The sequence below is a fragment of the Gordonia namibiensis NBRC 108229 genome, from assembly GCF_000298235.1.
Classification (GTDB): Bacteria; Actinomycetota; Actinomycetes; order Mycobacteriales; family Mycobacteriaceae; genus Gordonia; species Gordonia namibiensis.
Genome location: NZ_BAHE01000008.1, coordinates 55,175 through 111,245, shown reverse-complemented (window position 1 = coordinate 111,245; position 56,071 = coordinate 55,175). Strand labels below are relative to the sequence as shown.

Sequence of the window (56,071 nt, the reverse complement as noted above, 5' to 3'; positions counted from 1 at the left end):
GCCGCGCCGGCGTGGCCGGTGAAGTACGGCGGTTGCGACTGGTCGCAGTCCCAGCACTACATCTTCAGCCGCGAGTCGATTCTGGCCGGCGCACCGGCTCTGTCGCCGATGGGCATCCGGATGGTCTCGCACGCGATCATGGCGTTCGGCACCGAGGAACAGAAGAACTTCTTCCTCCCCGGAATCCTCGACGGCAGCGTCTTCTTCTGCCAGGGCTACTCCGAACCCGAGGCCGGTTCCGACCTCGCCTCGCTGTCCATGGCTGCGGTCGACGACGGCGATGATCTGGTGGTCACCGGTTCCAAGATCTGGACGACCCACGCCTCCGAGGCCAACTGGATCTTCTGCCTGGTGCGCACCTCGCGCCAGGAGCGCAAGCAGCAGGGCATCACCTTCCTGCTCATCGACATGAACTCCCCGGGGATCGAGGTCCAGAACCTCGTCTTCGCCTCCGGCGAGCAGGTCCAGGCGCAGGTGTTCTTCGACGGCGTGCGCGTCCCCAAGAAGAACGTGCTCGGCAAGATCGACGACGGTTGGACCGTCGCCAAGTACCTCCTCGTGTTCGAGCGAGGCGGCGGTGCGGCCGCCCCGGCGCTGCAGGTCATGGCCGAGCAGCTCGGCCGGGACGCCGCCACGGTGACCGCACCCAACGGCGGTCCGCTGTCGGAGGATCCGGCCTTCGCCGCCAAGCTCACCGACATCCAGGTACGAGCGAAGATCCTCGAGGTCCTCGAGTACCGCGCGCTCGCCGCCATGAGCTCCGGGAAGGACCCGGGTTCTATCGCCTCGATGCTGAAGATCCTGGGAACCGAACTGAGCCAGGAGATCACAACACTGTCCCTCGAGGCCGCGGGCCCGCACGGCCGCGTCTTCCAACCGCACGCGACCCGTCCCGGCGGCCCGATCTTCCAGTACACGCCGCCCACCGACGGTTACGTCAGCGGTGAGCCGTGGCAGGCCGTCGCACCGCTGCACTACTTCAACGACCGCGCCGGTTCGATCTACGCGGGCAGCAACGAAATTCAACGGAACATCCTCGCCAAAGCGGCTCTGGGTCTCTGACGGGTCACAGGAGAAAACTGATGGACTTCACACTCACCCCCGAACAGCAGCTGCTGTCGGACGGACTCAACAAGTTCCTCGACGCACGCTACGACTTGCAGGTCAGTCGCGACGCCGCGAAAGTCGGCGAGGGTTGGCAGCCCAACATCTGGAAGGCCTTCGTCGAAGATCTCGGCGTCGTCGGCGCCTGCCTACCCGAGGAGATCGGCGGATTCGGCGGCGGCGCCGAGGAATTGATGGTCGTCACCGAGGCACTCGGACACGCCCTCGTCGTCGAACCGTTCGTCGACTCGGTGGTTCTCGGTGCCGGACTGCTGCACTCCACCGGAAACGCCACCGCCCTCGAGGCAGCACAGCGCATCGCCGCGGGCGAGGCCCTCAGCGCCCTCGCCGCACTCGAGGACGGCTCGGGCGGCGTGCTGTCGCGGATCGAGACCAGCGCCGACCGCGACGGTGAAGGGTGGAAGCTCAACGGCAGCAAGGCCGTTGTCACCACAGCACCGCTGGCCGACTACCTCATCGTCAGCGCCCGCACCTCGGGCGAGCCGCACGATCCCGCAGGCGTGTCGCTGTTCCTGATCGACCTCACCGACGGCGCACCCGAGGGTCTCGAGCTCCACAAGCTCCGCACCATCGACGACCGTCAGGCCGCCGACATCACCTTCGACGACGTCCGGCTGCCCGGCGATGCACTCATCGCCGGCGACGGTGCGATCGACCTGCTCGAGAAGGCCTGGGACACCGCCACCGCGGCCGTCGTCTCCGAGGCGGTCGGACTGATGCGCAAGGTCTTCACCGACACCGTCGAATACGCCAAGCAGCGGGAGCAGTTCGGCGTCCCGATCGGCAGCTTCCAGGTGCTGCAGCACCGCATGGTCGACATGCACCTGCAGCTCGAACAGTCGGTGGCCGCCCAGTACTACGCCATCCTGTCGCTCGACGCCGAACCCGCCGAGCGGGCCGCGGCCGTCTCGGCCGCCAAGGCGACGATCAGCCGGGCCGCACGGTTCATCGGGCAGAACTCGGTGCAGCTGCACGGCGGCATGGGCATGACCGAGGAACTGGCCATCGGCCATTACTTCAAGCGCCTCACCGCGATCGAGTACGAATTCGGCACCGCCGACGCCCATCTCGCCCGGTTCGCCAAGGCGACCGCGGAGACATCAGCCCGAGTCGACGTCTGACCCGTCCGCAAACCCACCACAGATTGCCAGGTCCACCACCCTGCGGGGTGGTGGACCTGGCCAATTGTGGTGGGTTTCGCGGCTATTCGGTCCAGACCGGTTCGCGCTTCTCCAGGAACGCCGAGATCCCCTCCTGCGCATCGCAGGTCATCGCGTTGGTCGCCATGGTCTCCGACATCTCGACATACGCCGACGCCTCGTCGAGTTCGATCTGCTTGTAGAAGGCCTGCTTGCCGATCGACACCGTCCGGGCACTCGACCCGGCGATGTGCAGCGCCAGTTCCCGGACCGTCGTGGCGAGGTCGTCATCGTCGACGACGCCGCTGAGCAGTCCCCAGTCGGCCGCCGTCTCGGCGTCGATCGCCTCCCCGGTCAGCAGCATGTGCATGGCGCGTTTGCGGCCGACGGCCCGTGTCAGGGCGACCATCGGCGTCGAACAGAACAAGCCGATCCGGACGCCGGGGGTCGAGAATCTCGCGCTGCGTCCCGCGACCGCGAGATCGCACGTCGCAACGAGCTGACATCCGGCGGCGAAGGCCATGCCGGCGACCTCCGCGATCACCGGCTGGCGCACCTCGTGGACGGTTCGCATCAGCTCGGAGCAGGTGTCGAAGACGGCGCGTTCGTCGTCGAGTGTGCGGTCGACGAGTTCGCCGAGGTCGTGACCGGCCGAGAACGCCGGACCTTCCGCACGGATCACGATGACGCGCACGTCGGAATCCTCGTGGAAGCGTCGGAGTCCAGCGGTGACGGCCTTCATCGTAGTGCTGGACAACGGATTTCGACGCCGCGCGGCGCGCAGGGTGATCACCCCGAGCGGCGCGTCGACTTCCACCGACACCGCGTCTGTCGTCTCGCTCATGGTCGGGCTCCTTACTTCGGTGTCACTCGCCGGGGATCGCGTACCGCGACCCGACGCTGATGTACACGGTGTAACCGACCACGGCCACCAGGTAGATCGCAACCGGGATGGCCAGGGTCCACGATGCGCTGTCACTGCTCCCGATGATGGCCGATGCCGCGAGCAGCCAGGCCATCATCAACAACGTCGCACCGCCCAGCAGGGACAGGTCATCGCCCATCCGGCGGTTGAACTCCTCGCGGTTCGACGGTTCCATCCAGTACGCCTTGCGACGACGGCTCGGGAAGTTGACCGCGCTTGCAGGGAGGCGGGACAGAACTCGTTCGGCGCCACCGAAGATGACCACGAGCACCAACCCGACGACTCCCAGCCAACCCAGGAACACCCACTTCGAGTCCCAGCGGGTGACCTCGCCGTCCAGGCCGATGTGGCCCGCCATCTCGTCGGAGCCGACCACCGCGACCCCGATCCAGACCGCGGCGAACACGATCACCGACAGCGGAAAGAACATGCGGCGCGCATCTCGCGAGGGCTGCGTCATGGATCTCAACCTACCGCCCGGGGAATAGCCTCAGGCCGAGGCCGTTGACCCTATTCGTGACCAGTACAGCGCTCTTCGAACCGATCACGCTCCGCGATGTCCGGATTCCCAACCGGATCTGGCTCGCGCCGATGTGCCAGTACAGCTGCTTCGCCGGCGACGGAATCCCGACCGATTGGCATCTCGCCCATCTCGGTGCCCGCGCCACCGGCGGTTTCGGCCTGATCCTCACCGAGGCGGCCGCGGTCCTCCCCGAGGGCCGGATCAGCCCCCAGGACGCCGGGCTGTGGAACGACGAGCAGGCGCAGGCCTGGAAGCGGATCGTCGACTTCGTGCACTCCCAGGGCGCGACCATCGGTACCCAGATCGCGCACGCCGGACGCAAGGCCTCGACGTACTCCCCCTTCGCCGAGCGTTCCGGATCGGTGCCCGCCGAGGACGGCGGATGGACCACCGTCGGACCGTCGGACGTGCCCTTCGAGGGCTACGCCGAGCCGGTCGCACTGACGGTCGGACAGATCGCCGAGGTCGTCGACGCCTTCGCGCAGGCGGCCCGGCGGGCCGACGAGGCAGGGTTCGACGTGGTCGAGATCCACGCAGCGCACGGGTATCTGCTGCATCAGTTCCTGTCGCCGTTCTCCAACACGCGCACCGATGCCTACGGCGGCGACTTCGCCGGCCGCACCCGGATCGTGCTCGAGGTCGTCGAAGCCGTCCGTGCGGTGTGGCCGGAGTCGAAGCCGCTCTTCGTCCGGCTCTCCGGCACCGAGTGGCGCGACGGCGGCTGGGACGTCGCCGAGTCCGCCCGGCTCGCCGAGATCCTCGCCGCCCGTGGTGTGGATCTGATCGACGTCTCCTCCGGCGGCAACGTGCTCGCCGACATCCCCGTCGGCCCCGGCTACCAGGTCGACCTGGCCCGGTCCATCCACCGGGACTCCGGCGTCCCGACCGCGGCGGTCGGACTCATCGTCGAACCCGACCAGGCGGAGAAGATCGCCAGTGACGACGACATCAGCGCCGTTCTCTTCGGTCGCGTCGCACTCCGCGAGCCGTCGTGGCCGCAACGAGCCGCACACGAGCTGGGCCTCTCGCGCGACGAGGCGCCCTACCCGCCGCAGTATCTGCGCGGCGCCTGGCGCTGATCGGCGCTAGTGCCCACCGGCCAGGACCAGGGCGAGGCACGCCGCTGTCGCGGGTTCGATGATCTCCGACAGCGGCGCGCCCGACTCCACGGCGTCGGCGGTCAGCTCGCGGACCCCACCCCAGAGGAACACCGCCCGCTCCCGGCTGATCGGCGGTATCCCGCGGGCGACCATGGCCGGGGCGGAGCTCAGTCGGACGAACAGGTCGACCCACTCCTCGACCGCCTCGTTCTTCACGACGTCGGCGGGCCGCCCGAGCGCCGGCAGTTCACGAATCCAGCTCAGGACCAACCCCGGATAGCGATCGCTGGCCGCCACGTATGACGAAACAGCTTGGCGCACCTGTTCTTCCGGTTCGGCCTGCGGGTCGACGCTGCGTGCGATCTCATCGATGGTCAGCCGGGTGGTCCGCCGCACCAGCGCAAAGAAGCAGTCCTGCTTGTCGGTGAACTCCTGATAGAAGGAGCGACGCGAGGTCTGCGCCACGCGGACGACGTCGGCCACGGTGGTCTCGCGGTACCCCGAGGCGGCGACGCAGTCGAGCATCGCCGCCAGCAGACGCTCGCGCGTCGACGAGGCACCTTCCGGCCACAGGTCCGAGTTCACGTTGCGAGCATATGCCTCTTGCCCTCTCCGGTACCCGCGCGTACCGTCACTGGTACGCCGACGTACCAGACCCGGGAGGCCTCGAGCCGATGAGTACATCCGTCCTGCGCAGTGACTCGCACCTGCCGCCCGCCACGCGGCTCCCCTCGGCGGTGCAGGGACTGGCGGCGATAGCGTCGAGACGACTGTTCTTCGGCCACCTCCACGACCGGCACGGAACGGCCTTCACCGTGCACCTCCCCGTCTTCGGACGGGCGGTGGTGATCTCCGACGCGTCGCTCGCACGCGAGCTGTTCACCGCCGGGGACAAGGTCATCAACGTCCAGCCCAATCTGGGTCGCATCCTCGGTACCGGGTCGATCTTCTCCCTCGAGGGCCGGGAGCACCGGGCGCGCCGCAAGCTGCTGACCCCGCCGCTGCACGGCAAGCGGATGAAGACCTATGAGCAGATCGTCGAGGAAGAGGTCCGGGCCGAGACCTCTACGTGGCCCGTCGAAACCGAGTTCGCCTCGATGGAGCCGATGATGCGGATCACCCTCAACGTGATCCTCCGCGCGGTGTTCGGCGCCGTCGGCGACGATCTGGAGAACCTGCGCCGCATCATCCCGCCGATGGTCACCGTCGGTTCTCGCGCGGCAACCGTCCCCAACCTCCCCCGCGCGCTGAGTGCGGTCGACCCCAACCGTCGATACGAGCGCATGCGCGTGGAGGGCAAGGCCCTCCTCGGCGATCTGATCACCAGATCACGCAACGACCCCCGACTCGAGGAACGCGACGACATCCTCGCCCTGATGCTGCGCAGCCGCTACGAAGACGGCACCCCGATGGGCGACGACGAGATCGGCGACGAGCTGATGACCATGCTCGCCGCCGGACACGAGACGACCGGGACGACGCTCGCCTGGGCGTTCGAGCGTCTGCGTCGCCACCCCGAAGTCCTGGGACGACTTGTCGCCGAGGTCGACGAGGGCGGCACCGAGTACCGGCACGCGACCATCCTCGAGACCCAGCGCAGCCGCCCGGTCATCGACTTCGCCGCCCGGCACGTGGTCGCCGACCACCTCGACCTCGGCCCCTGGCGCATCCCGCGCGGATACAACGTGATGGTCTCCATCGCCCTGCTCCACGACGACAGCCGCGAGTTCGCCGATCCGGAACGGTTCGATCCGACCCGGTTCCTCGGCACCGCGCCGTCACCCGCGTGGCTGCCGTTCGGCGGCGGAACCCGACGCTGCATCGGCGCAGCCTTCGCGACCATGGAGATGGACGTGGTGCTCCGGACGATTCTCAGCGAGTTCGAGTTGCTGCCGACCGACGACCGCGCCGAGCGCTGGTTCTCCCGGGGCGTCGCGTACGCGCCCGCACGCGGCGGACGTATCGCCGTTCGACGCCGCCATTAGCCCCCTGAGAGCCCGCGAGCAAGTGTTCCACACCACCGCGAAGGTGTGACCTTCGTCATCGAACACGTCCGAACACCAGCTTTCGCATCCGCCCGCGGAATGCCGCGATGCGCTGGGGTTTTGCCCCAAAGCTAACGGCGTTATCCATGCGTTACCAAAATTCTGCAGGTCACGACCCTGACGTGACCTGACCGTTATCAAGCCGTATGGTCGGCCACGTCCGAAATCAACCACCTTGCCAACCCCGGGTGGTGATCAGGAGGAAGACCATGCGTATGACCAAGACCAACATGACCAAGCTCGTCGCCCGCGCCGCCTTCGTCGGTGCCCTCACCGCAGCCCCGTTCGGCATGATGGCGTCCACCGCCTCGGCCGACTCCGGCAACTGGGACGCTGTCGCCCAGTGCGAGAGCGGCGGCGACTGGAGCATCAACACCGGCAACGGCTACTACGGCGGCCTGCAGTTCTCGCAGAGCACCTGGGAGGCCAACGGTGGCTCCGGCAACCCGGCGAACGCCTCGCGTGAGGAGCAGATCCGTGTTGCGGAGAACGTCCTCGCCACCCAGGGCCCCGGTGCGTGGCCGGTCTGCGGCGCGAACCTCTGATAGCAGTGCCGGCGCCTGAGGCGTCGTGGCTGCATCACCAGAAGCACCGATGAGTGCTTCGCACGGCATGAGGCCGGTGAGTCCACTCGGACTCACCGGCCTCATCCGTCGTTTCAGACCCGTTCAGTCCGACTTCGCGTCGTCACCCGGCTCCGCGTCGAGCGACTCGTCGAGAGCGCTGACCGCGATGCCGTACGGCAGGAACCGCACCTTGCGTCGCGGATCGGTGTTGTTCTTGTTGGCGCGGAGCGCGTCGAGCTCGGTGGGGTAGACCTGTTCGACGCGGGCGCCGCCGTCCTCGTCGACGACGAAGACGGCCCACACACCCGATCCGGTCTCACCGGCGGTCTCCGGTCGCGGCTGCGTCCGGGTGCGTCCACGCGCCGCCTCGTCGAAGAACATCGAGAACGCTCCGGGGGCTGCCTGGCCCTCAAAGAGCTTGCCGAACACGTCGCGCAGTCCCTCGCCCGCCTCGCGCGCGAAACGATCGAAGTCCTCGGGACCGAAGTTGAACGCTCCGCCACCGAATCCGCTGTTGTCGCTCATGGGTGTTCCCTATCTGTGGTTCGGCTCGACGGCCGACCGTCGTGGCCGACCTCGCCCACCAGTGTCCTCAGGATCGTTCGTCTCCGCCACCAGCGGTGTCGGCCTCCGCCAGGCGCTGGTGCAGACGTTCGCGGACGTCGTCGGCCGAATAGGCGTTGCGCTGACGCTGGTCCCGCGCGATCAGCACACCGCCGGTCGTCACGCCGACGGCGCCGGCGAGTCCCAGCCACTTCCACACATTCCTCATGCGGGCAGGATAGGTCGCTTTCCTCGCCGATGGCCGTCCTCACCCGCAAGATCTAGTCTTCGGGGATGCCCACCAGCAGAAGGCCGCGTCGCGCCGACCTCGCCGCAGAGTCCGGCGGCGTCTCGCTGACCACCGCACTGGATGCGACCCGCACCGGCGACGTCTGGCTGTTCCGCGGCCATTCCGGCCCCGACCGCGCCATCCGCACGCTCACCAATGCGCCCGTGAACCACGTCGCCATGGCGGTCTGTATCGACGACCTGCCGCCGTTGCTGTGGCACGCCGAACTCGGCGACAAACTGACCGACGTCTGGACCGGGTCGAATCACCGCGGCGTCCAGCTGCACGATGCGCGTGAGGCCGTCGAGCAGTGGATGGTCCGGTATGAGCAGGCTTGCTGGATCCGTCAGCTCAGCCCCCAGGTCGGCCGCGAGCAGGAGGACCAGCTCCTCAAGGTGATCGCCCGGCTCGACGGCACCCCGTTCCCGACCACGGCGCGGCTCGCCGGCCGGTGGTTCCGCGGCCGCGTCCCCAACTCGATCGACGTCGTGCGCGGCATCCCCTACCTCGACCGCAAGGTCCGGGCGCGACGTGAGCGACGGCAGCACGAGGTGTCGGCACCGGAACCGGTGAGCCTCGAGGCCGCGTACTGCGCCGAGGTCGTCGCGATCACCTACCGCGACATGGGAATCCTCGACACCACCAAGGACTCCAACTGGTTCGACCCCGGGCGGTTCTGGAGCGGCGACCGTCTCCCCCTCCACGCACCGCACACCCTGGGGCCGGAGATCGCGGTCCACCTTCCCTGAGGGAGCAGACATGGCCGAGATGATCGCACCGAAGGTACTCAACTTCGCCTCGATCCTCGACGACACGACCCGGAGACAGGCGGCCGAGATCTCGTCGCTGCCGTTCGTCCATCCGCACGTGGCGCTGATGCCCGACGCCCACGCGGGCAAGGGATCCGCTGTCGGGACGGTCATCCCGACCGTCGACGCCGTGATCCCGGCCGCGGTCGGCGTCGACATCGGTTGCGGCATGATCGGCGTGCAGACGTCGCTCACCAAGGATGACATCGCCGAATTCGATCTCGCCGACCTGCGCGGTCGCGTCGAGGCGACGATCCCGCTGTCGCCGGGCAACTACAACAAGACGCTGCGATACGCGCACACCCGCGCGCGTATCGATGCCCTCGAAGAGGCGGCGTCGGCCAAGGGTGTGGACCTGTCCCACTCACCGAAGTGGCGTGAGCAGCTGGGTTCGTTGGGCGGCGGCAACCATTTCATCGAGTTGTGCGAACAGGTCGGGAGTGGAGACACCGGCACCATCTGGCTGTTCCTGCACTCCGGTAGCCGCGGCGTCGGAAACAAGATCGCGCAGAAGCACATTCGGGTCGCTCAGGACCGGTGCCGTCGTGAGCACATCGGTCTCCCCCATCCCGACCTCGCCTACCTCGACTCCGGCACCGCGGAGTTCGACGACTACATCCGAGAGTTGCGGTGGGCGCAGCGGTTCGCCTTCGAGAACCGGGCCGAGATGATGGACCGATTCATCAGCGTGTTCGACGCATGGCTGGGCGACAACGGTTTCGGGACCCCGGAGTCGATCGAGGTACGCCGGATCAACTGCCACCACAACTACACCGAGAACGTGGAGATCGCCGACAAGGCGGTGTGGCTCACCCGTAAGGGTGCGATCGACGCCAGTGCCGGGACGTACGGCCTGATCCCGGGGTCGATGGGCACGAGGTCGTATGTGGTGCGCGGACGTGGGAACGAGCCGGGGTTGTTCTCCGCCCCGCACGGTGCAGGCCGGCGGTTCTCGCGGACCAAGGCGAAGAAGCTGTTCACGCTCGATGACCTCGCCGAGGCGATGAAAGGCATCGAATACCGTCACGGCAAAGAATGGATCGACGAGATCCCCGCCGCCTACAAGCCGATCGACCAGATCATGGACGACGCCCGCGATCTGGTCGAGGTCGAGGCGGTCCTGACCCAGCTGCTCAACGTGAAGGGCACCTGACCGCGACCTTCGGCGGGGCCCGCGCTCAGATGGTCATCGCCTCACGGACGGTGGCCTCGGCAGCCGTCCCGCCCTCGCCCGACGATGTGACCCGGCCGCTCTCGAGCACGTAATACTGTTGTGCCGCTTCGAGAGCGAAGCCGATGTGCTGTTCGACGAGCAGCACCCCGAGTCCGCCCCGCTGGGTGAGGGTGGTGATGGTCTGTTCGATCTCGGCGACCACCGACGGCTGGATTCCTTCGGTCGGCTCGTCGAGGATGAGCATCCGCGGCTCGGTGATCAGGGCCCGGGCGATCGCGAGCTGTTGGCGCTGACCGCCCGACAACAGACCCGCACGGCGGCCCAGCAGTTCCTTCAGCGCCGGGAACATGTCCAGCATCTCGGCGATCAGTTCCTTGCCGCGCTTACGGCCGTCGGCCACCACCTGCAGGTTCTCCGCGGTGGTGAGGTGGCCGAAGCTCTGCTGACCCTGCGGGACGTAGGCGATGCCGTGCTTGACCCGCGCGCTCGGGCGGGCCTTGGTGATGTCGACGCCGTCGAACGTGATGGAGCCCTTGGTGGTCTTCACCAGACCGACGGCGGCCCGGAGCAGCGTCGTCTTGCCGGCGCCGTTGTGCCCCATCACCGCGACGACACCGTCGGACGGGACCTCGATGTCGACGCCGTGGATGACCTCAGTGCGGCCGTATCCGGCGTGCACCCCGGAGAGTTTCAGCATCGGGGTCAGCCCTTCTTCTCGGTCGAGACAACAGCAGAGTCGTCGGAGTCGGCAGCGATCTCCTCGAGTTCCTCACCGCCGGCAGCGGTTCCGAGGTACACCTCCTGAACCTTCGGATTGGCCTGCACCTCGGCGACACTGCCCTCGGCCAACACCTGACCGCGGGCGAGGACCGTCACCGACGTCGCGAACGCCCGCATGAAGTCCATGTCGTGTTCGACGACGACCACGGTCCGCTCACCGCCGATCCGGCGCAGCAGGTTTCCGGTCTCCTCACGTTCCTCGTGGCTCATACCGGCGACCGGTTCGTCGAGCAGCAACACCGAGGCGTTCTGCACCAGCAGCATGCCGATCTCCAGCCACTGTTTCTGACCGTGCGCGAGGACGCCGGCCGGGGTGTCGCGCAGGTCCTGCAGGCCGATGGTCTCGAGCGCCTCGGCGATCCCCTCGGGGATCTCGGTGGGCCTGCGACGCAGCATGGTCCACACCGACCGGCCCGCGCCGGCGGCGATGTCGAGGTTCTGCAGCACGCTCAGTTCCTCGAAGACGCTGGCGGTCTGGAAGGTTCGGCCGACGCCGAGGCGCGCGATCTGGTGCACCTTCTTGCCGACGAGTTCCACACCCGACTTCTGGATCGACCCGGTGGCCTTCACCAGACCGGTGATCGCGTCGATGATCGTCGTCTTGCCGGCGCCGTTGGGGCCGATGAGGAACCGCAGATCACCCTGCAGCAGCGTGAGATCCACGTCGGTGACGGCCTTGAAACCGTCGAACTCGACGGACAGACCACGCACCTGGAGGTAGTCGCTGTCCATTCCGGCATTGCCACCGGCGACCGGTTCGACCGTGCCCACCGTCTCGGGTCCGCTCATGAGGAGGCTCCTACCTTGCTGTCTGCGTGTTCGTCGATGTCACCGGTGGGCGACGGATCGGTCGCTTTCTTCCGACGCCACTTGAGCGCGACGCCGATACCGGCGAGGCCGGCGGGGAAGAACCCGACGACGACGATGAACAGGATGCCCTGCGCGTAGGTCCATCCGGAGGGGAAGCTCTCCGACAGACTGGTCTGCGCCCAGGCGACCGCGATGGCACCGAGTACCGGACCGAGAAGTGTTGTGCGACCGCCGATTGCGACACCGATCAGGAAAGCGATGGACGGGACGATGCCGACATCGGCGGGCGAGATGATGCCGACGATGGGCACGAACAGGGCGCCGGCGATGCTCGCGAACAATGCGGCGATCGCGTAGGCGACGACCTTGACATTGGCCGGGTCGTAGCCGAGGAAGCGGACGCGCTCCTCCTGGTCGCGCACAGCGACCAGCAGTTCGCCGTAGCGGCTGTACATCAGTTGCCGGGTGATCGCGACAACGACGAGCAGGGTGGCGGAAGCGATGTAGAAGAGCAGGTGGCGGTTCACCGGGTCGTTCAGGGCGAGACCGAAGAAGCTGCGGAAACGGTTGAGGCCGTTGCTGCCGCCGGTGCTCTGCTGGCCGATGAGCAGGATCGCGAAGGCGGCGGCGAGCGCCTGCGACAGGATCGCGAAGTAGGCGCCCTTGACTTTCCGCTTGAACACGCCCAGGCCCAGCAGGACCGCGATCAGGGTGGGCACGAACAGGATTCCGAGGATCGTCACCAGCGGCGAGGCGAACGGTTTCCAGTATCCGGGGAGTTCGCGGATACCGGCGATCTGCATGAAGTCCGGCACGTCGTCGCCGCGGATCTCGGCGTCGGCGATCTTCAGGTGCATCGCCATGATGTAGGCGCCGAGGCCGAAGTACACGCCCTGACCGAGGGTCAGCATGCCGCCGCGACCCCAGGCCAGGCCGATGCCGACCGCGACGATGCCGAAGCACAGGAATTTGCCGAGCAGGTTGAGCCGGAAGTCGGAGAGCACCGCGGGTGCGACGCCGAACAGGAGCACCGCCGCGACGGCGAACCCCGCGTAGGTCTTCCAGTGACCGCTGAAATAGTCCTTCACACGAGACTCCTCGACTGGACCGTGAACAGGCCCTGGGGGCGGATCTGCAGGAAGATCACGATGATCACGAACACGGCGACCTTGGCCACCGATGCGGTCGTGTTGTATTCGATGAACGAGTTCAGGATGCCCAGGGCGATGGCCGCGATGACCGCGCCCTTGATCTGGCCCAGACCGCCGATGACGACCACCAGGAAGGCGTCGATCAGATAGGTCATACCGGTGTTCGAGCTGGTGGAACCGATGAGGGTCAGCGCCACACCGGCGACACCGGCGAGTCCGGAGCCGATGAAGAAGGTGGTGATGTCGGTTGTCCGGCTGGAGATCCCGCTGGTCTCGGCCAGGTCGCGGTGCTGGACGACCGCGCGGATTCGACGCCCCATCGGGGTGTACTTCATCGTCACGGCAATCGCCACCACCGCGATGACGGCCAGCAGCATGATGAACAGGCGGGTCTTGGGAACCACCGCACCGAGGATGTCGACGCCTCCGGAAAGCCACGGCGGCGCGGTGACGCGGACCGCCGGCGCACCGAAGATGTCGCGCGCGAGCTGTTGCAGGATCAGTCCGACGCCGAACGTCACCAGCAAGGTGTCGAGCGGACGGTCGTACATGCGCTTGATGAGCGTGACCTCGAGCAGCACACCCATGAGGCCACCGACTCCGAATCCGATGAAAAGCGAGACGATCAGGGACACACCGGCGTTCGAGATCAGGTATTCCTGCACCGAGTACGCGGTGTAGGAGCCGGCCATGATGAACGACCCGTGGGCCATGTTGATCACGCCCATCTGACCGAAGGTGAGGGACAGACCGAGTGCTGCCAGGAGCAGGATCGATCCGAGACTCAGCCCGGTGAAGAGCTGTCCGATAACGGTTTCCACGTTCCCATCCGTTCGTCGTGGTGTCGGTGCGGGCGTCCGGGGTGACCCGTCTCGCGCAGGGCACGAGACGGGTCACTCAGACGTCAGCTGCTGAGGCCCTCGGCCCACGGGTAGGACTTGAGGTACGGGTCCGGCTCGATCGGCTGTCCCGAATCCCACACCGTGTAGATGAGGCCGTCGCCGCGGATCTCACCGATGCGAGCGGTCTTGGTGATGTGGTTGTTCTCCCCGTCGATGGTCACCAGGCCCTCGGGGGCCTCGAAAGTGACTCCACCGGCGGCCTTCTGGACATCGGCCACGGCGAACGAGTTCGCCTTCTCGACGGTGTTCTTCCACAGGTACACCGAGACGTAGGCGGCCTCCATGGGATCGGAGGTCGGCTTGTTCGCGCCGTAGGCGGCCTTGTAGTCACGGACGAAGGACTCGTTCACCGGGTTGTCGATGGTCTGGTAGTAGTCCCAGGCGACCAGCTGCCCCTCGATGTTCTCCACACCGATGCCGCCGACCTCTTCCTCGGCGATCGAGACCGACACGACCGGCATCGCCTGCGGGGTCAGACCGACGTTCTTGTACTCACGGAAGAACGCCACGTTGGAGTCGCCGTTGAGGGTGTTGAACACGGCGTCGGCGTCGGCGGTGCGAACCTTGTTGACGATGGTCGAGAAGTCCGTCGAACCGAGCGGGGTGTAGTCCTCGCCCTTGATCTCGATGCCGTTGGCCTCGGCGTAGGCCTTGATGACGCGGTTGGCCGTCTGCGGGAAGACGTAGTCGCTGCCGACGAGGTAGAGGGACTTGACACCCTTCTCCTTCAGGTACTCCAGGGCCGGCACGATCTGCTGGTTGGTGGTGGCACCGGTGTAGAAGATGTTCTTCGACGACTCGAGACCCTCGTACTGCACCGGGTAGTACAGCAGGGAGTTGTTGTCCTCGAAGACCGGCAGCATCGCCTTGCGGCTCGACGACGTCCAGCCGCCGAACACCGCTGCGACGCAGTCGGCCGAGATGAGCTTCTCCGCCTTCTCGGCGAAGATGGTGGGCTCGGAGGCGCCGTCCTCGCCGATGAGCTGGATCTGCTTGCCCAGCACACCGCCGTTGTCGTTGATCTGGTCGACGGCCAGCTTGATCGAGTCACGCACGGTGACCTCGGAGATCGCCATCGTGCCCGACAGCGAGTTCAGTGAACCGACCTTGATGGTGTCGCCCGAGGTGTCGACGCAGGACTCGGCGCTCGATGCCGAGTCCTCACTCGCCGAGCTGCCACAGGCGCTCAGCGCGAGTGCGACGGCGGACAGCGCCGCCGGGATGAGGATGCCGTACCGCCTACGGCGTGTGGGGGTGACGGCGGACGGCAATGAATCAAACGGCATCCGAAGGCCTTTCTCAATACGTCTCAGGTCGGCTCGAGCGGGGCCATGACAGACACCCGGCGCTGCTTCGCACCGCGTGACCCCCCCGAAGAGATACGCGTCGCTCTCGATCGGCGAACTCGCGTATGTCGGGTAAACGTATTTAGGCTTTGTTACACCGGCGTGACGAGAGATGAATTCCCTGTTTCCGCTTCAGTGCGGCTCACGCCCGATTCACACTGCCGAATGTTGTTGCCGGATCGGATTTTTCGACGACGAAGGCGGCGCATCGCTGTTGGATGCACCGCCCCGGGGTCGGTGGCCTGGGTCGGTGGCCTAGTGCGAGAAGGCTGCCTCGACCTCCGCGCGGCTGAGCTCGGGATCGGAGCCGAGTTCGTAGCGCGGCAGGGTGTGCGGCACGTCGGTGCCGCCGGCGACGCGTCGCTTGGCAGCGGCGAACTCGGGCGCCTCCCCCATCGACAGGTGAGCCGAGTTGATGATGGTCCACACGGCGGATCGGCGGGCGCGCCGTTCGACCGGATTCGGCGGCCGGTAGGAGATGAGCTGCTGGGCCCAGCGCGGCTGGATGTCCCGGATCGCCCAATCCACCGCCGCCTGAGCACGATTCCGCAGATTGGCGCCTGTGGCCATCGCGTTGCCGTGCGTCAGCGCCAGCCGGGGCAGGTATGACTCGAGACATTCCAGGGTCTCGGCCTTGGTGGTGGGCAGGTCGGTTCCGCCCAGCGCATGACCCACGCGCACGAATTCCCCGTAGTACCTGTCGAGTTCGGTTCCGCGCAGGGGTCGCGGGTGGTAGATCTCGTGCGCCGTCGCGATACCCCACACGACCGTCGCGTAGTTCCAGCGCAACCACTCGGGATCGTCGGCGTCGTAGGCCGCGCCGTCGGGCCGGACACCCTTGATCGTGTGGTGCATCGCCCGCACGGTACGAGCAAGTCGCTCGGCGGTTTCCGACGATCCGTAGGCCGTCCCCATGAAGAACGCGAGCGAGTGCCCGAGGCGGGTCATCGCACCGTCGGGGTCGATCGAGGTGGTCGCGGTGCCGTCCTCACGTCGCCGGACCAGGCGGGAGTGGTGCATGCCCATCCAGAAGATGCTGGGGTCGAGGCGTTCGATGTACGACGCGCTCTGCAGCCCGAAGATCAGCGCCGGTGTGTGCGAGTGGACGTACCAGGTGGCGCTGTCGGGTCCGAACCACCCGGGGTCACCGGCCGGGTCCTCGAACTCCATCCCGCGGAAGAACTTGGCACGGACGTTCTCGTCGAACTTGCCGTTGAGCCACGATCCGAGCATCTCGTGCGGCAGGTCCAACGGGACCCATTCCGTGGATGGCAGCCGTAAGGGCGCGAGGGGAACGTTCATCGGTCGTCCTTTCTCGATACCGACGACCCGGGCGGGGCGGTTCCCGGCCCGAACCGTCGATACGACGACGCCACATGAGCACGGTCGCCATGTGGTCACGGTTGTACCCACTTTAACGCTTTGGGTACATACGTGACCAGACCTTGCTTCGTCCCGGGTCAGCCCGTCTATGGTGAAACGATGTCGAGTCCGACCCGATGGGCCGGCGTCCCCTTGGAGGACCGCCGCGTCGAGCGACGAGCGATCCTGATCGCCGCGGCGTTCGACATCTTCGGGGGCAGCGGACCCGAGACCGAGCTGTCGGTGCGGTCGGTGTGCCGGCATTGCGGCTTCAACACCCGCTACTTCTACGAGAGCTTCACCGACACCGACGAACTACTCGGCGCCGTGTACGACGCGACCGCCGCCGAGCTGGGCGCGGTGGTCGAGGCTGCGATGACCACCGCAGGTCACTCCGTCCGGGCGCGCACCCGCGCCGGCATGCTCGCGGTCCTCGGCCACGCGTCGGAGGATCCGCGTCGCGGCCGCATCCTGTTCACCGAGGGACGAACCAATCCGGTGCTCGCGCAGCGGCGTGCCGCCACGCAGAACATGCTCTTCGAACTCTCCTTCGCCGAGGCCGACGCCCTGGAGACCGATCCCCTGACCGGTCGGGTGCGGGCCGCCGTCTTCACCGGCGCCATGGCCGAGCTCGCTCAACAGTTTCTCGCCGGAAGCCTGGGGGACGATCTCGAACGGGTCGTCGACGAGGCCCTGGCGACGCTCATCCCCGGTCGCCGCTGATCGCTCACCGCCGGCCGAGGCGCGAGAGCTTCCCACTGCCGGCTGAGGTGTGAGAGCTCCTCACTGCCGGAGGTGCGAGAGCTTCCCACTGCCGGCTGACGTGCGAGAGCTTCCCACTGCCGGCTGAGGTGCGAGAGCTCCTCACTGCTGGCTGTGGTGCGAGGAGCGCTAGCGACGAGCCACGAAGCCCTGGCGACGATCCCCCGCCACGTTTCAGCCCACCGAGCGCGACGCTCTCCGCGCGAGCGCTCGGATCGTGCTCGGCCCCATCCCGCGATCGAGCGCGCGGATCATGACGACGACGCCGATCCCCGATAGCACGAGTGCCGTCGCGAACAGCGCCGGGAAACCGAACAGGTCACCGACGACACCCGCAGCGAACCCGGCCGCGCCCTGGACGCCGACCACCGCGCAGGCGAACAGCGTGTAGTCGCTGCCCTCGTACCCCTTCTCGCACGCGTCCATCATGAGCGTGAACACCGCGACGGTCGCTGCCCCGCCGAGGATGTGTTCGGCCAGGCTGGCGCTCACCACGAGCCAGAACCCGCCGACGCCCGATGCGGCCACCAGGTACAAAGCCAGACTGAGTGTTTGGGTGACACCGCCGAAGAGCAGGGCCTGGCGTCGTCCGTAGCGGAACGCCAGCCATCCGCCGAGGGCCGCTCCGGCGAGCGCACCCGCCGACGACAACGCACCTTCGACGAGGGCGATCTGTCCCAGGCTCAGGCCGATGTCGGACATGAAGGGTCCGACGAGGGCCGAACCCATCGAGTTGCCGAACTTGTAGGCCCCGACGATCAGGATGAACACCACCACGCCGGGGCGTCGGAGCCGGGCGAGCCAGCCGGTGAGGAGCAGTGACGGCGACGGCCGCGAGACATGCGCCTGTTCCGTCGACGACGTCGTCGCGTCCGCGGGTGTGCGGGCGAGGTACCAGACCGGGATCGTGAGGACGACGAGCAGGATCGACATCGCGACGAAGAGGCTGCGCCAGCCGGCGAGCGAGAACAACCACAGCAGTCCACCGCCGCCGACGATCATGCCGACCCGGTAGGCGCCCACCTGAATCCCGTTGCCCAGACCTCGTTGTCGGGGTCCGAGGGACTGAACGGCGAGTCCGTCGGTGGCGATGTCCTGGGTCGCCGAGGCCAGGTTGATCACCGCGATGCCGACGAGGAGCCAGACCAACGTCCCGGAGAGGTCGAGGCAGGCCAGGACGAGGGCGATCGTCGCGGATGTCAGTTGCATCGCGAGGAGCCAGCGGCGTCGGGTCCCGTATCGGTCGACATACGGTGCCCACAAGAACTTGAGTCCCCACGGCGCGAAGAGCAGCCCATAGACGCTGATCTGCGTGAGCGAGTACCCCTCCTCACGCAGGAGGACGGGCACCGCCTGGCTGAAGAACCCGTACGGCAGGCCCTGCGCGAAGTAGAGAGCCGTGAGCAGGACCATGGTGCCGACGGCGAGCGAGCCGGTGCGCGACGGGGTCGACATGGCAGACATCATGCCGCAGTCACGACGCCGGGGTCGTCGCGGTCAGACCCTTCTCGACGGCTCCGGGTCGGCGTCAGCCGGCCATGGCCGGGAACGCGAGGGAGACCAGCATCAACGCGAAGAGGAACCACGCGGCGCCCTGCCACATCGGCCAGGTTCCGCCGCGGCGGTAGGTGCGGTAGGCGATGACCAGCGCGCCGATACCGCCGAGGACGAATACGCCGGGGACCAGGGATGCGAGGACCATGTTGGTGCGGTCAACGGCGAGGAAAATCGCACATGCGATGGCTCCGACTCCGACGACGGCGACCACGTAGAGCGCTGCGGACCGGTAGCTGCCGGTGTCCTGCCACCTCTTCTCGACGTCCTGTCGCCCGCGGTCGCTGGGATTCTGTACGTCGTTCATGCCGGAGGCTTACCCGCACCGACCTGCGCTCGAAACCCCCAACCCCTGTGAGTAGCACTACTCATGTCCCGCGGGCCATGAGAAGACAGGGTCATTCCATGACCATTTCCAGCAGCACATTCGGGGGCGATCCGGGAGCCGCGACACTCGCGCGGATCTCCACCGAATTCGATGCCATCGCCCGCCAGATGTCCACGGTCTCGGCCGAGTTCGCCGAACTGCGGCGGATCGTCGACGATGTCGAGGGTCCTGCCGGCGAGGCCGCACAGCCCGACCCTCCGGTACAGCCGGAACCGGCACGGCAGGAGGCTCCGGCCGGACCGCTCACCACGCCGACCGTGGCCCCGGCGCCCGCGCCTCCTCCGCCCGCATCTCCGATGGGCAGCCGGCAGCCGTCTCCGTGGGCGTCACCCGGTCGGCCGGCAGGTCGGGGTGCGTACACCTACGGGCCGCCCGTCCAGCAGGCTCCGTCACGGCCGGGACCGCATCCCGCATATGGGCCGATGCCGCGACCGCCGGCCGCTCCCCTGCCGACACGTCCACCCGCGCGCCCGCTGTCCGAGCGTGTCGCCGCGGCCGCCGAACGGGGTCTGATCGGCAAGATCCTCGCCACCGCCGGCGTGGGCGTCACGCTGGTCGGCATCGCCCTGCTGCTCGTCCTGGCCGCGCAGGCCGGCATCCTGCGCCCGGAGTTCCGCGTTGCGGGCGGCGGGGTGCTTGCGGCAGCACTTGTCGGCACCGCGATCTGGTTGCGCCGCAAGCCGGATGGCCGGATCGGCGCGATCGCCACGGCCGCAACAGGGATCGCGGCCGGGTACCTCGATGTCCTTGCCGCCACCAAGATCTACGAGTGGCTCCCCATCGTGGCGGGTCTGGCAGTCGCCGGAGTGGTCGCAGCCGGCGGTCTGGTCCTCGCATATCGTTGGCGCAGTGAACATCTCGGCTTGCTCGTGGTGGTCCCGCTCATCGTTCTCGGCCCGGTGTTGACCGGCGGTCTCGACATGACCCTGATCGCGTTCATGGTGGTGCTCGCCGCTGCGTCGGCGTGGGTCCAGTGGGGCCGCGACTGGATCTGGTTGCACACCGTGCGCCTGGCCGCGCCCACGATCCCGCTGACCGCCGTCGGCTTGGCCGCCCTGGGCGGAACGAGCACCGCGAACACCGGCTTCGAATTCGCCGGCGCCGCACTCGTCGTGATCGTCCTCGGTTTCGCGGGCGCCCTGGTGGCGATGCCCACCACCCGATTCCGCGAGGTCATCGCGGGCCTGGCATCGGCGACGACGATCCCGGTCCTGTTCGCCGGCGCGGTGATGGACATTGCGGGCGCGGTCGCGCTGCAGGCGTCGGTCGCCGTGCTCGTCATCGGTGTCACCGTCATCTGCTCGGTGGTGCGGACCGAGCGCTTCGAACTCCCCGACGTCGTCGCCCAGATCTGGACCGCGACCTCGCTCGTCGTGCTCTTCGTCGCGATCCTCGTGTGCTTCGACGGCATGGTGGCCGTGTCCGCGGTGCTGGGCCTGGCGACAGTAACGGCCCTGGTCGCGCGCACATGGTCGGCGACGTCGCTGGTGCTGCTGGGCGGTAGCACGGTCCTCTGGGCGATCGGTTTCGCAGCTCTGCTCGACGACATGCCGCCGTACGTGCTGGCCCAGGCCCGTCTGATGGAGGACAACGCCTCGTTGTCGATCGTGATCGGCAGCCTGCTCGCCGCCGCGGGGGCCGTCGTGATCGCCGCCGGGTGGACCCGACTGACGGCCGGAGACCTGGGCCGCGTCGCCTACACCGCTGCCGCCGTCGTCGGGGTCTATGCCATCACCGCCATCAGCGTCACGTCCGGAGTGCTGATCGCCGGCGCCGACGGATTCCTCGGCGGGCACGTCATCGCGACCACCTGCTGGGTCGTCCTCGCCGGTGCGGCGCTGGCCTTCGCCCGGCGACGCGCCGGTAACGAGCGCACCGCCGCGGTCACCGGCGGACTGGTGCTCGTCGCGGCGGCGATGGCCAAGCTGTTCCTGTTCGACCTGGCCACCCTCGATGGGATCTTCCGGGTCCTCGTGTTCATCGTGACCGGTCTGATTCTTCTGGGACTCGGCGCCTGGTACGCCAAGGCCCTCCAGGGCGAACGCGTCCCGGGGTCGCCGACCACGACCCCGGGAGCGGATACACCGGTCAGACCGTCTTGACGGTCTCGATCTCGGCGGGCGCCGCGACGTCGACCTCGGTCGTCTCGTCATGGGAGACGGGCCGACGGTCGGCGGCGGTGCGCGCGTGGGTGATGTAGATCGTCAACCCGACGAAGGTGAGACCGCCGACGAGATTGCCGATGACCGTGGGGATCTCGTTCCAGACGAGGTAGTCGCCGATCGAGAAGTCGCCCCCGAGCATCAGTCCCGAAGGGAACAGGAACATGTTGACGATCGAGTGCTCGAATCCCATGTAGAAGAACACCATCACCGGCATCCACATGGCGAGGACCTTGCCGGGCAACGACGTCGACATCATCGCGCCGACGACACCGGTGGACACCATCCAATTGCACAGGACGCCGCGGATGAACAGCGTGAGCATGCCGGCGGCACCGTGCTCGGCGTAGCCGACGGTCCGGCTCTCGCCGATGTGCCCGAGCTGCTGGCCGATCTCGTCCGGGTCGACACTGAAGCCGTAGGTCACGATCACCGCCATCATCACCGCGACCGTGAAGGCGCCCAGGAAGTTCCCCACGAACACCCAACTCCAGTTGCGCAGCATGGATTTCACCGTCACACCGCGCCGTTTGTCGATCAGGGCGAGCGGGACGAGCGTGAAGACCCCGGTGAGCAGGTCGAAGCCCATCAGATACAGCAGGCAGAAGCCGACCGGGAACAGCAACGCCCCGAGCAGTGGTTCCCCGGTGCGGACGGTGACCGTCACGGCGAATGCCGCGGCCAGGGCGAGGATCGCGCCGGCCATGTAGGCGCGGATGATCGTGTCGCGGGTGGACAGGAACACCTTCGCCTCACCGGCGTCCACCATCTTCACCGCGAATTCGGACGGATTCACATAGGACAAGAGATTCTCCCCGAGCGTTTCGATTCGTGACTCTTGTCCCCCATCGAATCGAGGCCACATGTCGTCGAGGTGTCGTCAGGACGACCCGGTGTTACATCGACCTCTCTCGAACGCTCCGTCGGAGTGATGTTTCGCCGCGATTACCTCCTGCTCGTACCGTCGTGTCCGTCGTGTGAAATCTCCGGCCGAGTCCGGCAACACCTTGGAAATCCGCCGGCACCTGTGCATGGTGGAGATAACCCTCGACGTACCAACGACATTCGGCCTGGAGCGCCGACCCCCGCGTCGAGGGAGCATCGCCGAATCGACGAGGAGACACGATGACCACTCCGATCATGCCGAAGTCCGACGCCGCCGACCTGATCGTCGCGGCCCGAATCCGGCAGGGACTCACCTGGGCGGCGATCGCCGAGAAGATCGACGCACCGCTTGTGTGGACGGTCGCTGCTCTGCTCGGGAAACACCCCGTACCGGCGGACAAGGCCACCGTCGTGGTCGAGATGCTCGGCCTCGGCGAGGGCGTCGCCGAGAGCCTGCGGCAGCAACCGACCCGAACTCCGGACGAGGCCGCCGCCAGTGACCCCACGATCTACCGCTTCTACGAGGCCCTCGACGTCTACGGTCCGGCGCTGAAGGAACTCATCCACGAGGAGTTCGGCGACGGGATCATGAGTGCGATCAACTTCAAGGTCGACATCGCCCGACGCGCCGACCCGGGTGGCGACCGCGTGGTCGTGACCTTCGACGGGAAGTTCCTCGACTACAACTGGTGACCTGCGCCGGAGGTTCGACGCTCCGGTTCGGTCAGTATCCCCCAGTTCATTCAGTTCCCCGCGTCCCCATGACCAGCTCCTTACGATTCGTTTACTTCGCATCAAGCAACTAATCTGGCGTCCTACGACTGCTCGTCAGGAGGGGCCAGATGACTTCGCTCGATGCCGCCGCCACCCAGCCGACCCAGGACACCGCCGAGATGGCCGCGCTCTACCGCGACCTCGTCCGGGTGTTCCGCACCCTGCGGGCCACCGGCGGTAGCGACGACCTCACCGCCGGACTCAGCTCTGCGCTCTGGACCGTCATCAACCACGGCCCCCTACGCCTGTCCGCCCTCGCCGACATCGAGTCGATCGGTATGCCCACCGCCTCGCGAGTGGTGGCCAACCTCGAACAGCGCGGTCTCGTCGAGCGCACCGTCGATCCCGACGACGGACGCGCTCGTCTCCTTCAGGCCACCGCATCCGGTGTAGCGGTGATCAACCATGCGCACTCGGCGAGGTCGCAGCTCCTGTCCGACGCGGTCGCGGCTCTGGTTCCGTCGGTGCGTGACAACCTGGCCCCGACGATCGCCGCTCTGGCCGATGCACTGACCGGCTCCGGACCGCCCGCCGACGAACCGACGGATTGACACCACTGCACTTCCTCGTGTTCGCCGCGCGCCCAGCGCCCCAACGGTTCTCAGGAGCACCATGACGATGTCACCGACCGGCCCGGTTTCTACGGCCGACGACCACGGTCCGCACTACAAGTGGATCGCGTTGTCCAACACCACGCTCGGCATGCTGATCGCCACGATCAACTCGTCGATCGTGCTGATCGCACTACCGGACATCTTCAGAGGCATCCACCTGAATCCGCTGGAACCCCAGAACACCAGCTATCTGCTGTGGATGATGATGGGTTTCCTGGTGGTGACCGCCGTTCTGGTCGTCAGCTTCGGGCGGCTCGGTGACATGTTCGGCCGGGCGCGGATGTACAACATGGGCTTCCTGATCTTCACGATCTCGTCGATCCTGTTGGCCGTCACCTGGTTCGACGGTTCGTCGGCCGCCATCTGGCTCATCTTCTGGCGCGTCGTCCAAGGCATCGGCGGCGCGTTCCTGATGGCCAACTCGTCGGCCATCCTCACCGACGCCTTCCCCACCGAGCAGCGCGGGTTGGCGTTGGGCATCAACGGTGTCGCGGCGATCGCCGGCTCGTTCCTCGGTCTGCTCGTGGGTGGCGTCCTCGCACCGATCCACTGGCACCTGATCTTCCTCGTGTCGGTGCCGTTCGGGGTGCTGGGCACGGTCTGGGCATATCTGAAGCTCAAGGACACCGGAGTGCGAAAACACGCCGAGATGGACTGGTGGGGCAACGTGACCTTCGCGGTCGGACTCGTGGCCGTTCTCGTCGGCATCACGTACGGGATCCAGCCCTACGGGGACAGCGCGATGGGCTGGACCTCGCCGATGGTGCTGAGCTGCCTCATCGGCGGTTCGCTCGTGCTGGCCGCGTTCGTGGTGATCGAGACCAAGGTCGCCGAACCGCTCTTCAACCTGCACCTGTTCGCCAACCGCTCGTTCACCTTCGGCAACCTCGCCAACCTCACCGGCTCGATCGGGCGTGGTGGTCTGCAGTTCATCCTGATCATCTGGCTGCAGGGCATCTGGCTACCGCAGCACGGGTACACCTTCGAGAAGACCCCACTGTGGTCCGCGATCTACATGGTCCCGATCACCGTCGGCTTCCTGCTGACCGCACCGATATCCGGCGCACTGTCCGACCGGTTGGGCACCAAGTGGTTCACCACCACCGGGATGGTCCTCACGGCAGGCACGTTCGCCGGTCTCGTCGCACTGCCCGTCGACTTCTCCTATCCCGTGTTCGCGGTCATCCTGCTGCTCAACGGGATCGGGATGGGGTTGTTCTCCTCGCCGAACCGCGCCGAGGTGATGAACAGCCTGCCCGCCGACGCCCGCGGTTCCGGATCGGGCATGATGACGACCTTTCAGAACACCGCGATGGTGCTGTCGATCGGCCTGTTCTTCAGCCTCATGATCAGCGGACTGGCGACCCACCTGCCCGACACGATGCAGTCCGGTCTCGTCGAGAACGGGGTTTCGGCAGGCGAGGCCTCGCAGATCGCGCAGCTCCCCGCAGTGGCAGTGCTGTTCGCCGCGTTCCTCGGATACAACCCGATCGAGATGCTTCTCGGCGATCAGCTCAACGGGCTGCCCGACGCGAGTCGCGAGACTCTCACCGGCCTCGACTTCTTCCCGCACCTGATCAGCTCGCCGTTCGCTGACGGTCTGTTGGCCGCCTTCACCTTCGCCATCGTGTGCTGTGTGATCGGCGCTGTCGCATCGCTGTTCACCAACTCGCGGAAGCCACGTACACCGAGTGCCGGCTGCCCGGCGGCACCGGACGACCAGCGCAACAGCGAATCCGCCGGTGCGACGCTCGCCGCTGTGGCCGCCGAGTCCGGTGAGTCACCGGCTGAACTGGTCGACGCCGACCGCCGCTCGGTTTCATAGCTCCAACCCGCGGTGAGCGCGGGTTGGAGCTATAAAACGTGCTCAGGATCGCTCGACGGGCATCCAGATCTCCGCGTCGGCGTGCGAGCCGGTCAGTTCGAGGTAGCGGACGAAGGTCGGTCCGGGCCGCAGTCGCCACGGATTCGACGGGAACCACTCGGTGGCCGTCGCGGCCCAGGTCTCCTGGAGCGTCTGCGGGAACGGACCGGACGACCGGAACGTGGCCCACGCGCCGGCGGATACCGGGATGCTCGACAGGTCCTCCGGAACCGTCGAATCCGCCTGCAGCGCAACACCGTGCAGGTAGGTGATCGGTGTTCCTTCCGGCGCGTCGGGCTCGCTTCCAGCGGTGACGGCCAGGATGCCGGCGGGTTCGGTGTCGTTGAGCGACTTGAGTCGTGCGTGTTCTTCGGGCGCTATCGACGCGATGTGCTGTTGGATGTGCGGATTGACTCCCTCATAGATGAGCGGCACCTGTGCTGCGTGCCCGGCGAGTACGAATGCGGGTCGGTCGGTGATCGTGACGTCCATGGGACGACTCCCTTCGACGGTCAGGCGGAACCTGAGTACGGCTTGTGTTACGAAAGGACCGCCATGTGCCCGCACGTCCGACGGTGACACACCGTGAACGGAGCGGAAGGCCCGGCCGAACGCCTCGACCGACGAATAGCCGTAGCACACCGCGAGATCGAGCAGGCCGGTGTCGCTGCTCACGAGATCCGTTGCCGCGAGGGTCATCCGACGACGCCGCACATACTCCGAGAACGGCATCCCGGCCAGCGAGGCGAACATCCGGCGCAGGTGGTACTCCGTCGTCCCGTGGGACCGGGCGAAGCCGGCGAGGTCGATGGGCTCGTCGGTGTTCCGGTCGACGAGGTCGATGAGCGCGTTGAGCGTGCCGATCATGGCTCTCCTTTCGTCCATGATCATGGTCGCCCCGCACGGCCTCGTACCCGACCGTTCCGGGCAGGAAATGTCAGCCACCTCGTTTCATATCTCCAACCCGCGGTAGGCGCGGGTTGGAGCTATGAAACGGTGGCGCGCAAAGTCATGTGCAGCAACGGATACGGCCGGCCCGCTTCATCGTGCTCGCTGCGTCCCGTCACCTCGAACCCGCGTCGGAGATAGAACTGCACGGCCTGATCGTTCTGTTCGTTGACGTCGACCGTCGTCACCCCGGCGTCGAGAGCATGTTCCAGCAATGCGGTGCCGACGCCGCTGCCGCGGGTGTCGGCGTGGACGAAAAGCATCTCCAGACCCGACCCGGCTGTTCCGGAGAATCCGACCGGGCTGCCGTCGACATCGGCGACGGTCAGCTCGACCTGCGGGAAGTAGCTCGGCGCCAGCTGACGTTCGATCTCGTCCCGATCGGGCTCGGCGAGGAAGTCGTGGGTCGCGTCGACCGCGCTACGCCAGATCGCGACGAGGTGCGGGTACTCGTCCGGACCGTGGCACGCGCGCAGGCTGACCGGTGAAGTCATCGCATTGTTGTATCAGCGCAGATCACGCGATCAAAATTTGATCTGACACCACTTGTATTAAATTGACCTCAGTCGCATACTCAGGTATGGGCACATCTGACCGGCAGGCCACCGCAGCCACCAGGACGCGGAGAAACTACGACTCGTCACGGCGACGTGACCAGGCTGCAGAAACTCGGGCACGGGTGCTCGACACGGCCATCAGAATGTTCAGCGAACGGGGCTGGTCGGTCGGGGTACGAGAGATCGCAGCCGAGGCAGGCGTGTCCTTCGAGACCGTCTATGCCAAGTTCGGGTCGAAGACACGACTTTTTCTCACCGCCTTCGACGTGGCGGTCGTCGGAGACGATCAACCGGTTCCCCTAGTCGACCGTTCCGGGTTCACCGCGATGTCCGCCGGCGATCGTCGTGAACGTGCGGCAGCCGGAGCCGCTCTGGCTGCCGAGATCTACGGCCGCACGACGGGTCTGTACCGAGCACTGCGTGAAGGCGCCTCCTCCGACACCGAACTGGCCGCCAAACTAGCCGAGGCGTACCGCCGACAGCGTTCAGACGTACGGACAGCCGGTGAAGCTGTCGCCGGACGCACACTCACCGACGACGAAGCCGAGGGTTTGTGGGCCGTGATCAGCACCGAGGTCTACGACCTGCTCGTCAACAACGCCGGATGGAGCCAATCGCGCTACCGGGACTGGCTCGCCGACACCACTTTGCGACTGCTGGGTCCAGCTTGACAGCAGCCCTTCGAATGAGAGGACAGGACCATGTCCACCCCGCCCGAACCCGCCGACACCCGAAGCATGGGCATAGTGCACAGCGCTCTACGACGCGACCTGCAACGGGCTCGCGTCGTCCTCGCATCACCGCCGACTCCCGGCGACCCTCAGCGCCGGGCACTCGCCGATCACCTCATCTGGATGATGGACTTCCTCCACATGCATCACACCGGCGAGGACCAGGGACTCTGGCCCCTCATCAGAAGGAGAAACCCGGATGTCGCAGCACTTCTCGACGACATGGAGGCCGACCATCTCCGCATCGCGCCCGCCGTCGAGGCGCTGATCGAGGGCGCCCACGCCTACCGCGCCGACCCGGAGGCACGGGAGTCGTTGATCCACAGGCTAGATCGACTCTCCGATGTACTGCTTCCCCACCTCGAACGGGAGGAATTCGACGCCATGCCGGTCGTCGCGGCCACCATCAGCACCGCCGAGTTCCGCGACGTCGAGCACGTGTACTTCGTCAAGCCAAAAGGTTTCGCCGAACTCGGCCGGGAGGGCCACTGGGTCGTCGACGGCCTGAACGACGAGGACCGAAACCTGATCTACCGTGTCGTGCCAACTATTCCGCGGTTCGTTCTAGTGCACGCCTTCGCCCGCGGCTACCGGCGTCGGGCCGAACTCATGTGGGGGCACGGGCCGGCGTCGAAGATCGGCCCGGTGACCGTCGGCGCGAGGAACGCGTCATGACTCGGCGTCTCGCCCACCGCGGCCACACCGAAGCATTCGCCGACGCCCCACCCGAGGTCGTCTTCGAGATCATCTCCGACGTCACGCGGGTAGGCGAATGGAGCCACGAGTGCCGGGGCGCACACTGGGTCGGCCCCGAGAAGGCAGCAGCACCAGGCGTTCGTTTCCGCGGAACCAACAAGTCCGGCATCTACTTGTGGAGTCGGTCGTGCGTGTTCACCGTGGTCGAACCGCCTCACGTCCTGGTATGGAAAACCCGTGGCCTGATGGCGACCTTCGATTGCACCGAATGGCGAATCACCCTCGAGCCGGATGGCTATGGGACGAGAATCGTACAGACGTATGAGCTGCTGCGTATCGCACCGGGTCTCGACCGCTTCTACTGGTGGCTCGTCAAGGGGCATCGCGATCGGCGGGCCGCGCTCGCCGAGGATCTCGAACGGCTGGCCGGACTCGCAGCAGCCCGGCCGCGCAAGGAGACTCCCGACCCCCGACACCTGACAATCAATCCGAGCAACACCTGAAATCCGCCGTCCGAGTTGTCAGGAAGTTCGCAGGAAACCAGCGGCCTGCTCTCAAGGATGCCCGGCATCGTGGTGCCGTGAACGCACCTCAGTCGCCCGACCACACCCCCACCGAACCGCTGGGTCAACCCGGCCATCCGTCGCCCCCGTACGCCGGGTGGGAAGGCCCGTCCTTCGCTCCTCCACCCGCGCCCGTCCCGTCATCCGGATCGCCACGGCCACGAACCGTGACCAAGCCGATCGTCGTGACCGCCCTGCTCGCCGGGCTCCTCGGCGGCGCCATCGGCGTCGGCGGCAGCGCGCTGCTCGACCATCAGGCCGCACCGGCCGTGCCGACACTCAGTTCCCGGCCCGCGAACGCGGTCGACGCCGGCGACGTCAAGCCCGGGTCGGTGACCTACGCGGCGAAGGTGGCGTCGGCGTCGACCGCGGACATCAAGGTGCAGATGGCCCAGGGCAGCGCGGTCGGCAGCGGCATCGTGTTGTCGTCGGACGGCTATGTCCTCACCAACAACCACGTCGTCGCGGGTGCGGGATCGGGCAGCAAGATCGTCGTGACGACCAGCGACGGCAAGCAGTACCCGGCCTCCGTCACCGGGACGTCGCCGTCGTACGACCTCGCGGTGATCAAACTCGACGGGGCGTCGGGTCTCACCGCGGCGACGCTCGGCGACTCGGACGCCCTGCAGGTCGGCGAACAGGTGGTGGCTGTCGGTAGCCCCGACAGTCTTTCGAACACGGTGACCTCCGGCATCGTCAGCGCGCTGTCCCGAACCGTGACCGCCGGCGACGAAACCGGTTCCGGGGTCACGGTCTACAACGGACTGCAGACCGACACTCCCATCAACCCCGGCAATTCCGGTGGGCCGCTGGTGAATCTGCAAGGGCAGGTCGTCGCGGTGAACTCGGCCGTGGACACCGGACAGGCCTCCGCGGGCGGTCCGCAGTCCTTCGGTCTCGGCTTCGCCATCCCGATCAACACCGCCGAGCGCATCGCCAACCAACTGCTGAAGAACGGTGAGGCAACCAAACCGGTTCTGGGAGTGTCGGGTTCGCTGTCGTCCTCGAGCCGGGAGGACGGAGCGAAGGTCACGGTGCAACAGGGCGGACCGGCCGCGTCGGCGGGTATCTCGACCGGCGACGTGATCACGAAGGTCGGCGACACCCCGGTCGCCGACTACGCCGATCTGATGGCACAGGTCCTGACGTACGACCCGGGTGCGACGGTACCCGTGACCATCGGCTCGGGATCTGATGCCCGGACCGTCCAGGTGAAGCTGGGCAGCAGCGTCGACAAGCAGCAGACGACGGTACCCGAATCCGACGGACAGCCCGAAGGTTCACGGCTTCCCTTCGGAGGCAACCCGTTCGGTCAGATTCCTTGATCGGAGCCCGGTTCAGCCGACGGTGATCGCGTCGAGACGTTCCCGGATGAAGTCTCCCGTCACGACGGGTTCGAGATTTTCTCGACGTGCCAGGGGTTTGCCGATCGGGGTCACCACCGCGTCATGGTCGAGTTCGTAGAAGAAGATCAGCGACATCAGGTCTTCTTCGGGAGCGTCGGGCTGCGGCGGCAGCACACGATGGCGTCCCGCCGGCCATCGTCCACCAGACCAGTATTCGAGCAGGTCCCCGATGTTGACCGTCAGTGCGGCGGGATCGTAGGGAGCGTCCGCCCAGCCGCCGTCCTGGCTGTAGACCTGCAGCCCGCCGGACCCGGGTTCCCGGTCGAGCACGGTCACGGTCCCGAAGTCGGTGTGCGGCCCGATGCGGTACTGCCCCGGTTCGGGTTGCCCCAGCACCGTCATCGCCGGGTAGTGGTTGATGTTCGACGTCCAGGTCGCGTTGCCGGCGAGATCGCGGAACGGATTGTCGGCGGCTGCGAACCCGAGCGACGCGGCCATCAGGGCGAGCAGGTCGTCGGAGAGCGCCTTGCACTCCGCGGTCCACGCGGTGAACAGTTCCTTCAACCGGGGAGCCTCGGTCGGCCAGACATCGGGCGCGAACCAGTAATCATCGATCTCCGGGACACCCACCGGCGTCTGGGCGCCGGAGTTATAGGTCTCCTTCAGGTCCGGCGGCGTCTCGGTTCCTTCGGCATATCCGTTGGCTTCCTTCCCCGGCCCGATCCAGCCGCGTCCGCCGACACCGACCGCGTACTTCTGCTTCACCTCGGTCGGCAACGCGAAGAACGCTCGCGCCGCCGCACGTAGCTCGGCGGGCAGCGCCGGGTCGATGCCGTGTCCGGTGACCAGCAGGAACCCGGCCTTCTGCAGGGACTCGTCCACCGCGGCGCACATCGCCGCGGCATCGGCTCCCCCCGCGCGCCAGCGGGACAGGTCGACGGTGAGGATCGGACTGTCGGTCATGCCTCGTCCCCGACGACGCCGATGTCCTCGTTCCACAGCGAGGGCTTGGATTCGATGAACTCCGACATCATCGTCACGCAGCGCTCGTCGTCGAGGATCGTGACCGGGATTCCGAGTTCGGCGAGCCAGTCCTCACCGCCCTGGAACGAACGGTTCTCCCCGATGACCACCGCGCCGATGCCGAACTGCCTGATCAGTCCGCTGCAGTACCAGCACGGTGCGAGGGTCGTGACCATGATCGTCGACGAGTAATCCAGCTGCCGGCCGGCCGCGCGGAATGCGTCGGTCTCACCGTGCACCGACGGGTCGTCGTGCTGGACACGACGATTCCGACCCTCGCCGAGGAGCTTTCCATCGGCGGAGAACAAGGCGGCACCGATCGGGATGCCGCCCTCTTCCAGACCCAGCCGGGCCTGTCGGTAGGCGGTGTCGAGCAGGTGCGAGAGGTCGATACCCGAGTCGGCGTCGGTGCGGGAACTCATACCGACAGCGTGCCCACCCGGCCATCGAGCGGCAACTGACACTTCGTCGCGCTGCACAGGACGCCGAACGTGCATATCGTCCTCTCATGCCCGGCTCCTCGACCACGTCGCTGCGTGACGTCATCCATCGGCACCTCGATCCCGCCGACCCGCGGGTGCTCACCGCCCACGACCACCTCGACGTCCCGGTTCGATGGGTCCACTCCAGCGAGATCTTCGAGATCGGGCCACTGCTCTCCGGCGGAGAACTCCTGCTCACCACCGGATTGGGACTCGGCGGCCTCGACGCCGGCACGAGGCGTCACTACGTGCGTGATCTCGCCGAACGCGGGGTCGCCGGACTCGCTTTCGAGATCGGCCGGACCTTCGACGCCGTTCCCGAGGAGATGGTCCGCGAGGGGTCGGCCGCACGTCTGCCGATCATCGAACTGAACCGTGTGCTGCCGTTCATCGACGTGTGTCGCGACGCGAACACCGCGATCGTCTCCGACGAGATCGACGAACTGCGACGCCGCACCGCGCTCGACGACGCCCTCCACGACGACCTCGTGTCACCGGGCGGGGTTGCCCGGATGCTGGCGCATGTGTCCGAGACAACCGGTAGGGCACTAGTTCTGGTCGGGTCCGGAGGTGCACTCCTCGCCGTGCACGGCGTCGACGACGATCGGTCGGCGTGGCGTCTCGTCGATGCGTCTCCGGTCTCGGTTCCGGTGATCGCCCGCGACCGTGAGATCGCCCGACTCGTGGCTTCCGCCGACGGACCCGAGATGCCTCTTCCCCAGTTGACCGCCTTGCTGAGGGCGGCCGCCGGACCGATCGCCTCGACGCTGACACGCTCGGGCACAAGGCATTCGGCTGTCGGGGCGCGCCTCGTCGAGGAGATGGTCGGTGGGCGCGCGCTGCGTCGCGCGGACCTGATCGCGCGGCTGGCAGGCGCCGGCGTGCCCGCCATGGACAGCACCCGCCTCGTGACGGTGGCCGCCGATGCGCCCGATCCGAGGATGGCCGAGTCGGTTCTCACGCGCGCCGCGTCGTCGACGTCGGGGCTGGTCCAGGCGACGATCGACGCGACGGTCTACGGGCTGGTCGCGGTGCCCGCGGAGGCCGAGGACCCCGTCGACCACGTCACAGACGCGGTCGACAAGGCTGCCGGAGGCGCCGGACGGATCACCGTCGTCGTCGGTGAGGCGTTCCGGCTGGGCGACTCCTCACCCGGAATCGAGATCGTCGCGGCGATCGCGGAGTCGTTGCGGAACAACGCCGGTCGTCTCGGCCGCGCCGCCCTGCACGTCCGCGAAGACCGGACCCGCTGCGTCTTCACCGGTCGCGAACTGGTTGCCGACGACGTCGTGCACGCAATCGACCCGCGGACGCGGTCGGACCTGCAGTCCCTGGTGGCCCCACTGGTGGAACACGATGCGAAACAGTCCACCCAGCTGGTCGCGACGCTCGATGTCCATCTGCGCCATGGGTGTAGCGCGACGCGCTCGGCGGCGGCGCTGCACATCGGGCGGCAGAGTCTCTATCAGCGCCTCGACCGAATCAGGAGTCTGTTGGGGTTCGACCCCACCGCTGCATCGGTCTACACATCGATATTGCTGGCAATCAACGCTTCCCGGGTGTCGGACGACGTCGGCGCCTGACTCTGGGAGACCCGCTCAGGACGGGGTCCGCTGGGACTGCGCCACTCGTCCCCGGGCGAGGATCAGATAGAGCCCGAACGCGAGCGCGAAGCCGACGAAAGCGCCGATGTCACCTAGCTCCGGCACCGCCCTGACGACATACCCGACGAACCGCTCCTGGTTGCAGAACAACAGGACCGAGGCAACCAGGCCGAGCACGAACGCGGCGACCCCACCCCAGTTCGCGTAGCGGGTGTCGTACAGGAGAGCGAGCGTCGGCGGTTCCCTGCGCAGCAAGCGATCTGCGAAGACCACGCCCAGCCACGGCCCGATCCAGTACGCGACGAGGAGCAGGAACGCCTCATACGACGCCGCTGCGTCGGCCAATGCCCACCAGGCGACGAGGAAGCCGACGACGCCGAAGAACACCGTCACCAGCGCGCGCTGTAGGCCCACGGGCAGCCGGAATCCCATGGCGAGGAACGCCATCGAACCGGAGTAGACGTTGATCGCATTCGCGGCGACGGCGCCGACGGCGATCGCGAGTAGCGTGAGATCGGCGACGAGGCTCGGCAGGTTGGCGGTGAACGCCTCGGTCGGGTTGTCCGACACCGGGTCTCCGATGGTCACCGACGCCGCACCCACCACCATCAGGAACGTGCACGAGAGGAAAAGACCGGAGGAGGCGAACAGCCCCGTCTTGACCTTGGACACGGTCGGCGGCAGGTAGCGCGTGTAGTCGGCGGCGTACGGGGTCCACCCGGCGGTGTAGCCGAACGCGGCGCCCATGGTCAGCAGGAAACCACCGATGGAGAAGCCGCCGTCGGCGGACGGCGTGGACACGTGGGACTTGCCGAAGATGATCACCGCGCCGACCACGAAGATGACGGCGAGCACGGGAGCGGCGATCCGTTCGAACCGCTGGACCAGGTTGTGGCCGAAGAACGCGAAGGCGGTCTGCGCGACGACGATGACGACCAACCCGAGCAACGGGGTGATCCCGAATAGCGTCGACAACGCGAAGGCGCCGCTGACGCTGTTGGTGGCGAACCATCCGACGCCGCACATCACCGCCATGAAGGTGGCCGGCAGGATGTTGCCGCGGTAGCCGAACGCGAGGCGCCCGAGCACCATCTGCGGGACCCCGTGCAGCGGACCTTCCGCCGACAGCAGGAAGTGCGCTGCGGCCCCGAGCAGGTTGCCGATGGCCATCGCCGCGACGGCCTGCCAGAACGACAGTCCGAAGTACAGGATCGAGATGACACCGACGAAGATCGTCGCGAACTCGAGGTTGGGCGCGGTCCAGGTCCAGAACAGGCCGCGCGGCGTCCCGTGCCGAGCATCGACCGGGATCGCCTCGTTGCCGCCGGGTTCGACGGCGAGCACCTTGTCGCCGTAACCGCCCTGCGGGGCGTCCGTCGCGTCGGGACTGTTCAAGGGTGCGCCGATTGCCATGGCGCAACTCTCCTGGTCAGCGCAGCGGTCGGCAACCGACAGTCTGTCCGGTGAGCGCACCGTGCCGACAGACAGATCGACTCGGGAGCGATATCCACGCGGTCAGACGTGCCCGGAGGTGGGCGCCCGTTCCTCAGCGGGGCGTCGTCGATGCAGCACGACGCCGACCGTCACGATCACCACCGCCGACAACGCCGACAACCCGATGGCCTCCCGCTGCTCGTCGTCGAAGGCCATCAGGACCAGCACGCCGACGATGAAGACCATCACCACGATGGTCAGGTACGGGAACAGCCACATCCGCACGGGCGGCTGTTCTCCCCTGGCCCGCAGCGACCGGCCGAGCACGAGCTGACTGGCGGAGACGCTCAGGTAGACGAACAGCGCGACCGAACCGCTGGTTGCGAGCAGGTAGCCGAAGATCTTGTCGGGCAACACATAGTTGCCGATGACGGCGACGAAGCCGACGATCATCGACGCCAGCACCGCGACCCACGGCACGCCGTTGCCCGTCAGCGACCGAACTGCTTGCGGGGCGTCGCGCCGACTGCCGAGCGAGTACAGCATCCGCGAGGCCGTGTACAGCGCGGAGTTCAGGCACGACGCCACGGCCGTGAGGATCACGAGGTCCATGATCAGCGCCGAACCGGGCAGCCCGATCGCCTCGAGCACCGACTGGTACGAGCCGTCGGAGAGTTGGTCGTACGGCATCAGAGCCACGACGACGAAGATCGAGCCAATGTAGAAGAGCGAGATCCGCCAGATCACCGAGTTCACGGCCTTGGTGATGCCGCGCTTCGGGTCAGGCGATTCTGCGGCCGCGATGGTGACGATCTCGGTGCCCATGAACGAGAACATCGTCACCAGCAGCCCCGCGAGGACCGCACCGAAGCCGTTGGGCATGAAGCCATCCGGCTCCCACAGATGATGCAGACCGCTTACGCCCGAGTGCGGGATGAGACCCAGGATCGCCAGGATGCCGACCACGATGAAGGCAACGATGGCGACGACCTTGATGAGCGCGAACCAGAACTCGAACTCGCCGTAGTTGCCGACGCTGACCAGATTGGTGACGGTCAGGGCGATCGTCACCGCGAGCGCCCACATCCATTGGGCGCCGCCGATCAGATCCGTGAGGATCGCCGCGGCCGCGGTGGCCTCCACCGGGATCACCAGCACCCAGAACCACCAGTAGAGCCAGCCGACGGAGAAGCCCGCCCACCTGCCGAGGGCACGGTCGGCGTAGACGGAGAACGAGCCGGTGTCGGGGTCGGCGGTCGCCATCTCGCCGAGCATCCGCATGACCAGCACCACGAGCGTCCCCGCGAGCGCATACGAGATCAGCACGGCCGGGCCGGCTTTCTCGATCGCGTTCGCCGAGCCGACGAACAGACCGGCGCCGATGACCCCGGCAATCGAGATCATCGTGATGTGGCGGGGCTTGAGGCTCGATCCGAGCCGGTCGGCCGGCCGGTCGGAGGCGCTCACTCGCGCCGGTGTTTCGCTCATCGCGGCATCGCTTCCATCCGTGTGTTCCACGCCACGACGGGCGCCGTTCCCGGATGTGCCCAACCGGTGTACCGCCGAAACCTGACCGGCTGTTTCATAGCTCCAACCCGCGTACGGCGCGATTCCCAGCTATGAAGCGGGTCGGTTCCAACTCAACCCGGCACCGCTCGGCAACCCGAACGGCAGCTTCGACGCACCGGCGATCCGGTGCGGCGCCGAGGTCGGCGAACAACGCGGCGTCGTGACCATCACCGGAACCGAACGCGAGCGCTGGGGTTGCCTGATCTACGCCGACGTGCGCTGGCTCAATCTGTCGACGGGCGCGACCGGGGCGGCCCGGATGTCGAACGGCCTGAACGGCTTCCCGCCCGAGGCGGAACTACGAACCGGGAGCGGGCAGGTGGTTATCACGATGCTCTAGGGAATCCAGGGGAACGTGACTCCCGGCTTCGCGACCGTCTCCGTGCCGTGAGGCATCAATTCCTCGTCAGATCCTGCGCGAGCATCACGATGGTGTCGCTGGGGCCGCGGAGGTAGGTGAGCTTGTAGATGTTCTCGTAGTTCGCGACGCCGCGCAGCGGATGGCAGCCGTGCTTCGCGGCGATCTCGAGCGCCGCATCGATGTCGTCGACGGAGAAGGCCACGCGGTGCATGCCGATCTCGTTCGGCAGCGTCGGCGTCGTCTCGATGGCGTCGGGGTGGATGTACTCGAACAGCTCGAGTCTCCCCTGCCCGTCGGGTGTCTGCAGCATCGCGATCTTCGCGTGGTTGCCGTCGAGACCGACTGCGGTGGAAGCCCATTCACCGCTGACCTCATCGCGGCCCACGACGGTGAGACCGAGGTCGGTGAAGAAGGCGATCGCCGCCTCGATGTCGCGGACTGCGATTCCGACGTTCTCGAGCTTGATGGCCATGTCGCCACGGTAACTCTGACCGCCGTTTCATAGCTTCACATCGCGGTGACCGCGAATTCGAGCTATGGATCGGGGATTCCGTCGGGCGTAGCGTCGGGGAACATGGTCAATCTCAGCAAACAGCACCCATCCGCCTACAAGAGCTTGATCGCGCTGAACGGCGAAGCCGACGAAGCGGTCAAACAGGCCGGGCTCGATCCCCTACTCGGTGAGCTGGTGAAAATCCGTGTGTCACAACTGAACGGGTGTGCATTCTGCCTGCGCATGCACACCCGCGACGCCATCGCGAAGGGCGAGACGTCCGATCGGCTGGCCGTCGTCGCCGCGTGGTGGGAGTCGCAGTACTTCACCGACCAGGAACAGGCCGCCCTCGGATTGGCCGAGGAAGTCACCCGGCTGTCCGTCCCGGCGCGCGAGGACTGGGACAACGGCTCGCTGAACGACGAACAGATCTCCGCGGTCAGCTGGCTCACGGTCGTCATGAACGCGTGGAACCGCGTCGCGATTCGGAGTCACTACCCCGTCGGACCCTGACGGCTAGCAGCCGTTGCGTTGCGTCGCGGTTTCCGCGACACAACGCAACGAGATCTCGCAGCGGCCTGGCCCGGAGGCGGTAATCAGACGTTGAAGCGGAACTCGACCACATCACCGTCTTGCATGATGTAGTCCTTGCCCTCCATCCGGACCTTGCCGGCGGCCTTGGCGGCGGCCATCGAGCCGGCCTCGTCGAGGTCGGCGAAGGACACGATCTCAGCCTTGATGAAGCCCTTCTCGAAGTCGGTGTGGATGACTCCGGCGGCCTTGGGGGCGGTGTCGCCCTGGCGGATCGTCCAGGCGCGTGATTCCTTGGGACCTGCGGTCAGGTAGGTCTGCAGGCCGAGGGTGTGGAAACCGGCGCGGGCGAGCGACGTCAGGCCGGGCTCGGTCTGGCCGATCGAGTCGAGCAGTTCCTGGGCGTCCTCTTCGTCGAGTTCGAGGAGTTCGCTCTCGACCTTCGCGTCGAGGAAGACGGCGTCGGCGGGTGCGATGGCTGCGCGCAGTTCGGCCTTCTTCGCATCGTCGGTCAGCACGCCCTCGTCGGAGTTGAAGACGTAGAGGAACGGCTTGGCGGTCATCAGGTGAAGCTCACGCACCGACGACAGGTCGAACGAATCCTTTTGCGAGAACAGCGTTTTGCCGCTGTCGAGGATCTCCTGCGCCTTCTTGGCCGCCTCGAGGGTCTCGACGAGGTCCTTGTTCTTGCGCGAGTCCTTCTCGAGACGCGGGATCGCCTTCTCGAGGGTCTGCATGTCGGCGAGGATCAGCTCGGTCTCGATGACCTCGATATCGGCGAACGGGTCGACGCGGCCGTCGACGTGCACGACGTCGCCGTCGTCGAAGACGCGGACGACCTGGCAGATGGCGTCGGCCTCGCGGATGTTGGCGAGGAACTGGTTGCCCATGCCCTCACCCTCGGACGCGCCCTTGACGATGCCGGCGATGTCGACGAACGACACCGTGGCGGGCAGGATGCGCTCGCTGCCGAAGATCTCCGCGAGACGCTTCAGTCGCGCGTCGGGCAATTCGACCACGCCCACGTTGGGCTCGATGGTGGCGAACGGGTAGTTGGCCGCCAGCACATCGTTACGGGTCAGGGCGTTGAACAGGGTCGACTTACCGACGTTGGGCAGACCGACGATTCCCAGGGTGAGACTCACGGGCGCCCAGTCTATCGGCACCGGCCGGGCGGCCCGACGCTGCGTCGGGCCTAGGCTGCGTCGGCTCCGATCGCCGGCCCCGCCGTCAGTCGCGGTCCAGCAGACCCTTGACCGGGTTCGGCGGGTCCGTGGGCGGCTCCTTGTCGGGGACGCCCTTCTGTTTGGTGACCGGCGCGCCTTCGGGGGCCAGGGTCTCTCCGGCCCGTTCGGCGATCTGTTCGTTCAGGTAGCGCAGCACCACCGCCAGCGACGCGACCGCGGGCACCGCGAGGAAGGCGCCGGTGATGCCGAACAGGGTGCCTCCCAGGGTGACCGAGAGGAGCACGATCACCGCGTGCAGATCCATCGACTTGGCCTGCAGCCACGGCTGCAGCACGTTGCCCTCGAGCTGCTGCACCAGCAAGATGACGCCGAGCAGGATCAGCGCGGTCGTCAGGCCGTTGGAGACGAGCGCGATGAGCACGGCTAGCGCACCGGCGACGAACGCACCGACGATGGGGATGAACCCGCCGAGGAACGTGACGACCACCAGCACCCCGGCCAGCGGGACACCGAGAATGAACAGACCGAGACCGATGAGCGCGGCGTCGACGAAGCTGACGATCGCCTGCGTGCGGATGAAGCCGCCGAGGCTGTTCCACATCCGGGTCAGGACCTCGCCGACGTGGGTGCCGGAGGGCTTGCCGACCGAGCGGTCGAGCCACGGCACGAACTTCGGACCGTCCTTGAGGAAGAAGAACACCAGCACGAACGACGTGAAGACGGTGACCAGCAGTGACGTCGCCGTACCCACACCACTGAAGACACCCGAGGCGATGGTCGACGCACTCGACTGGAGCTTGCTGGTGATGGCATTGACGATGTTGTCGAGCTGTTCGTCCTCGATGTTCAGCGGCGGCCCCTGGACCCAGTCCTGCAGATGCTTCACACCGTCGGTCGCACGGTTGGCGAGCTCGGGAGCCTGGGAGACGATCGACGGCACGATCAGGCCGATGACCCCGCCGAGCACGCCGAGCCCGACCAGCATCATGACCAACGACGCCGCTGCGGCCGGGACCCCGTGATTACGCATCCAACGCACCGGCGGCCACAGGATCGTGCACACGATGATGCCCAGCAGGACCGGCAGCAGGATCACCCAGAACTTGCCGAGCAGCCAGAACAGCACCCACAGCGCGGCTGCGACGAGCACGATCTGCAGGCCGACGGTTGCGCAGGAGCGCAGGCCGGCCATCATCACCTGGGCGCGCGTCGGGTACGTCTTCTCCTCGACCCCGCCGAGAACGGCGTCGCCTCCGAGGACGGTGTCGGCACCTACCGGAACGGAGTCCGGGTTGTCGGTTCCGGCCTCGCCGTCTGCACGCTGATCCTTCGAGCTGTCAGTCACCCGTGGATCCTCACACACCGCGATGACATTGCGGCGTCGACGCGACGGATGACACCCGTCGGTTTCGCGAACCTTCCGGACCGGTCAGCGTCGGCGCAATTTGCGCCCGAGGAAGCGGATCAGCGAGTTGACCGCCTCGAGTTCGGCGTCGACCTGGTTGAAGACCGGCGGCACGTCACCCCGGCCGCACATCTCGACGTCCGGCGGGTCGACCGGCCCGCTCGACGAACCGTCGGCTCGCCCGTGGTCCCACGACACGGGCGTGACGCCCTGCTCGGCCTCTTCTTCCAGGGCGCGCTTGATCGTCTCCGGGCCGTACAGGCCCATCATCATCTCCAGACCCCATCCGGGAAGGCCGGCGAGGGGGAGGTCGTCGTGCCGGCTTCCGCGGCGACCATCGAACCGTGTGGACATGGCGACATCGTGCCATAGGACTGTTACTCAGATCACAGAAATCGCGGTCAGATGTCGCGTCCGATTTCCGCCAGAACTCGTTCGCTCCGGATGTCAGAGTGGACAGGTGACCACAGCATCCGTCGACCAGGCAGTCCCGGGTTCGGCTCCGGACTTCGACCGCTGCTACCGCGCCGTCCAGGCCCGGGACGCCCGGTTCGACGGCCAGTTCTTCGTCACCGTCCGCACCACCGGGATCTACTGCCGTCCCTCCTGCCCCGCGCAGACACCGCGACCGCACAATGTCGCGTTCGTGCTGACCGCGGCCGCAGCGCAGCAGCAGGGCTACCGCGCCTGCCGACGATGCGCCCCCGACGCCGTCCCCGGTTCGCCGTTGTGGAACGTCAACGCCGACATGTCCGCCCGGGCGATGCGGCTGATCGCCGATGGCGTCGTCGAACGTGAGGGCGTCGCCGGTCTCGCTGCGCGGCTGAAGTATTCGCCGCGGCACCTCAACAGGGTCCTCACCGACCATCTCGGCGCCGGACCGCTCGCACTCGCCCGCGCACACCGCGCCACCAACGCCCGGGTGCTGATCCAGTGCACGGCGCTGCCGATGTCCGACGTCGCGTTCGCCGCCGGCTTCGCCAGCATCCGGCAGTTCAACGACACCATCCGCGCCGTCTTCGGGCTCACCCCGACCGAACTCCGCCGCCTCCGCCACCGCCGCGACCGGTCGCAATCCGACGCGGTATCGGCCCCGGGCAGTGTGACCTTGCGCCTGCCGTTCCGCGCGCCCTACCGCTGGACCTGGATGCGCTGGTTCCTGTCCGCACACGCGGCGACGGGGGTCGAGACCGTCATCGACGACGCCGACGCAACGCTCGGCTGGCGGTTCCGGCGCGTCATCGCTCTCCCCCACGGACCCGCCATCGCCGACATCGAACCCCACGACGACCACGTCGGCGTGGTCCTCTCCCATCTCGACATGCGCGACCTCGGAGCCGCGGTCAACCGTGTGCGCCGACTCCTCGACCTCGACGCCGACATCACCGCCGCCGAAGAGTCCCTCGCCGCCGACCCGACACTGCGCCCCCTGATCGAGGGCGCACCCGGCCTTCGTGTGCCGGGCAGCCTCGACCCCGCCGAGACGATCATCCGCACGATGCTCGGCCAACAGGTCAGTCTCGCGGCGGCACGGCACCAGATCGATCGGCTCGTCGACGCTCTGGGCCGACCGCTGCACGACGCAGGCCCCACCGACGGAGACGTTCCGAGAGCATTCCCGACCGCGGCCGCGATCGCCGCCGACGGACGGGCCGTCCTCCGCGGACCGAGCCGCCGGATCGATGCCGTCATCGGGGTCGCCGAGGCCCTGGCCGAAGGTCGGGTGGAACCGCATGTGGGGGTCGATGCGTCTGATCTACGTGCGCAACTGATCGAGCTGCCCGGCATCGGCCCCTGGACCGCCGACATCGTCACCATGCGGGTGACGGGTGATCCCGACGTCCTGCTCGCGAACGACCTGATCGTCGCCCGGGCAGCCGCCGACCTCGGCGTCGATCTGCGCGACACGCATCACTGGGCACCGTGGCGCTCCTACGCGACGATGCACCTGTGGCGACACCGCCTCGCCGGCTCCGGCGAGGCCGTATGACGAGCGGACCTCCGATGACGCCTCACCTGACACCGACTCCATCCGAACCCCGACCCGACAGGAGCGACATGTCCGCACCGTCCCCCACCATCTCCGACGCCACGGTTGCCACCGTCTCCGACGACCCGATCACCACCGTCTCCACCGGCGGATACGCCACCGTCGACACCCCCAACGGCCCGTTCACCGTGATCGCCGACCACGCCGACCGCGTCCTCGCCTCCGGATGGACCGACGACCCGGCCTATCTCGCCGCACTCATCCACCGCTCGCTGCGGCCGGAAACCCTGCAGCGCTCCGAGACCCTCGGGAGTCTCACCGACACCGTCACCGCGTACTACGAGGGCGAGGTCGACGCACCGTCGCGGGTCGAGGTGGTCCAGCTCTCCGGCGGCACCTTCCTCAACAAGGCGTGGGACGCCCTGCGCCTCGTCGAACCGGGCCGGCCGGTCACCTACACCGAGTTCGCCGAGCGGGCGGGCGAGCCGGCCGCCGTCCGTGCTGCGGCAACCGCGTGCGCCCGCAACGCCGCCGCACTGTTCGTTCCGTGCCATCGGGTGAAGCGCAGCGACGGGTCGCTGGGCGGCTTCCGCTACGGGCTGGAGACCAAGAAGTGGCTGCTCGATTTCGAGGCTCCCGCCGCGGACTGAACCGGCCCGACGCAGGTCAGAAGATTTTGTCGGGGGCATCCGACACCATCGGGGCATGATCGCAGCAGCCCTGTCACTCGTGTTCGGCGTCCTGCTCGGTATCGCGCTCGGTTGGTGGGCGCATGCCGCGCGGAGTGCCGGCGTGGTGGCCGCAGCTCGGGCCGAGGTCGAGATGCTGCGCGAGGGTCGTTCCGACGTGGCGTCGTCCTTGTCCTGGGCCACCGAGGATGCGGCCCGACGGCAGTCCACCGCCATCGGCAGCCAGGTGCAGCACATCGTCGAACCGCTGCGCGCCACGCTGTCGCAGCTCTCCGACGAGCTGCGGCGGGTCGAGTCCAACCGGATCGGCGCCTATGCAGGACTGACCGAGCAGGTTCGCGGCATCCACGCGGCGTCGGTCGCGCTCAACGACCAGACGCGCCAGCTCGCCAACGCGCTGCACAGTTCCCATTCGCGCGGCCGTTGGGGCGAGGTGCAGCTCGAACGGGTCGTCGAGCTGGCCGGGATGTCCAAGCACTGCGACTTCAGCACCCAGGTGTCGCTGCCGGACAAGACGAAGGAAGGAACCACGGTCCGGCCCGACCTCGTCGTCCACCTCGCGGGCGGACGCGACATCGTCGTCGACGCGAAGGTGCCTCTCGACGCCTATCTGCGGGCAGCGGAGGCCACCGAGGCCAAGGCACGAGACCGTCTGATCGGCGAGCACGCCCGGGCTTTGCGTGCCCACATCGCGCGGCTCTCGGCCAAGGCTTATTGGACGGCCTTCGAGAACACCCCGGAGATGGTTGTGCTGTTCCTTCCGGCCGACGCGGTTCTCGAGGCCGCGGTGCGCACCGATCCGGAGGTCCTCGAATACGGCTTCGGCCGCAATGTGGTCATCGCCACCCCGACGACCCTCATCGCCCTGCTGCGGACCGTCGCCCTCGGCTGGCGCCACGATGCGATGGCCCGCGATGCCGCGGTCATCCATGGGCTCGGTATGGAACTGCACCAGCGTCTCGCCGGCGTACTCGGGCATCTCGGTTCGCTGGGCACGTCGCTGCAGCGCACGGTCGACGCGTACAACTCGACCATCGGATCGGTGGAGAGCCGGCTCGGCGTCACCGCACGCCGCCTGGCCGAACTCGATGCCCTGGGCGACGCCGCCGAACCGCCGCGACCCCGGGTGATCCACGACACCTGCCGGTCCGCCGGATCCGCGGCAACACCTGCGACGACATCGGCGGCCGCGTCCACGCCACGTGCCGGCGGTGGAGCGTTTTCCGCCGATGAACCGGTACCGTGACCATGTGCCTTCCCCGCAACGTCTACAGACCGCGGTACCACTGGACCAGCAGTCCGTGTTGCCCGCGGTCCGCGGTGTGCCGTGGTGGGGTGCCGTTGTCCTGGCAACCGGGATCACGGCCCTCGGAGCGGCGATCGACGCCGGCAGCAACGACTCGCTCGGCGGGATCTACAAGTTCTGCTACCTCGTCGGCTGTGTTCTCGCCGCCCTCGCCGTGCGTCGCCGCGCCCTGTTCACCGCCGCCGCCCAGCCACCGCTGATCGCGTTCTTCGTCAGCATCGTCACGCTGTACGGACTCAACTCCGAACAGGCGTCGTCCGGCCTGAAGAGTCTGATCTTCAAGGTGCTGCTGCCGATCGCCGCGGACTTCCCCTGGATGCTGACGGTGTTCCTCGTGACCCTCGCGCTGGTGCTGGTCCGGTGGTTCCTGACCCGCGGCGACGACGACAAGAACTCCGGTGGCCGCGGAAAGCCGACCGGTTCCCGCAGCACATCGAGGAACGCCGGCAAGGACAAGACCGACCGCCCGAAGACCGAGGAGCCGAACGAGCGCCCGACCAGGCATCGTCGGGCCAAGTCCGGCTCCGCACAGACCAGCTCCGCACAGACCAGCTCCGCACAGACCGGCGCCGCACCGGCCACCAAGTCGCCGTCGAACCGGTCGCGGCCGCAACGGTCCCGCCCCGGTTCGGCATCGGAACGACCGGCCTCATCCGAGCGGCCCGCCACCTCGGCACGCACGGCGACTGCCGAACGGACCGCCCAGCGGACCCCGACCCCCGGCCGTCCGACGGTCGCGGATCTCGCCGCACCCGATCTCACCCCCTCGGATGCCCCGCTCTCGGGTCCGGCGGACACGGCTCGTCCCGATGCCGCACCGTCGGGGTTCAAGGCGTACGAGTCGGCCACCGACGCCGGTCCGGCCGACGTCGCCGACACCCGCTCCTGACGTAGAGCAGGATCGCCACCTCCCCTGACGCGCGCCGCTACAGCCTGCGCCGCAGCGCTCAACCGTCGATTCTGCTGCGGTTGGCGTCGACCGTCAGACGTTGAGTTCGATCCACTGCGCCAGTTTGCGGGCCGCGGCATCGACCAGATCGGGCCACTCCATCGCGCCCTCGTCGGCGTTGTCGGTGACGGCCTTGACGAGCCGGCACGGGATGCCGAACTGGGCGCTGACATGGGCGACCGCGCATCCCTCCATGTCCACGAGGTCCGCGTGACGGGCGAGTTCGGCGCGTCGTACCGGGTCGGCGACGAAGGTGTCCCCCGAGGCGAGCACCGTGCCGTCGCCGTCCGGAAGTTCCCAGCGGTCGGTCATGTCGTAGCCCATGGCCCGGAGTTCGGCGCTGCTGATGTCGTGCTCGAGCACCGCCGACGGGATGAACAGATCGCGCCCGGGAGCGACGACGCCGTCCCGCAGCGCACCCGCCGTGCCGATGTTGATGATCTGTCGGACAGCTGCACCGACGGCCAGTTCTCGACTCAACGCCATCGTCGCCCGGACCTTGCCGATACCGGTGACGAGCAACCGCGACCCCGCGGGAAGGTGCCGCGCCTCGGCTCGGGTCGCCGACACGATCAGGACACTTCCGGACACGCCGCTCCGCACATCGTCATCAGACACCAGGTGATTATCGCGTGCCCCGATCACGCGTGAGCGTCGAGGACACTCCGAGCCGCCCGGCCGAGCGCGGTGCCGTACCCGGGGCCGTGTCCGGCTGCATGCACCGCGAGCGGGTGTAGCTGATGGACCTCGACCCTGTCCTCCCAGCCGGGGACCAACGGATGCGTCTCCTGATATCCGATGATGATCTCGTCGAGCAGCGGGCAGCCGAAGAGCGCGAGCATCGCGAGGTCGGTCTCGCGGTGACCTCCGTGCGCGGCGGGGTCGATCAGGACGACGCCAGCCGGGGTCCACATCACGTTCCCGTTCCAGAGGTCGCCGTGGATGCGGGCGGCGGGTTCGGCGTCGTCGAGGGCATTATTCGCGATGAGTTCGCAGGCGGCGTGGACGGCGTCGGCGTCCGAAGCGGTCAGGTTGCCTGCCTCTAGTGCCGGACGCAGGTAGGGCTCGACGCGTTCGCGGGCGTAGAACTCGCCCCACGAGTCGTACTCGATGGAGCTCAGCGGGCGTCGTCCGATGAACAACTGGCCGTCGAAGCCGGTCGGCGGCGAACCGAACCGCGGGGCGCCCGCGTCGTGCATGCTCGCCAACACCGCACCGAACGCTCGGGCCGCTGCGCGGTCGGGACGGGCCGTGTCGAGCTTCTCGAGTTCGATGGCGTCCTCACTCACGGCCAGCACCTTCGCCACCGGGGCCCCGGCGTCGGCGAGCCAGCGCAGACCGGCCGCCTCGGCGGCGAAGAAGTCGGGATGACCTCCCGGCGGACCGCTGCCCCGCAGCGTCTTACGGAAGACGCGACTCACTGTGCGGAATGGTGATCGCGCGCCCGTTCCTCGAGCTTGGTGCCGCTGATCCGTGCGAGTTTGTCGAACCGGTCGTTGGCCACCCGCATCACGATCTCGTAGGGCAGCGCGAACTTCCGCGCCCACCAGTAGCCGAATCGGATGTCGAAGGAGGTGTAGACCATGAAGCGGTTCTTGCGGATTCCCTTGAGGATCGCTGCGGCCGCCGTCTCCGGTGACACGGCGATCTTGTGGAAGTTGTTGATGGCGGCCTTGACTCGCGGATCGTTGCGGTCGACCCCGACGATCTCGACGGTGTCGACCAGCGGCGTGTCCACCCCGCCCGGACATACCAGCGACACCCCGATGTTGTGGTGTCGCAGATCGAATCGGAGCACCTCCGAGACGCCGCGGATCCCGAACTTGCTCGCGCTGTAGGCGGCGTGCCACGGCAGGGCGAGCAGGCCGGCGGCCGACGAGACGTTGACGACGTGACCACCGGCGCCGCGTCGGACCATCAGTGGCACAAAGCATTCGATGATGTGGATCGGGCCCATCAGGTTGACGTCGACCAGCGACCGCCAGTGCCGGTGTTCGAGATTCTCGACCGTGCCCCACGCCGAGATCCCGGCGATGTTCATCACGACGTCCATCACGCCGACCTCGGCGTCGACCTGCCGCGCGAAGTTGGCCACCCAGTCGTAGTCGGAGACGTCTCCGGCTACGTGGTACAGGACGGTGCCGTCGGCGCGGAGGATCTCGGCGACCACCTCGTCGAGCTGGTCGGCGTGCAGATCGGTCAGCACGAGTTCGGCGCCCTGCGCCGCGGCTGCTTCGGCGGTGGCGCGCCCGATCCCACTCGCCGCGCCGGTGATCAGTACCTTGCGTCCACGCAATGACGGCACCGGAGTGTCCATCACCAGGAGGTCTCGAATGCCCATGGGGCCGAGGTTAGTCGCCGGAGACGGACAGACTCAGCCGATCGGCAGCTTCCCGTCGAACAGGCCGTACAGAATCGTCAGCATCGCCTTGAGGACCTGCGCCGACACGTCCTGGCCCTGGGTCGCCAGTAGCTGCACGACGGCTTCGGGCTCCTCGGTGGCGAGCAGCTGCTGGACGAACGGGATCACCACGGACAGCCCACTGGCGTCGTCGGCCGGCGGCACCGACGGTGCGGGTGCGGCGCCGGTGGCCGCACTGCCGTTGACGTACTTCAGGATGCCGTCGGTGATGGCCATCGCGTACTTCAGCTGGCCGTCGCGTCCGGCCAGGGCGGCCGCCTCGGCCGGGTTGGACAGGTTGCCCATCTCGATGAAGACCGCGGGCACCTTGGTCAGGTTGACCGCGGCGATGTCGGGCCGGGTCTGGATGCCGTTGCTGACGCCGGCGTAGTTGGCCGACGGGAAGCCCGCGGCGAGGAAAGAATCGCGCATGACGTTCGACGCCTTGCGCCCCTCACCCGACTGCACGCGGTTGACGGTGGGGTCCGGGATCGGCAGCGAGGGCACGATCATGTGGAAGCCCTTCTTGGCGCTGTCGGCTCCGCGGCTCGTCGAATCGGCGTGCAGGCTCACCGCCACCGCTGCCCCGGAACGGCTCGCCGCGGCGGCGCGCTCATCCACGCAACCGCCCCAGCCGCGGTCGTCGGGCCGACTGAGCACGACGCGTGCCCCCTGGCTTTCCAACCCGGCCTTCACCAGCTGACTGATCTGCCAGTTGACGGTGTGCTCCCGCGCACCGTTCACCCCGGTGGCGCCGGTCGTCTGGCAGTCCTTCTTGCCGCCGCGTCCGTCGGGCACCTGCGCGTTGAGGCTGCGGCCGCCGGCGCTCGCCTGATGGCCCGGGTCCAGGAAGATCGTCTTCCCCGCGAGTGCGGCTCCGCGGGCGGGCGCGGCCTGCGCCGGTGCCACCACCAGGTTGGTCGCCATCACGGTCGACGCCACCGCAGTCACGGCGAAGGCGGTCGTCATCATGCGCTTCTTCATCATCTTCTGGAACATCGGCGTTTCGAGGCGTCGACCACGCTTTTCAGCACCGATCATTCGCCTCACTCCTCCCGTTAGACACCATCGGTCACACTGGTAACAGACTTAACAGTGAAACAGGGTTCGCGGAGTTTGCGAAATGGGAGACCTGGACGTTCTGGATTTCGTTAGCCAGATGTGACATCGCAACCGGCGTGTCGCGTGATCCACGACACACGTGTCGCGGCGACGCCCTCAGGCGTGCACGTGTCGCAGGACGCTGAGGATGCCGTGCTCGTCCGCTGCGTCCTCCGGCCGCGCGATCGCCGCCTGCAACTCGGCGCGCACGGCGTCGGGGTCGAGGCCTCGACCGATGGCGACGAGCTCCGTCGACGGCGTCTCGGACTCCCATGATTCGCGCTCGACCCGGACGAAACCGCCCACCCCGTGGACGACGAATTTCTGCCGGTACCGCGGCAGGTCGAAATGCACGATGCCCTTGATCCGGAAGCAGCCGCTCGGCGGCCTCTCCAGGAACCGCGCGAGCCGACGCGGGTCAAGGGGTTCGTCGCTTCGGAAGGTGACCGCCTCGTACCCGGCGTGCAGATGCTGGTGGTCGGAGTGGTCGTGCTCCTCGAGGAGCAGTTCGTCGAGAGTCAGTTGGCCGCTTCGGGGTTCGTCGTCGGCGGTCGCCTCGTCGATGTCGAACAGCAGGGCGGGGTCGACGCGGGCCTCGCGCGTCACGAGCGCGGCCGCGGTGGGATTCATCTGCGCCACAACCTCTTCGACGGCCCTCAGGTCCGAATCGGAGATCAGGTCGGCCTTGTTGACCAGAATGAGATCGGCAATCGCCATGTGCGCGTCGACCTCTGGGTGTTCCTCGCGCAGCGTGTGGATGTGGGCGGCGTCGACGACGTAGACCAGACCGCCGTAGCGGACCCTGGGATCCGCCACCGCGGTGACCATCCGGATGAGCGACTTGGGTTCGGCGATACCGCTGGCCTCGATGACGATCGCGTCGATCTTCGCGCCCGGCCGGACGAGGGAGGTCAGCGCGTCGGCGAGGCCGTCGGCGTCGACCGTGCAGCACATGCACCCGTTGCTGAGGCTCACCGCGCCGTCGACCTGTGCGGACACCAGCAGGGCGTCGATGTTGACCGAGCCGAAGTCGTTGACCAGCACACCCAGGCGCGTGCCGGTGGCACCCGCGGTGCGCAGCAGGTGATTGAGCAGCGTGGTCTTGCCCGAACCGAGGAAGCCGGCGACGACGATCACCGGAACCGGCGGCCGAGCCGATCGGGACGCACTCACCCCAGGCATGCCGGGCAGATCACCGCGAGGTCCCGACCCTCTCGATCGGGATGGTTCGCCACGTTGTTCGTCGACGCGCCACATTCGACGCACTTCCCGAGCATTTCGGCGTGATCGGAGAACTCGGTGCTCATCCGGTTGTCGAAGACGTAGAGCGATCCTCGCCAGAGTCCGTCGTCGCGGTAGCGCTCGCCGTAGCGGACGATGCCGCCGTCGAGCTGGTAGACCTCGTTGAATCCGCGGTTGCGCATCACCGTGCTGAGAACCTCGCACCGGACGCCACCGGTGCAGTAGGTGACCACCGGACGGTCTTTGAGGTGGTCGTAGGCACCGCTCTCGATCAGCGGGATGAAGTCGCGGGTGGTCTGCGCCTTGGTCACCACGGCACCGTCGAACCGACCGACCTGCGCCTCGATCTCGTTGCGGCCGTCGAAGAAGACGACCTCGTCGCCGCGCTCGTCGACGAGTTGGTGCACCTCTTCGGGCGTCAACCGGGCACCCCCGCCGACCACGCCGTTCTCGTCGACGACGATCTCGTCCGGAACTCCGAACGTCACGATCTCCGGCCGCACCTTCACACTCAGGCGCGGGAAATCGTCGCCGGTGCCGTCCGACCATTTGATGTCCGCGTCGGCGAACCCGGGGTACGAACGGGTCGCCCTGACGTAGCGTTTGACTGCGGCGATGTCGCCACCGACGGTGCTGTTGATTCCGTGTCGTGACACGATGATCCTGCCCCGCAACCCGAGCGACTCGCAGACCGACAGCTGCCACAACCGAATGGCTTCCGGATCGGGCAGCGGGACGAAGACGTAGAACAGAACGATCTTGGGGGTCGACACAATGCAAGGGTACGGAAATAGATCACGGCGGCCCGTACCCGTCCCCCGCCGTCGCCCGGCTCATTTCGGCCGCAAGATCTGCGGGTCGTTCGCGATCGTGATCACGGCGACAATCGTCACCGTTGCGGGATGTTCGTTACCCACCGACACCGCGCCTTCACGAATCGTCATTCCGCCGACCGACGAACTGTCGACCCTCACCGAGGTCGAGTCGGCATCGACAACAACCACCACGGGTGAGGACACCGCACAGAATCTGCCCGATTGGACAATTGGCCGAGTCGTCGCGATGGCTCCCCGCGTCGACAATTCACGCTTTCATCAGGGTTCGGTCACTCCTGATTCACCGATACAGGACTCGTCGGGCTTCCATTTCTCCACTCCCGATCGATCGGTCAATTGTTCGACGGGCACCAACGGGAGGTCGTCGCTGGCCTGCCGTATCAACGAGGGCGGCGACGCCGGGCCCTCGACGCGACCCACCCGTCCGTCGTCGGAGCCGGCCTCCTGCGACTGGGCGCCCGATTACGCAATCCTCAGTTCGGACGGTCCGCAGCGCGGCGCCTGCTCCAATCGCTATCCGGTCCTCTATCGGTCATCAATAGTCGACTATGGACGCACGATTTCGATTTCCCGATTCTCCTGCCTCGTGGAGACAGTCGGCCTGTTCTGTCTCGAATCGCGCTCGAAAGCGGGATTCTCGGTGACCGAAAGCGGATACCGGACCATCTACGCCGCCGATCGCGCGCCCGAGTCTTTGGTGGCACTCTCCCCGGAAGAATCCGACGAATCAGCCCGAGACGCGACGACGGTCACTTCACCAACTCGGACATCCCGGGCCACCACCCGGACCGGGACACCCCGACCGCGGTCAACTAACAGCAGCACAGTGCCCACTCCCTAAGAATTCTCGCGCCCCGACTTCCCTGAGCCATTTCGATACTTTAGGGTCTAGGCGGGGGTTCTCAGCGGCTACTCATAGTTCGGGTCTAAGCTGTGCACCGAAAGAATAGATCAAAACGGGGTGGATAAGGTTTAATAGACCTCCCACGGCCGAGTTGGTCGCATGACACAAATCGAGGGGAAAGCGTTTCATGGCGAAGAAGGAAATCGTTCAGGTCATCGACGATCTCGACGGCAAGGTTTTGGATCAGTACGAAACTGTCCGATGGTCACTCGACGGCAAGAATTACGAGTTCGACACTTCGTCGAAGCACGCTCAGCAATTCCGTGATTCGCTCTCGAAGTACCTCGACATCTCGCGCCAGACCGGCCGGGTGGCCAAGCGTGCGACGGCCACCACCGCAGCCACCGGCGGCGGGCGCAACAAGGAGACCACCAAGGCCATCCGCGAATGGGCGATTCGTGAGGGTTACGAACTCAGCGACCGCGGCCGTATCCCGCAGAGCATCATCGAGGCCTTCGAGGCCGCACACTGACCGGTCACGCGTGAGGATCTCCTCGCCCGTACCGAACCACCGCCCGGCTGCACTCGTGCGCCGGGCGGTAGTCGTCTGTGGGGTGCAGCCGTGAAGCCGCTCGAACCGCTCGCCGCACCGGTCGACCCGGTGGAGGCGCTCGCCCGCATCTCCTGGCTCCTCGAACAGCGGCGGGAGAGCAGCTACCGGGTGGAGGCGTTCCGACGCGCCGCCCAGGCCGCCGCACGACTCTCTCCCGACGACCTGCGGGACCGGGCGTCTGGTCGGACCCTCACCACGGTGAAAGGGATCGGCAAGACGACGGCGGCCGTCATCGGACAGGCCGTCGACGGCCAGGTTCCGGACTATCTCGCCCGGTTGCAGGACGAAGACCCGGCCTACCCGCCGAACGGTGCCGACGAACTGGTCACCGCAGTCGTCGGCGATCTCCACGCACACACCGAATGGAGCGACGGCGGGGCGCCCATCGACGAGATGGCCGCGGCCGCACAGGCCATGGGCCATGAGTGGCTGGCCATCACCGACCACTCCCCTCGGCTGACCGTCGCCAACGGGTTGAGCGCCGAACGGCTCGCGTCGCAGATCGCGGCAATCGACGAATGGAACAGTCTGCACGAGAACGGTTTTCGATTGCTTCGTGGTATCGAGATCGACATCCTCGACGACGGTGCACTCGATCAGTCGGACGAGATGATCGAGCGCCTCGACATCGTGACGGCCTCGGTGCACTCACGCCTGCGGATGGACCACGACGCGATGACGACCCGTCTGGTCAACGCGGTCTCCGACCCGCGCGTCCACGTCCTCGGGCACTGCACCGGCCGTCGGGTGCTGAGCGGGCGCGGCCACCGGCCTCCGTCGACCTTCGACGCCCGTGCCGTCTTCGAGGCGTGCGCGGCGAACGACACGATCGTGGAGATCAATTCGCGCCCCGAGCGGGTGGACCCGCCCGACGAGCTGATCGAGATCGCGATCGAGGCCGGCTGCCTGTTCGCGATCGACTCCGATGCGCATGCACCCGGGCAGCTCGAGTTCAAGGTCCTGGGTGCGCGTCGTGCCGTGGAGCATGACATCGACCCGGACCGGATCGTCACGACGTGGTCGTCGGAACGATTGCTGGAGTGGACTTCCCGATGAGCCGTGCGGCGAGCGGGAACAACAGGACCGTCGTCGCGCCGGCGGCCACCAGGGTGGAGGCGAGGGCGTCGGAGATGAGCTCGGAGGACACCGCGACCTCGGTGACCGCCACGATGATCGGCAGACCGGTCGCGGCGAACAGCGCCAGCTGAGTCCGCTCACGCGGGTGACTCAGGAAATGGCCGTCGTCGAGGTAGCGCGCGCTGAACCAGACCGGGACGCCGCGGGCGATCGCGATGGCCAGCACCAGGACCACCCACGTCCCGGGCTTGGACGCGACCGCCGACACGTCGATGTTCATGCCGGAGGTGACGAAGAAGATCGGGATGAGCACGCCGAACCCGATCACCTCCAGCGACTTGCCGACATGCGGGTGCTCCGGCCCGATGAGCCGGCGGAGGATCAGTCCTGCGGCGAAGGCGCCGAGCACCACGTCGAGGTCGAAGACCGCGGCCACCGTCATGAGCGAGACGAGCAACAGGACGACGACGCGCACCGGCAGTTGCACAGTGCCCCCGGCCATCTCGGCGATGGCCCGTCCGATGGCGGGGATACGCGCGAGGATGCGTTGTGGGGCAGCGGCTATCAGCAGCGCGGCCAGGACGAAGAGCACCAGCACGATCACCGCGCCGCCGAAACTACGGCTGGTCAGCAACAGCGACATGGCGAGCACCGGACCGAGTTCGCCGACCGCGCCATGCGCCATCACCGCACGCCCGAGCCGGGTGTCGGCCAGGCCCGCCTGTTTCATGATGGGCAGCAGCGTACCGAGGGCGGTGGAGGTGAGGGTGATCGCGATCGCGATGTGCGCGGTGAAGCCGGCCTCGCTCAACCCCAGCGAGAGGGTCGTCGCAACCAGGGCCACCGACCCCCAGGCGATGAGCAGGCTCACCATCCAGGACGCCTGGGCGACGCGACCGGACCTGCCGCTCAACAGCTTCGGGTCGAGTTCGTAGCCGGCGAGGAGGAACAGCATTCCCAGGCCGAGCTGGCTGAGCATGTCGATACCCGTGCGGTCGGCCCAGTCGAGCGCGTGCGGACCGATCACGATGCCGAACACCAGCAGCAGAACGGCGTCGGGAACGTACCCGCGGGACAGCCTCGACAGCAGCGGGCACACCGCGGCGATGAGGACGATCCAGAACAGCGACACGATCACCGAGGTGTCGGTCGTCGCGGACTCGGCAAGGATCATGACGAATATCGTGGCACGCCGCCTCCGGATTCATCCCGTCGCCACGACGTCGGAGTTCACGCCAGAGCGTTCACCCTTTCCCGGAGGACGGGGAGGACTCCCTCGGCGAACCAGTGTGCCTCCTCGATGTGCGGATAACCCGACAGGATGAAGTGCTCGAAGCCCTGCGCCTCGTATTCACCGATCAGCGCGGCGACCTCGTCGTAACTGCCGACGAGCGCGGTACCGGCTCCCCCGCGGATCAGTCCGACCCCGGCCCACAGTCCCGGATGGATCTCGAGGGCATCGCGCCGGCCGCCGTGGAGTTCCGCCATCCGGCGCTGACCTGTCGAATCCGAGCCCGAGTGCAGTGCGAACGCGGTCGCGACCTCCTCGTCGCTGATGCCTGCCAGTAGGGCGTCGGCGACCCGCCACGCCTCTTCGGACGTCTCTCGTGCGATCACATGCAGGCGCACACCGTATTCCAGCGTCCGGCCCTGCGCGGCGGCGCGTCGGGCGACCTCGGCGATCTTGTCCCCCGCCACCGCCGGCGGTTCACCCCACGTCAGGTACACCTCGGCGCGGGCGGCCGCGACACTCAGCGCCGGGTCCGACGACCCGCCGAAGAAGATCTGAGGCTTCGTCTCGGGCGGGTCGGGCAGGAACGCCCCCGCGATCTTGTAGAACTCGCCGTCGAAATCGACGGTCTCACCGGCCCACAGGCGCTCGACGATCTGCAGGAACTCGTCGGTGCGCGAGTAACGGCGGTCGTGGTCGACCCAGTCGCCGAACCGGCGCTGTTCCACCTCGTCGCCACCGGTCACGATGTTCACCGCCACTCGGCCACCGGAGAAGCGCTGCAGGGTCGCGGTCTGCTGGGCCGCGAGCGTCGGCGAGATCAGTCCCGGCCGGAACGCGACGAGGAACGACAACTTCTCGGTGTGGGTGATCGCCGCCGCGGTGGTGAGCCAGGCGTCCTCGCACCAGGTGCCGGTCGGGGTCAGCACGCTCTCGTACCCGAGCCGGTCGGCCGTACGCGCGACGTCGATCAGGTACGGCAGCTCCGGGGCACGGTAGCCGGGTGGATGTCGCTTGGTGGCCGAGGCATGTGATGCTCCGACTATCCCGCGGCTGTCACCGGCGGTGGGCAGGAACCAGTGGAAATGGCTCATCGATCAGACTTCCCTTCCAGACGGGTGGGTCGTGCCGGATGAATCAAGGCGGATCGGTCAGGAGGCCGGCGTGGAGAAGTACTCCGTCAGCGCATCGTCGTAGCGGTTGTCGACGAAGTCGGCGAAGGTGACCTCACCCTGTAGCTGACCCGATGCGGCGAAGGCGTCGGCGAGTG

Annotated in this window: 58 protein-coding genes (2 of these 58 cut by a window edge); 25 read left to right on the top strand and 33 right to left on the bottom strand. The window is 67.3% G+C overall.

From position 1 onward, the window contains the following. Window positions 1-1,062, top strand: partial view of an acyl-CoA dehydrogenase family protein gene (locus GONAM_RS04505; protein ID WP_006865593.1) — the 3' portion only. 171 nt of this gene lie to the left of the window's left edge; 1,062 of the gene's 1,233 nt are visible here — the last part of the coding sequence; its start codon lies off the left edge, out of view; its stop codon occupies window positions 1,060-1,062. A gap of 20 nt (window positions 1,063-1,082) precedes the next feature. After that, window positions 1,083-2,246 (top strand): acyl-CoA dehydrogenase family protein, encoded by a 1,164-nt coding sequence (locus tag GONAM_RS04500; protein WP_006865592.1) that lies wholly within the window; start codon window positions 1,083-1,085, stop codon window positions 2,244-2,246. 82 nt (window positions 2,247-2,328) lie between these two features. Here the strand turns inward: GONAM_RS04500 and GONAM_RS04495 are convergent, their stop codons facing one another. Beyond that, window positions 2,329-3,108 (bottom strand): enoyl-CoA hydratase, encoded by a 780-nt coding sequence (locus GONAM_RS04495; protein ID WP_006865591.1) that lies wholly within the window; start codon window positions 3,106-3,108, stop codon window positions 2,329-2,331. A gap of 22 nt (window positions 3,109-3,130) precedes the next feature. Further along, window positions 3,131-3,649 (bottom strand): hypothetical protein, encoded by a 519-nt coding sequence (locus GONAM_RS04490; protein ID WP_245548568.1) that lies wholly within the window; start codon window positions 3,647-3,649, stop codon window positions 3,131-3,133. 56 nt (window positions 3,650-3,705) lie between these two features. Between GONAM_RS04490 and GONAM_RS04485 the strand changes: the two genes are divergently transcribed. Continuing rightward, a complete protein-coding gene (locus GONAM_RS04485) occupies window positions 3,706-4,791 on the top strand; it encodes an NADH:flavin oxidoreductase/NADH oxidase (RefSeq protein WP_006865589.1) in 1,086 nt (361 codons plus the stop codon). A 6-nt stretch (window positions 4,792-4,797) separates the two neighbouring features. Here GONAM_RS04485 and GONAM_RS04480 read toward each other — a convergent pair whose 3' ends face one another. Then, the gene (locus GONAM_RS04480; RefSeq protein WP_006865588.1) at window positions 4,798-5,397 is read right to left on the bottom strand and encodes a TetR/AcrR family transcriptional regulator; all 600 of its coding nucleotides are present in this window, start codon (window positions 5,395-5,397) and stop codon (window positions 4,798-4,800) included. Between the two features lie 89 nt (window positions 5,398-5,486). Here GONAM_RS04480 and GONAM_RS04475 point away from each other — a divergent pair, with 89 nt between their 5' ends. Together GONAM_RS04475 and GONAM_RS04470 are read left to right on the top strand one after the other, a co-directional pair. Beyond that, entirely contained in the window at window positions 5,487-6,797 is a 1,311-nt protein-coding gene (locus GONAM_RS04475) for a cytochrome P450 (protein ID WP_006865587.1), read from the top strand. Between the two features lie 269 nt (window positions 6,798-7,066). Beyond that, complete coding sequence (locus tag GONAM_RS04470) at window positions 7,067-7,402, top strand: transglycosylase family protein (RefSeq protein ID WP_006865586.1); 336 nt, start codon at window positions 7,067-7,069, stop codon at window positions 7,400-7,402. A gap of 123 nt (window positions 7,403-7,525) precedes the next feature. On the opposite strand, the gene GONAM_RS04465 is transcribed toward GONAM_RS04470, so the two are convergent. Together GONAM_RS04465 and GONAM_RS04460 are read right to left on the bottom strand one after the other, a co-directional pair. Next, window positions 7,526-7,948: an Rv0313 family protein gene (locus GONAM_RS04465; protein WP_006865585.1), complete on the bottom strand. Its 423-nt coding sequence runs from the start codon at window positions 7,946-7,948 to the stop codon at window positions 7,526-7,528. Window positions 7,949-8,015: 67 nt separating this feature from the next. Beyond that, window positions 8,016-8,195, bottom strand: a complete 180-nt coding sequence (locus GONAM_RS04460) for a hypothetical protein (RefSeq protein ID WP_040535358.1) — start codon at window positions 8,193-8,195, stop codon at window positions 8,016-8,018. A gap of 65 nt (window positions 8,196-8,260) precedes the next feature. Here GONAM_RS04460 and GONAM_RS04455 point away from each other — a divergent pair, with 65 nt between their 5' ends. Next, window positions 8,261-9,004: a hypothetical protein gene (locus tag GONAM_RS04455; protein WP_006865583.1), complete on the top strand. Its 744-nt coding sequence runs from the start codon at window positions 8,261-8,263 to the stop codon at window positions 9,002-9,004. A gap of 10 nt (window positions 9,005-9,014) precedes the next feature. Continuing rightward, entirely contained in the window at window positions 9,015-10,217 is a 1,203-nt protein-coding gene (locus GONAM_RS04450) for an RtcB family protein (RefSeq protein ID WP_006865582.1), read from the top strand. Between the two features lie 25 nt (window positions 10,218-10,242). Here GONAM_RS04450 and urtE read toward each other — a convergent pair whose 3' ends face one another. The 6 genes from urtE to GONAM_RS04420 form a co-directional block, all read right to left on the bottom strand. Then, window positions 10,243-10,935 (bottom strand): urea ABC transporter ATP-binding subunit UrtE, encoded by a 693-nt coding sequence (gene urtE, locus GONAM_RS04445; RefSeq protein WP_006865581.1) that lies wholly within the window; start codon window positions 10,933-10,935, stop codon window positions 10,243-10,245. A gap of 5 nt (window positions 10,936-10,940) precedes the next feature. Beyond that, on the bottom strand, window positions 10,941-11,807 hold the full coding sequence (urtD, locus tag GONAM_RS04440) for an urea ABC transporter ATP-binding protein UrtD (RefSeq protein ID WP_006865580.1): 867 nt from the start codon (window positions 11,805-11,807) through the stop codon (window positions 10,941-10,943). Next, window positions 11,804-12,916: an urea ABC transporter permease subunit UrtC gene (gene urtC, locus GONAM_RS04435; RefSeq protein ID WP_006865579.1), complete on the bottom strand. Its 1,113-nt coding sequence runs from the start codon at window positions 12,914-12,916 to the stop codon at window positions 11,804-11,806. Before urtC ends, urtD begins: the two co-directional genes overlap by 4 nt. Continuing rightward, entirely contained in the window at window positions 12,913-13,800 is an 888-nt protein-coding gene (gene urtB / locus GONAM_RS04430; protein ID WP_005198578.1) for an urea ABC transporter permease subunit UrtB, read from the bottom strand. Before urtB ends, urtC begins: the two co-directional genes overlap by 4 nt. An 83-nt stretch (window positions 13,801-13,883) precedes the next feature. After that, a complete protein-coding gene (urtA, locus tag GONAM_RS04425) occupies window positions 13,884-15,167 on the bottom strand; it encodes an urea ABC transporter substrate-binding protein (RefSeq protein ID WP_006865578.1) in 1,284 nt (427 codons plus the stop codon). Window positions 15,168-15,482: 315 nt separating this feature from the next. Continuing rightward, the gene (locus tag GONAM_RS04420; RefSeq protein WP_006865577.1) at window positions 15,483-16,529 is read right to left on the bottom strand and encodes an oxygenase MpaB family protein; all 1,047 of its coding nucleotides are present in this window, start codon (window positions 16,527-16,529) and stop codon (window positions 15,483-15,485) included. 180 nt (window positions 16,530-16,709) lie between these two features. On the opposite strand from GONAM_RS04420, the gene GONAM_RS04415 reads away from it, so the two are divergent. Further along, on the top strand, window positions 16,710-17,312 hold the full coding sequence (locus GONAM_RS04415) for a TetR/AcrR family transcriptional regulator (protein ID WP_006865576.1): 603 nt from the start codon (window positions 16,710-16,712) through the stop codon (window positions 17,310-17,312). Window positions 17,313-17,525: 213 nt separating this feature from the next. Here the strand turns inward: GONAM_RS04415 and GONAM_RS04410 are convergent, their stop codons facing one another. Then, window positions 17,526-18,806, bottom strand: coding sequence for an MFS transporter (locus tag GONAM_RS04410; protein WP_006865575.1), 1,281 nt, complete (start codon window positions 18,804-18,806; stop codon window positions 17,526-17,528). Between the two features lie 73 nt (window positions 18,807-18,879). Then, on the bottom strand, window positions 18,880-19,212 hold the full coding sequence (locus GONAM_RS04405; protein WP_006865574.1) for a hypothetical protein: 333 nt from the start codon (window positions 19,210-19,212) through the stop codon (window positions 18,880-18,882). Window positions 19,213-19,310: 98 nt separating this feature from the next. On the opposite strand from GONAM_RS04405, the gene GONAM_RS04400 reads away from it, so the two are divergent. Next, window positions 19,311-21,395 (top strand): DUF2339 domain-containing protein, encoded by a 2,085-nt coding sequence (locus GONAM_RS04400; protein ID WP_006865573.1) that lies wholly within the window; start codon window positions 19,311-19,313, stop codon window positions 21,393-21,395. On the opposite strand, the gene GONAM_RS04395 is transcribed toward GONAM_RS04400, so the two are convergent. Continuing rightward, window positions 21,382-22,260 (bottom strand): formate/nitrite transporter family protein, encoded by an 879-nt coding sequence (locus tag GONAM_RS04395; protein WP_006865572.1) that lies wholly within the window; start codon window positions 22,258-22,260, stop codon window positions 21,382-21,384. The genes GONAM_RS04400 and GONAM_RS04395 overlap by 14 nt on opposite strands. Before the next feature lie 320 nt (window positions 22,261-22,580). Here GONAM_RS04395 and cynS point away from each other — a divergent pair, with 320 nt between their 5' ends. From cynS to GONAM_RS04380, 3 genes are all read left to right on the top strand, one after another. Next, window positions 22,581-23,033, top strand: coding sequence for a cyanase (cynS, locus tag GONAM_RS04390; RefSeq protein ID WP_006865571.1), 453 nt, complete (start codon window positions 22,581-22,583; stop codon window positions 23,031-23,033). 149 nt (window positions 23,034-23,182) lie between these two features. After that, entirely contained in the window at window positions 23,183-23,665 is a 483-nt protein-coding gene (locus tag GONAM_RS04385; RefSeq protein ID WP_006865570.1) for a MarR family winged helix-turn-helix transcriptional regulator, read from the top strand. 61 nt (window positions 23,666-23,726) lie between these two features. Continuing rightward, window positions 23,727-25,553, top strand: a complete 1,827-nt coding sequence (locus GONAM_RS04380; RefSeq protein ID WP_006865569.1) for an MFS transporter — start codon at window positions 23,727-23,729, stop codon at window positions 25,551-25,553. A gap of 42 nt (window positions 25,554-25,595) precedes the next feature. Here GONAM_RS04380 and GONAM_RS04375 read toward each other — a convergent pair whose 3' ends face one another. Together GONAM_RS04375 and GONAM_RS04370 are read right to left on the bottom strand one after the other, a co-directional pair. After that, on the bottom strand, window positions 25,596-26,459 hold the full coding sequence (locus GONAM_RS04375) for an AraC family transcriptional regulator (protein ID WP_006865568.1): 864 nt from the start codon (window positions 26,457-26,459) through the stop codon (window positions 25,596-25,598). Between the two features lie 119 nt (window positions 26,460-26,578). After that, a complete protein-coding gene (locus tag GONAM_RS04370) occupies window positions 26,579-27,034 on the bottom strand; it encodes an acetyltransferase (protein WP_006865567.1) in 456 nt (151 codons plus the stop codon). Between the two features lie 86 nt (window positions 27,035-27,120). Here GONAM_RS04370 and GONAM_RS04365 point away from each other — a divergent pair, with 86 nt between their 5' ends. From GONAM_RS04365 to GONAM_RS04350, 4 genes are all read left to right on the top strand, one after another. Next, a complete protein-coding gene (locus tag GONAM_RS04365) occupies window positions 27,121-27,768 on the top strand; it encodes a TetR/AcrR family transcriptional regulator (protein WP_083876379.1) in 648 nt (215 codons plus the stop codon). Between the two features lie 30 nt (window positions 27,769-27,798). Continuing rightward, window positions 27,799-28,503: a hemerythrin domain-containing protein gene (locus tag GONAM_RS04360; protein ID WP_006865565.1), complete on the top strand. Its 705-nt coding sequence runs from the start codon at window positions 27,799-27,801 to the stop codon at window positions 28,501-28,503. After that, entirely contained in the window at window positions 28,500-29,027 is a 528-nt protein-coding gene (locus tag GONAM_RS04355; RefSeq protein WP_006865564.1) for an SRPBCC family protein, read from the top strand. Before GONAM_RS04360 ends, GONAM_RS04355 begins: the two co-directional genes overlap by 4 nt. A 77-nt stretch (window positions 29,028-29,104) precedes the next feature. Continuing rightward, entirely contained in the window at window positions 29,105-30,412 is a 1,308-nt protein-coding gene (locus GONAM_RS04350; RefSeq protein WP_040535353.1) for a S1C family serine protease, read from the top strand. A 12-nt stretch (window positions 30,413-30,424) separates the two neighbouring features. Here the strand turns inward: GONAM_RS04350 and GONAM_RS04345 are convergent, their stop codons facing one another. After that, window positions 30,425-31,396 carry an isopenicillin N synthase family dioxygenase gene (locus GONAM_RS04345; RefSeq protein ID WP_006865562.1) on the bottom strand — a complete coding sequence of 324 codons (972 nt, stop codon included), beginning with the start codon at window positions 31,394-31,396 and terminating at the stop codon, window positions 30,425-30,427. After that, on the bottom strand, window positions 31,393-31,878 hold the full coding sequence (locus GONAM_RS04340) for a nucleoside deaminase (protein ID WP_006865561.1): 486 nt from the start codon (window positions 31,876-31,878) through the stop codon (window positions 31,393-31,395). The genes GONAM_RS04345 and GONAM_RS04340 overlap by 4 nt, the downstream gene beginning before the upstream one ends. 86 nt (window positions 31,879-31,964) lie before the next feature. On the opposite strand from GONAM_RS04340, the gene GONAM_RS04335 reads away from it, so the two are divergent. After that, window positions 31,965-33,521: a PucR family transcriptional regulator gene (locus GONAM_RS04335; protein ID WP_006865560.1), complete on the top strand. Its 1,557-nt coding sequence runs from the start codon at window positions 31,965-31,967 to the stop codon at window positions 33,519-33,521. Between the two features lie 15 nt (window positions 33,522-33,536). Here GONAM_RS04335 and GONAM_RS04330 read toward each other — a convergent pair whose 3' ends face one another. Together GONAM_RS04330 and GONAM_RS04325 are read right to left on the bottom strand one after the other, a co-directional pair. Next, entirely contained in the window at window positions 33,537-34,955 is a 1,419-nt protein-coding gene (locus GONAM_RS04330; protein WP_006865559.1) for a purine-cytosine permease family protein, read from the bottom strand. 102 nt (window positions 34,956-35,057) lie between these two features. Next, complete coding sequence (locus GONAM_RS04325) at window positions 35,058-36,464, bottom strand: amino acid permease (RefSeq protein WP_006865558.1); 1,407 nt, start codon at window positions 36,462-36,464, stop codon at window positions 35,058-35,060. Window positions 36,465-36,585: 121 nt separating this feature from the next. On the opposite strand from GONAM_RS04325, the gene GONAM_RS04320 reads away from it, so the two are divergent. Next, window positions 36,586-36,885 (top strand): hypothetical protein, encoded by a 300-nt coding sequence (locus GONAM_RS04320; protein WP_051992468.1) that lies wholly within the window; start codon window positions 36,586-36,588, stop codon window positions 36,883-36,885. Window positions 36,886-36,940: 55 nt separating this feature from the next. Here GONAM_RS04320 and GONAM_RS04315 read toward each other — a convergent pair whose 3' ends face one another. After that, window positions 36,941-37,378, bottom strand: coding sequence for a VOC family protein (locus tag GONAM_RS04315; protein ID WP_006865556.1), 438 nt, complete (start codon window positions 37,376-37,378; stop codon window positions 36,941-36,943). Between the two features lie 102 nt (window positions 37,379-37,480). On the opposite strand from GONAM_RS04315, the gene GONAM_RS04310 reads away from it, so the two are divergent. Next, window positions 37,481-37,912 carry a carboxymuconolactone decarboxylase family protein gene (locus GONAM_RS04310; RefSeq protein WP_006865555.1) on the top strand — a complete coding sequence of 144 codons (432 nt, stop codon included), beginning with the start codon at window positions 37,481-37,483 and terminating at the stop codon, window positions 37,910-37,912. 83 nt (window positions 37,913-37,995) lie between these two features. On the opposite strand, the gene ychF is transcribed toward GONAM_RS04310, so the two are convergent. From ychF to GONAM_RS04295, 3 genes are all read right to left on the bottom strand, one after another. Beyond that, a complete protein-coding gene (ychF, locus tag GONAM_RS04305; RefSeq protein ID WP_006865554.1) occupies window positions 37,996-39,075 on the bottom strand; it encodes a redox-regulated ATPase YchF in 1,080 nt (359 codons plus the stop codon). An 85-nt stretch (window positions 39,076-39,160) separates the two neighbouring features. Further along, complete coding sequence (locus tag GONAM_RS04300; protein WP_006865553.1) at window positions 39,161-40,462, bottom strand: AI-2E family transporter; 1,302 nt, start codon at window positions 40,460-40,462, stop codon at window positions 39,161-39,163. An 84-nt stretch (window positions 40,463-40,546) separates the two neighbouring features. After that, on the bottom strand, window positions 40,547-40,876 hold the full coding sequence (locus tag GONAM_RS04295; RefSeq protein WP_245548566.1) for a hypothetical protein: 330 nt from the start codon (window positions 40,874-40,876) through the stop codon (window positions 40,547-40,549). Window positions 40,877-40,982: 106 nt separating this feature from the next. On the opposite strand from GONAM_RS04295, the gene GONAM_RS04290 reads away from it, so the two are divergent. From GONAM_RS04290 to GONAM_RS04275, 4 genes are all read left to right on the top strand, one after another. Beyond that, window positions 40,983-42,512, top strand: coding sequence for a DNA-3-methyladenine glycosylase 2 family protein (locus GONAM_RS04290; RefSeq protein ID WP_006865551.1), 1,530 nt, complete (start codon window positions 40,983-40,985; stop codon window positions 42,510-42,512). 68 nt (window positions 42,513-42,580) lie between these two features. Then, window positions 42,581-43,162 carry a methylated-DNA--[protein]-cysteine S-methyltransferase gene (locus GONAM_RS04285; protein ID WP_006865550.1) on the top strand — a complete coding sequence of 194 codons (582 nt, stop codon included), beginning with the start codon at window positions 42,581-42,583 and terminating at the stop codon, window positions 43,160-43,162. 55 nt (window positions 43,163-43,217) lie between these two features. Next, on the top strand, window positions 43,218-44,447 hold the full coding sequence (locus GONAM_RS04280; RefSeq protein ID WP_006865549.1) for a DNA recombination protein RmuC: 1,230 nt from the start codon (window positions 43,218-43,220) through the stop codon (window positions 44,445-44,447). A gap of 4 nt (window positions 44,448-44,451) precedes the next feature. Beyond that, complete coding sequence (locus GONAM_RS04275) at window positions 44,452-45,396, top strand: DUF6542 domain-containing protein (protein ID WP_040535384.1); 945 nt, start codon at window positions 44,452-44,454, stop codon at window positions 45,394-45,396. Between the two features lie 93 nt (window positions 45,397-45,489). On the opposite strand, the gene GONAM_RS04270 is transcribed toward GONAM_RS04275, so the two are convergent. From GONAM_RS04270 to trhO, 6 genes are all read right to left on the bottom strand, one after another. After that, the gene (locus GONAM_RS04270) at window positions 45,490-46,047 is read right to left on the bottom strand and encodes a nucleosidase (RefSeq protein WP_006865547.1); all 558 of its coding nucleotides are present in this window, start codon (window positions 46,045-46,047) and stop codon (window positions 45,490-45,492) included. Between the two features lie 50 nt (window positions 46,048-46,097). Beyond that, window positions 46,098-46,877, bottom strand: coding sequence for a fructosamine kinase family protein (locus GONAM_RS04265; protein WP_006865546.1), 780 nt, complete (start codon window positions 46,875-46,877; stop codon window positions 46,098-46,100). Further along, window positions 46,874-47,797: an SDR family oxidoreductase gene (locus tag GONAM_RS04260; RefSeq protein WP_006865545.1), complete on the bottom strand. Its 924-nt coding sequence runs from the start codon at window positions 47,795-47,797 to the stop codon at window positions 46,874-46,876. The genes GONAM_RS04265 and GONAM_RS04260 overlap by 4 nt, the downstream gene beginning before the upstream one ends. A gap of 33 nt (window positions 47,798-47,830) precedes the next feature. Continuing rightward, window positions 47,831-48,856: an N-acetylmuramoyl-L-alanine amidase gene (locus GONAM_RS04255; protein WP_040535381.1), complete on the bottom strand. Its 1,026-nt coding sequence runs from the start codon at window positions 48,854-48,856 to the stop codon at window positions 47,831-47,833. Window positions 48,857-49,075: 219 nt separating this feature from the next. Then, window positions 49,076-50,140 carry a CobW family GTP-binding protein gene (locus GONAM_RS04250; protein WP_006865543.1) on the bottom strand — a complete coding sequence of 355 codons (1,065 nt, stop codon included), beginning with the start codon at window positions 50,138-50,140 and terminating at the stop codon, window positions 49,076-49,078. Continuing rightward, window positions 50,128-50,973: an oxygen-dependent tRNA uridine(34) hydroxylase TrhO gene (gene trhO, locus GONAM_RS04245; protein WP_006865542.1), complete on the bottom strand. Its 846-nt coding sequence runs from the start codon at window positions 50,971-50,973 to the stop codon at window positions 50,128-50,130. The genes GONAM_RS04250 and trhO overlap by 13 nt, the downstream gene beginning before the upstream one ends. Before the next feature lie 1,094 nt (window positions 50,974-52,067). Between trhO and GONAM_RS04240 the strand changes: the two genes are divergently transcribed. Beyond that, on the top strand, window positions 52,068-52,412 hold the full coding sequence (locus GONAM_RS04240) for a histone-like nucleoid-structuring protein Lsr2 (RefSeq protein ID WP_006865540.1): 345 nt from the start codon (window positions 52,068-52,070) through the stop codon (window positions 52,410-52,412). A gap of 90 nt (window positions 52,413-52,502) precedes the next feature. Continuing rightward, window positions 52,503-53,549 (top strand): PHP domain-containing protein, encoded by a 1,047-nt coding sequence (locus tag GONAM_RS04235; RefSeq protein WP_006865539.1) that lies wholly within the window; start codon window positions 52,503-52,505, stop codon window positions 53,547-53,549. On the opposite strand, the gene GONAM_RS04230 is transcribed toward GONAM_RS04235, so the two are convergent. The 3 genes in view from GONAM_RS04230 to GONAM_RS04220 are tightly spaced (at most 57 nt apart) and all read right to left on the bottom strand, a layout consistent with a single transcriptional unit that may run on beyond the window. Beyond that, window positions 53,503-54,744: a cation:proton antiporter gene (locus tag GONAM_RS04230; protein ID WP_006865538.1), complete on the bottom strand. Its 1,242-nt coding sequence runs from the start codon at window positions 54,742-54,744 to the stop codon at window positions 53,503-53,505. The two genes, GONAM_RS04235 and GONAM_RS04230, sit on opposite strands and share 47 nt — an antisense overlap. Window positions 54,745-54,800: 56 nt before the next feature. Beyond that, window positions 54,801-55,895, bottom strand: a complete 1,095-nt coding sequence (locus GONAM_RS04225; protein WP_006865537.1) for an LLM class flavin-dependent oxidoreductase — start codon at window positions 55,893-55,895, stop codon at window positions 54,801-54,803. Between the two features lie 57 nt (window positions 55,896-55,952). Next, window positions 55,953-56,071, bottom strand: partial view of an ABC transporter substrate-binding protein gene (locus GONAM_RS04220; protein ID WP_040535350.1) — the final stretch only. Its footprint extends 961 nt past the window's final position; the window shows 119 of its 1,080 coding nt (coding positions 962-1,080); its start codon lies off the right edge, out of view — the gene reads right to left on this strand; the stop codon is at window positions 55,953-55,955.

What these genes read in the sequence shown, in the direction of transcription:
- GONAM_RS04500 (WP_006865592.1), top strand. Translation starts at nt 1,083, where the DNA reads ATGGACTTCACACTCACCCCCGAACAGCAGCTGCTGTCGGACGGACTC.
- GONAM_RS04495 (WP_006865591.1), bottom strand. Translation starts at nt 3,108, where the DNA reads ATGAGCGAGACGACAGACGCGGTGTCGGTGGAAGTCGACGCGCCGCTC.
- GONAM_RS04490 (WP_245548568.1), bottom strand. Translation starts at nt 3,649, where the DNA reads ATGACGCAGCCCTCGCGAGATGCGCGCCGCATGTTCTTTCCGCTGTCG.
- GONAM_RS04475 (WP_006865587.1), top strand. Translation starts at nt 5,487, where the DNA reads ATGAGTACATCCGTCCTGCGCAGTGACTCGCACCTGCCGCCCGCCACG.
- GONAM_RS04470 (WP_006865586.1), top strand. Translation starts at nt 7,067, where the DNA reads ATGCGTATGACCAAGACCAACATGACCAAGCTCGTCGCCCGCGCCGCC.
- GONAM_RS04465 (WP_006865585.1), bottom strand. Translation starts at nt 7,948, where the DNA reads ATGAGCGACAACAGCGGATTCGGTGGCGGAGCGTTCAACTTCGGTCCC.
- GONAM_RS04460 (WP_040535358.1), bottom strand. Translation starts at nt 8,195, where the DNA reads ATGAGGAATGTGTGGAAGTGGCTGGGACTCGCCGGCGCCGTCGGCGTG.
- GONAM_RS04455 (WP_006865583.1), top strand. Translation starts at nt 8,261, where the DNA reads ATGCCCACCAGCAGAAGGCCGCGTCGCGCCGACCTCGCCGCAGAGTCC.
- GONAM_RS04450 (WP_006865582.1), top strand. Translation starts at nt 9,015, where the DNA reads ATGGCCGAGATGATCGCACCGAAGGTACTCAACTTCGCCTCGATCCTC.
- urtE (WP_006865581.1), bottom strand. Translation starts at nt 10,935, where the DNA reads ATGCTGAAACTCTCCGGGGTGCACGCCGGATACGGCCGCACTGAGGTC.
- urtD (WP_006865580.1), bottom strand. Translation starts at nt 11,807, where the DNA reads ATGAGCGGACCCGAGACGGTGGGCACGGTCGAACCGGTCGCCGGTGGC.
- urtA (WP_006865578.1), bottom strand. Translation starts at nt 15,167, where the DNA reads ATGCCGTTTGATTCATTGCCGTCCGCCGTCACCCCCACACGCCGTAGG.
- GONAM_RS04420 (WP_006865577.1), bottom strand. Translation starts at nt 16,529, where the DNA reads ATGAACGTTCCCCTCGCGCCCTTACGGCTGCCATCCACGGAATGGGTC.
- GONAM_RS04415 (WP_006865576.1), top strand. Translation starts at nt 16,710, where the DNA reads ATGTCGAGTCCGACCCGATGGGCCGGCGTCCCCTTGGAGGACCGCCGC.
- GONAM_RS04410 (WP_006865575.1), bottom strand. Translation starts at nt 18,806, where the DNA reads ATGTCGACCCCGTCGCGCACCGGCTCGCTCGCCGTCGGCACCATGGTC.
- GONAM_RS04405 (WP_006865574.1), bottom strand. Translation starts at nt 19,212, where the DNA reads ATGAACGACGTACAGAATCCCAGCGACCGCGGGCGACAGGACGTCGAG.
- GONAM_RS04400 (WP_006865573.1), top strand. Translation starts at nt 19,311, where the DNA reads ATGACCATTTCCAGCAGCACATTCGGGGGCGATCCGGGAGCCGCGACA.
- cynS (WP_006865571.1), top strand. Translation starts at nt 22,581, where the DNA reads ATGACCACTCCGATCATGCCGAAGTCCGACGCCGCCGACCTGATCGTC.
- GONAM_RS04385 (WP_006865570.1), top strand. Translation starts at nt 23,183, where the DNA reads ATGACTTCGCTCGATGCCGCCGCCACCCAGCCGACCCAGGACACCGCC.
- GONAM_RS04380 (WP_006865569.1), top strand. Translation starts at nt 23,727, where the DNA reads ATGACGATGTCACCGACCGGCCCGGTTTCTACGGCCGACGACCACGGT.
- GONAM_RS04375 (WP_006865568.1), bottom strand. Translation starts at nt 26,459, where the DNA reads ATGATCGGCACGCTCAACGCGCTCATCGACCTCGTCGACCGGAACACC.
- GONAM_RS04370 (WP_006865567.1), bottom strand. Translation starts at nt 27,034, where the DNA reads ATGACTTCACCGGTCAGCCTGCGCGCGTGCCACGGTCCGGACGAGTAC.
- GONAM_RS04365 (WP_083876379.1), top strand. Translation starts at nt 27,121, where the DNA reads ATGGGCACATCTGACCGGCAGGCCACCGCAGCCACCAGGACGCGGAGA.
- GONAM_RS04360 (WP_006865565.1), top strand. Translation starts at nt 27,799, where the DNA reads ATGTCCACCCCGCCCGAACCCGCCGACACCCGAAGCATGGGCATAGTG.
- GONAM_RS04355 (WP_006865564.1), top strand. Translation starts at nt 28,500, where the DNA reads ATGACTCGGCGTCTCGCCCACCGCGGCCACACCGAAGCATTCGCCGAC.
- GONAM_RS04345 (WP_006865562.1), bottom strand. Translation starts at nt 31,396, where the DNA reads ATGACCGACAGTCCGATCCTCACCGTCGACCTGTCCCGCTGGCGCGCG.
- GONAM_RS04340 (WP_006865561.1), bottom strand. Translation starts at nt 31,878, where the DNA reads ATGAGTTCCCGCACCGACGCCGACTCGGGTATCGACCTCTCGCACCTG.
- GONAM_RS04335 (WP_006865560.1), top strand. Translation starts at nt 31,965, where the DNA reads ATGCCCGGCTCCTCGACCACGTCGCTGCGTGACGTCATCCATCGGCAC.
- GONAM_RS04330 (WP_006865559.1), bottom strand. Translation starts at nt 34,955, where the DNA reads ATGGCAATCGGCGCACCCTTGAACAGTCCCGACGCGACGGACGCCCCG.
- GONAM_RS04325 (WP_006865558.1), bottom strand. Translation starts at nt 36,464, where the DNA reads ATGAGCGAAACACCGGCGCGAGTGAGCGCCTCCGACCGGCCGGCCGAC.
- GONAM_RS04315 (WP_006865556.1), bottom strand. Translation starts at nt 37,378, where the DNA reads ATGGCCATCAAGCTCGAGAACGTCGGAATCGCAGTCCGCGACATCGAG.
- GONAM_RS04310 (WP_006865555.1), top strand. Translation starts at nt 37,481, where the DNA reads ATGGTCAATCTCAGCAAACAGCACCCATCCGCCTACAAGAGCTTGATC.
- GONAM_RS04295 (WP_245548566.1), bottom strand. Translation starts at nt 40,876, where the DNA reads ATGTCCACACGGTTCGATGGTCGCCGCGGAAGCCGGCACGACGACCTC.
- GONAM_RS04285 (WP_006865550.1), top strand. Translation starts at nt 42,581, where the DNA reads ATGTCCGCACCGTCCCCCACCATCTCCGACGCCACGGTTGCCACCGTC.
- GONAM_RS04280 (WP_006865549.1), top strand. Translation starts at nt 43,218, where the DNA reads ATGATCGCAGCAGCCCTGTCACTCGTGTTCGGCGTCCTGCTCGGTATC.
- GONAM_RS04260 (WP_006865545.1), bottom strand. Translation starts at nt 47,797, where the DNA reads ATGGGCATTCGAGACCTCCTGGTGATGGACACTCCGGTGCCGTCATTG.
- GONAM_RS04255 (WP_040535381.1), bottom strand. Translation starts at nt 48,856, where the DNA reads ATGTTCCAGAAGATGATGAAGAAGCGCATGATGACGACCGCCTTCGCC.
- GONAM_RS04250 (WP_006865543.1), bottom strand. Translation starts at nt 50,140, where the DNA reads ATGCCTGGGGTGAGTGCGTCCCGATCGGCTCGGCCGCCGGTTCCGGTG.
- GONAM_RS04240 (WP_006865540.1), top strand. Translation starts at nt 52,068, where the DNA reads ATGGCGAAGAAGGAAATCGTTCAGGTCATCGACGATCTCGACGGCAAG.
- GONAM_RS04230 (WP_006865538.1), bottom strand. Translation starts at nt 54,744, where the DNA reads ATGATCCTTGCCGAGTCCGCGACGACCGACACCTCGGTGATCGTGTCG.
- GONAM_RS04225 (WP_006865537.1), bottom strand. Translation starts at nt 55,895, where the DNA reads ATGAGCCATTTCCACTGGTTCCTGCCCACCGCCGGTGACAGCCGCGGG.